At 72.4% G+C, this 56,990-nt stretch carries 46 protein-coding genes (2 of these 46 running past the window's edge); 23 read left to right on the forward strand and 23 right to left on the reverse strand.

Translation table 11 applies throughout. The features are described from left to right. Positions 1-78, reverse strand: partial view of an LCP family protein gene (locus AB0J46_RS09140; RefSeq protein ID WP_364328522.1) — the 5' portion only. 1,437 nt of this gene lie to the left of the window's left edge; the window shows 78 of its 1,515 coding nt (coding positions 1-78); it begins with the start codon at positions 76-78; its stop codon lies off the left edge, out of view. Between the two features lie 224 nt (positions 79-302). On the opposite strand from AB0J46_RS09140, the gene AB0J46_RS09145 reads away from it, so the two are divergent. The 4 genes from AB0J46_RS09145 to AB0J46_RS09160 all read left to right on the forward strand — a co-directional run bounded on the left by AB0J46_RS09145 (position 303) and on the right by AB0J46_RS09160 (position 4,824). Continuing rightward, positions 303-1,031, forward strand: coding sequence for a hypothetical protein (locus AB0J46_RS09145; RefSeq protein WP_364328525.1), 729 nt, complete (start codon positions 303-305; stop codon positions 1,029-1,031). A 40-nt stretch (positions 1,032-1,071) separates the two neighbouring features. Next, positions 1,072-2,256 (forward strand): thiolase family protein, encoded by a 1,185-nt coding sequence (locus AB0J46_RS09150; protein ID WP_352365574.1) that lies wholly within the window; start codon positions 1,072-1,074, stop codon positions 2,254-2,256. After that, on the forward strand, positions 2,253-4,340 hold the full coding sequence (locus AB0J46_RS09155; RefSeq protein WP_364328528.1) for a 3-hydroxyacyl-CoA dehydrogenase NAD-binding domain-containing protein: 2,088 nt from the start codon (positions 2,253-2,255) through the stop codon (positions 4,338-4,340). Before AB0J46_RS09150 ends, AB0J46_RS09155 begins: the two co-directional genes overlap by 4 nt. An 88-nt stretch (positions 4,341-4,428) precedes the next feature. Next, complete coding sequence (locus AB0J46_RS09160) at positions 4,429-4,824, forward strand: SSI family serine proteinase inhibitor (protein ID WP_364328531.1); 396 nt, start codon at positions 4,429-4,431, stop codon at positions 4,822-4,824. Between the two features lie 42 nt (positions 4,825-4,866). Here AB0J46_RS09160 and AB0J46_RS09165 read toward each other — a convergent pair whose 3' ends face one another. Then, positions 4,867-6,330 carry an amino acid permease gene (locus AB0J46_RS09165; protein ID WP_364328534.1) on the reverse strand — a complete coding sequence of 488 codons (1,464 nt, stop codon included), beginning with the start codon at positions 6,328-6,330 and terminating at the stop codon, positions 4,867-4,869. 90 nt (positions 6,331-6,420) lie between these two features. On the opposite strand from AB0J46_RS09165, the gene AB0J46_RS09170 reads away from it, so the two are divergent. Beyond that, entirely contained in the window at positions 6,421-7,059 is a 639-nt protein-coding gene (locus tag AB0J46_RS09170; protein ID WP_364328536.1) for a DedA family protein, read from the forward strand. Here AB0J46_RS09170 and dxs read toward each other — a convergent pair. Next, positions 7,004-8,887 (reverse strand): 1-deoxy-D-xylulose-5-phosphate synthase, encoded by a 1,884-nt coding sequence (gene dxs / locus AB0J46_RS09175; protein WP_364329603.1) that lies wholly within the window; start codon positions 8,885-8,887, stop codon positions 7,004-7,006. The genes AB0J46_RS09170 and dxs overlap by 56 nt on opposite strands. Positions 8,888-9,036: 149 nt before the next feature. Between dxs and AB0J46_RS09180 the strand changes: the two genes are divergently transcribed. The 3 genes from AB0J46_RS09180 to AB0J46_RS09190 are packed head-to-tail and all read left to right on the forward strand — an operon-like array spanning position 9,037 to position 11,576. After that, positions 9,037-9,924 carry a neutral zinc metallopeptidase gene (locus AB0J46_RS09180; protein ID WP_364328538.1) on the forward strand — a complete coding sequence of 296 codons (888 nt, stop codon included), beginning with the start codon at positions 9,037-9,039 and terminating at the stop codon, positions 9,922-9,924. Between the two features lie 53 nt (positions 9,925-9,977). Continuing rightward, positions 9,978-10,790, forward strand: coding sequence for a neutral zinc metallopeptidase (locus AB0J46_RS09185; RefSeq protein ID WP_364328540.1), 813 nt, complete (start codon positions 9,978-9,980; stop codon positions 10,788-10,790). A 36-nt stretch (positions 10,791-10,826) separates the two neighbouring features. After that, entirely contained in the window at positions 10,827-11,576 is a 750-nt protein-coding gene (locus AB0J46_RS09190; protein ID WP_364328542.1) for a neutral zinc metallopeptidase, read from the forward strand. Here the strand turns inward: AB0J46_RS09190 and AB0J46_RS09195 are convergent. The 4 genes from AB0J46_RS09195 to AB0J46_RS09210 are packed head-to-tail and all read right to left on the reverse strand — an operon-like array spanning position 11,573 to position 16,016. Then, positions 11,573-12,778, reverse strand: a complete 1,206-nt coding sequence (locus AB0J46_RS09195; RefSeq protein WP_352325906.1) for an ROK family transcriptional regulator — start codon at positions 12,776-12,778, stop codon at positions 11,573-11,575. The genes AB0J46_RS09190 and AB0J46_RS09195 overlap by 4 nt on opposite strands. Positions 12,779-12,813: 35 nt before the next feature. Next, positions 12,814-14,076 (reverse strand): ABC transporter permease, encoded by a 1,263-nt coding sequence (locus AB0J46_RS09200; protein ID WP_364328545.1) that lies wholly within the window; start codon positions 14,074-14,076, stop codon positions 12,814-12,816. Continuing rightward, positions 14,073-14,837 carry an ATP-binding cassette domain-containing protein gene (locus tag AB0J46_RS09205; RefSeq protein ID WP_364328548.1) on the reverse strand — a complete coding sequence of 255 codons (765 nt, stop codon included), beginning with the start codon at positions 14,835-14,837 and terminating at the stop codon, positions 14,073-14,075. The genes AB0J46_RS09200 and AB0J46_RS09205 overlap by 4 nt, the downstream gene beginning before the upstream one ends. A 60-nt stretch (positions 14,838-14,897) precedes the next feature. Continuing rightward, complete coding sequence (locus AB0J46_RS09210) at positions 14,898-16,016, reverse strand: substrate-binding domain-containing protein (RefSeq protein ID WP_364328551.1); 1,119 nt, start codon at positions 16,014-16,016, stop codon at positions 14,898-14,900. 230 nt (positions 16,017-16,246) lie between these two features. Between AB0J46_RS09210 and AB0J46_RS09215 the strand changes: the two genes are divergently transcribed. Further along, positions 16,247-16,561, forward strand: a complete 315-nt coding sequence (locus AB0J46_RS09215; RefSeq protein ID WP_364328554.1) for a hypothetical protein — start codon at positions 16,247-16,249, stop codon at positions 16,559-16,561. Between the two features lie 27 nt (positions 16,562-16,588). Here AB0J46_RS09215 and AB0J46_RS09220 read toward each other — a convergent pair whose 3' ends face one another. Then, a complete protein-coding gene (locus AB0J46_RS09220; RefSeq protein WP_364328557.1) occupies positions 16,589-17,428 on the reverse strand; it encodes a hypothetical protein in 840 nt (279 codons plus the stop codon). 49 nt (positions 17,429-17,477) lie between these two features. On the opposite strand from AB0J46_RS09220, the gene AB0J46_RS09225 reads away from it, so the two are divergent. Beyond that, positions 17,478-18,017 (forward strand): DinB family protein, encoded by a 540-nt coding sequence (locus AB0J46_RS09225; RefSeq protein WP_364328560.1) that lies wholly within the window; start codon positions 17,478-17,480, stop codon positions 18,015-18,017. A gap of 9 nt (positions 18,018-18,026) precedes the next feature. Here the strand turns inward: AB0J46_RS09225 and AB0J46_RS09230 are convergent, their stop codons facing one another. Next, positions 18,027-18,716 (reverse strand): sulfite exporter TauE/SafE family protein, encoded by a 690-nt coding sequence (locus tag AB0J46_RS09230; protein WP_364328563.1) that lies wholly within the window; start codon positions 18,714-18,716, stop codon positions 18,027-18,029. Between the two features lie 153 nt (positions 18,717-18,869). Between AB0J46_RS09230 and AB0J46_RS09235 the strand changes: the two genes are divergently transcribed. Both AB0J46_RS09235 and AB0J46_RS09240 read left to right on the forward strand, forming a co-directional pair. Beyond that, positions 18,870-19,178, forward strand: a complete 309-nt coding sequence (locus AB0J46_RS09235) for a hypothetical protein (RefSeq protein WP_364328566.1) — start codon at positions 18,870-18,872, stop codon at positions 19,176-19,178. Between the two features lie 129 nt (positions 19,179-19,307). Beyond that, positions 19,308-19,592: a neutral zinc metallopeptidase gene (locus tag AB0J46_RS09240; protein ID WP_364328569.1), complete on the forward strand. Its 285-nt coding sequence runs from the start codon at positions 19,308-19,310 to the stop codon at positions 19,590-19,592. On the opposite strand, the gene AB0J46_RS09245 is transcribed toward AB0J46_RS09240, so the two are convergent. Continuing rightward, positions 19,529-20,209, reverse strand: coding sequence for a TetR/AcrR family transcriptional regulator C-terminal domain-containing protein (locus tag AB0J46_RS09245; protein WP_364328572.1), 681 nt, complete (start codon positions 20,207-20,209; stop codon positions 19,529-19,531). The genes AB0J46_RS09240 and AB0J46_RS09245 overlap by 64 nt on opposite strands. A gap of 69 nt (positions 20,210-20,278) precedes the next feature. Here AB0J46_RS09245 and AB0J46_RS09250 point away from each other — a divergent pair, with 69 nt between their 5' ends. Together AB0J46_RS09250 and AB0J46_RS09255 are read left to right on the forward strand one after the other, a co-directional pair. Next, on the forward strand, positions 20,279-21,193 hold the full coding sequence (locus AB0J46_RS09250; protein WP_364328575.1) for an ATP-binding cassette domain-containing protein: 915 nt from the start codon (positions 20,279-20,281) through the stop codon (positions 21,191-21,193). A gap of 14 nt (positions 21,194-21,207) precedes the next feature. After that, complete coding sequence (locus tag AB0J46_RS09255; RefSeq protein WP_352325919.1) at positions 21,208-22,002, forward strand: ABC transporter permease; 795 nt, start codon at positions 21,208-21,210, stop codon at positions 22,000-22,002. A gap of 153 nt (positions 22,003-22,155) precedes the next feature. On the opposite strand, the gene acnA is transcribed toward AB0J46_RS09255, so the two are convergent. Continuing rightward, positions 22,156-24,885 (reverse strand): aconitate hydratase AcnA, encoded by a 2,730-nt coding sequence (gene acnA, locus AB0J46_RS09260; protein WP_364328579.1) that lies wholly within the window; start codon positions 24,883-24,885, stop codon positions 22,156-22,158. Positions 24,886-25,030: 145 nt separating this feature from the next. Continuing rightward, on the reverse strand, positions 25,031-25,759 hold the full coding sequence (locus AB0J46_RS09265; protein ID WP_358284688.1) for a metal-dependent hydrolase: 729 nt from the start codon (positions 25,757-25,759) through the stop codon (positions 25,031-25,033). A gap of 311 nt (positions 25,760-26,070) precedes the next feature. Here AB0J46_RS09265 and AB0J46_RS09270 point away from each other — a divergent pair, with 311 nt between their 5' ends. The 4 genes from AB0J46_RS09270 (at position 26,071) to AB0J46_RS09285 (ending at position 29,164) form a co-directional block, all read left to right on the forward strand. Continuing rightward, complete coding sequence (locus tag AB0J46_RS09270; RefSeq protein ID WP_364328582.1) at positions 26,071-26,805, forward strand: PadR family transcriptional regulator; 735 nt, start codon at positions 26,071-26,073, stop codon at positions 26,803-26,805. Between the two features lie 55 nt (positions 26,806-26,860). Then, a complete protein-coding gene (locus tag AB0J46_RS09275; RefSeq protein WP_364328585.1) occupies positions 26,861-27,343 on the forward strand; it encodes a DUF1707 domain-containing protein in 483 nt (160 codons plus the stop codon). 93 nt (positions 27,344-27,436) lie between these two features. Next, complete coding sequence (locus AB0J46_RS09280) at positions 27,437-28,117, forward strand: DUF6879 family protein (protein ID WP_364328588.1); 681 nt, start codon at positions 27,437-27,439, stop codon at positions 28,115-28,117. A gap of 165 nt (positions 28,118-28,282) precedes the next feature. Then, complete coding sequence (locus AB0J46_RS09285; RefSeq protein ID WP_364328591.1) at positions 28,283-29,164, forward strand: CAP domain-containing protein; 882 nt, start codon at positions 28,283-28,285, stop codon at positions 29,162-29,164. Positions 29,165-29,203: 39 nt separating this feature from the next. Here AB0J46_RS09285 and AB0J46_RS09290 read toward each other — a convergent pair whose 3' ends face one another. The 8 genes from AB0J46_RS09290 to AB0J46_RS09325 form a co-directional block, all read right to left on the reverse strand. Continuing rightward, on the reverse strand, positions 29,204-31,447 hold the full coding sequence (locus tag AB0J46_RS09290) for a hypothetical protein (protein WP_364328594.1): 2,244 nt from the start codon (positions 31,445-31,447) through the stop codon (positions 29,204-29,206). 15 nt (positions 31,448-31,462) lie between these two features. Continuing rightward, positions 31,463-41,152 carry a hypothetical protein gene (locus AB0J46_RS09295; protein WP_364328597.1) on the reverse strand — a complete coding sequence of 3,230 codons (9,690 nt, stop codon included), beginning with the start codon at positions 41,150-41,152 and terminating at the stop codon, positions 31,463-31,465. Positions 41,153-41,264: 112 nt separating this feature from the next. Next, a complete protein-coding gene (gene mug / locus AB0J46_RS09300; protein ID WP_364328600.1) occupies positions 41,265-41,798 on the reverse strand; it encodes a G/U mismatch-specific DNA glycosylase in 534 nt (177 codons plus the stop codon). Positions 41,799-41,829: 31 nt separating this feature from the next. Then, entirely contained in the window at positions 41,830-43,230 is a 1,401-nt protein-coding gene (locus AB0J46_RS09305) for a sugar porter family MFS transporter (protein ID WP_364328603.1), read from the reverse strand. A gap of 85 nt (positions 43,231-43,315) precedes the next feature. Then, positions 43,316-43,441 (reverse strand): hypothetical protein, encoded by a 126-nt coding sequence (locus AB0J46_RS09310; RefSeq protein ID WP_364328606.1) that lies wholly within the window; start codon positions 43,439-43,441, stop codon positions 43,316-43,318. Positions 43,442-43,501: 60 nt separating this feature from the next. Next, complete coding sequence (locus AB0J46_RS09315) at positions 43,502-45,961, reverse strand: polynucleotide kinase-phosphatase (RefSeq protein WP_364328609.1); 2,460 nt, start codon at positions 45,959-45,961, stop codon at positions 43,502-43,504. Next, entirely contained in the window at positions 45,945-47,435 is a 1,491-nt protein-coding gene (locus AB0J46_RS09320; protein WP_364328612.1) for a 3' terminal RNA ribose 2'-O-methyltransferase Hen1, read from the reverse strand. Before AB0J46_RS09320 ends, AB0J46_RS09315 begins: the two co-directional genes overlap by 17 nt. Positions 47,436-47,477: 42 nt before the next feature. Continuing rightward, on the reverse strand, positions 47,478-48,392 hold the full coding sequence (locus AB0J46_RS09325; protein WP_364328615.1) for an LLM class F420-dependent oxidoreductase: 915 nt from the start codon (positions 48,390-48,392) through the stop codon (positions 47,478-47,480). 119 nt (positions 48,393-48,511) lie between these two features. Here AB0J46_RS09325 and AB0J46_RS09330 point away from each other — a divergent pair, with 119 nt between their 5' ends. From AB0J46_RS09330 to AB0J46_RS09345, 4 genes are read left to right on the forward strand one after another with little or no spacing between them, the layout of a single operon-like run. Further along, positions 48,512-49,510: a hypothetical protein gene (locus AB0J46_RS09330; protein WP_364328618.1), complete on the forward strand. Its 999-nt coding sequence runs from the start codon at positions 48,512-48,514 to the stop codon at positions 49,508-49,510. 38 nt (positions 49,511-49,548) lie between these two features. Continuing rightward, positions 49,549-50,667 (forward strand): histidine kinase, encoded by a 1,119-nt coding sequence (locus tag AB0J46_RS09335; protein WP_364328621.1) that lies wholly within the window; start codon positions 49,549-49,551, stop codon positions 50,665-50,667. Beyond that, positions 50,664-51,764, forward strand: a complete 1,101-nt coding sequence (locus tag AB0J46_RS09340; protein WP_364328624.1) for a histidine kinase — start codon at positions 50,664-50,666, stop codon at positions 51,762-51,764. The genes AB0J46_RS09335 and AB0J46_RS09340 overlap by 4 nt, the downstream gene beginning before the upstream one ends. Further along, the gene (locus tag AB0J46_RS09345; RefSeq protein ID WP_125646369.1) at positions 51,761-52,360 is read left to right on the forward strand and encodes a response regulator transcription factor; all 600 of its coding nucleotides are present in this window, start codon (positions 51,761-51,763) and stop codon (positions 52,358-52,360) included. The genes AB0J46_RS09340 and AB0J46_RS09345 overlap by 4 nt, the downstream gene beginning before the upstream one ends. A gap of 2 nt (positions 52,361-52,362) precedes the next feature. On the opposite strand, the gene AB0J46_RS09350 is transcribed toward AB0J46_RS09345, so the two are convergent. The 3 genes from AB0J46_RS09350 to AB0J46_RS09360 form a co-directional block, all read right to left on the reverse strand. Next, complete coding sequence (locus AB0J46_RS09350) at positions 52,363-53,505, reverse strand: DUF418 domain-containing protein (protein WP_358284648.1); 1,143 nt, start codon at positions 53,503-53,505, stop codon at positions 52,363-52,365. A 69-nt stretch (positions 53,506-53,574) separates the two neighbouring features. Further along, complete coding sequence (locus tag AB0J46_RS09355; RefSeq protein WP_364328629.1) at positions 53,575-53,982, reverse strand: STAS domain-containing protein; 408 nt, start codon at positions 53,980-53,982, stop codon at positions 53,575-53,577. A gap of 82 nt (positions 53,983-54,064) precedes the next feature. Then, positions 54,065-55,315 (reverse strand): class I SAM-dependent RNA methyltransferase, encoded by a 1,251-nt coding sequence (locus tag AB0J46_RS09360; RefSeq protein ID WP_364328632.1) that lies wholly within the window; start codon positions 55,313-55,315, stop codon positions 54,065-54,067. Positions 55,316-55,412: 97 nt separating this feature from the next. Here AB0J46_RS09360 and AB0J46_RS09365 point away from each other — a divergent pair, with 97 nt between their 5' ends. Next, a protein-coding gene (locus AB0J46_RS09365) for an alpha/beta-hydrolase family protein (RefSeq protein ID WP_364328635.1) crosses the window boundary here: on the forward strand, positions 55,413-56,990 show its 5' portion. 63 nt of this gene lie beyond the right edge of the window; 1,578 of the gene's 1,641 nt are visible here — the first part of the coding sequence; it begins with the start codon at positions 55,413-55,415; its stop codon lies off the right edge, out of view.

Raw genomic sequence — 56,990 nt, forward strand, 5'->3', positions numbered from 1 at the left:
GCGCTGATCGGGGTGGCGGTCCGGGCGGCGGTCGGGGCGATGCTGCGGCCGTTCCGGCGCTCTCCGGCCCTCGCTCACGCGCCCCCCTCTACGCGCGCCCGCACAGGACGCGCCCCCGCGCGCCCCTCGCAGAGCGCGGCCCCCTTTGGTGTGACGCGCAGCATACTGATATTCCGCCGTATATACGGCGTGTCGCAAATTTCACCCCATGGCAGCCTCCGGCGGACGCGTCCGGCGAGGGCTCCATGCAATGCGCGCGAATCCACGGCGTCACTACGGTCCGTGACGCCATCATGACGTCCATGCTTCTGACCGAGATGGCGCCCCCTCCAGGCGCCGAGGCGCTGGCCGGGCTGCGCACCGCCGCCCGGACCGCCCGCCGGGCCGTCTTCGTCGCGCTGGCCGGCTCGATCGCGCTGCTGGCCACGTCACAGGTGCTGGCCGACCGCGCGCCGACCAGAGAGCAGACGTTACCGCTCGCCGTGCTCTCGCTGGCGGTGTTCGCGACCGCGCTGCCCGTCCTGGCGGTCACCCAGCTGGTGTGGGGCGCGCGGGCGCGCCTGGTGCGCCGGCGCGAGCGCGAGCTGTTCGCCGTGCCGCCCTCGGCCCGGCGGCGTCCGCTGAGCCGGCTCGGCGTCGCGTCCGGCTGGGCCGTGCTGCTGCTGCTCGGCGCCACCTCTCCCGGCCAGTTCAGGGCGGCCGCTCTGTACGCCTTCGCCGACGCCCTGAGCTGGGCCGTCGAGGCCGCCATGGTGATCGGCCTGGCCGCGGGGGTGTCGTTCCTCATCTGGTGGGCACGGGACGCCCTGGGGATAGTGGCGCGCGCCGGTCGTCCGGGTGGATCACCTGGCGATCCGTGGGATCCCGGCCGGGGCGCGCGTCCACGAGGGGGCGCGGCGCTCTGGACGGGCGCGGCCGTGGCGGTCGCCGCCCTGCTCGGAGCCCGCGCCCATCTCTGGGAACCGCCCATGCCGATCGTTTACGCGCTGCTGACCGCCGCCCTCGTCTGCGGGGTGGTTACCGACGAGTAGCATAGGCGCGGAATCCCATCCAAGAACGAGGAGCGAATCCGTGCCTTCCTCTCGTGACGTCGTGTTCGTCGACGGCGTACGCACGCCCTTCGGCAGGTCAGGGCCGAAGGGACTGTACGCGGAGACCCGCGCCGACGACATGGTCGTCCGCGTCATCCGCGAGCTCATCCGGCGCAACCCCGGTCTGCCTCCCGAGCGCGTGGACGAGGTGGCCATCGCCGCGACGACCCAGATCGGCGACCAGGGCCTGACCATCGGCCGCTCGGCCGCGGTGCTGGCCGGTCTGCCCAAGAGCGTGCCCGGCTACGCGATCGACCGCATGTGCGCGGGCGCGATGACCGCGGTCACCACGGTCGCGGGCGGCATCGCCTTCGGCGCCTACGACGTGGCCATCGCCGGCGGCGTCGAGCACATGGGCCGCCACCCCATGGGCGAGGGCGTGGACCCCAACCCGCGGTTCCTGTCGGAGAAGCTGGTCGACCCGAGCGCGCTGGTCATGGGCATGACCGCCGAGAACCTGCACGACCGCTACCCGTCCATCTCCAAGGAGCGCGCCGACGCCTACGCGGTGCTCTCGCAGGAGAAGGCGGCCAAGGCGTACGCCGACGGCAAGATCCAGCCCGACCTCGTTCCCACCGCGGTCCGGACGGCCGAGAAGGGCTGGGGCCTGGCCGCCGAGGACGAGGCGCCGCGCCCCGGCACCACGATGGAGGCGCTGGGCGCGCTCAAGACGCCCTTCCGCCCGCACGGCAACGTCACCGCGGGCAACTCCTCCGGCATCAACGACGGCGCCACCGGCTGCATCGTGGCCGCCCGCGAGGTCGCCGGCGAGCTGGGCCTGACGCCGAAGATGCGCCTGGTCTCCTACGCCTTCGCGGGCGTGGACCCCGAGGTGATGGGCGTGGGCCCGATCCCGTCCACCGAGCGGGCGCTGCGGCTGGCCGGGCTGTCCATCGGCGACATCGGTCTGTTCGAGATCAACGAGGCGTTCGCCGTCCAGGTGCTGGCCTTCCTGGAGCACTTCGGCATCGCCGACGACGACCAGCGCGTCAACCCCTACGGCGGCGCGATCGCCTTCGGCCACCCGCTGGCCTCCTCGGGCGTCCGGCTCATGACGCAGCTCGCCCGCCAGTTCGGCGAGCGGCCCGACGTGCGGTACGGCATCACCACCATGTGCGTCGGCATGGGCATGGGCGGCACTGTGATCTGGGAGAACCTGGCATGAGCGACATCGAGACCTGGCGCGCGCTGCTGAGCGGGCGCAACACCGACGAGGTCGTCACCAAGGCCCTCGTGCGCGACGTGCCGCTGCCCGGCGGCGCCGGCACGATGGCCCTGATCACCCTGGACAACGGCTTCGACCACACCAAGCCCAACACCTTCGGCCCGCACGGCCTGTTCGCGCTGGAGGAGGCCCTGTCGCGGATCGCGGAGCGCACCGACCTGGCCGCCGTGGGCGTCACCGGCAAGCCGTTCATCTTCGCCGTCGGCGCCGACCTCAAGGGCGCGGCCGCCGTGGCCTCCCGCGAGGAGGCCGAGGCCATCGGCGCGCTGGGCCACCACGTCTTCCGCAGACTGGGCGAGCTGCCGATCCCGACGTTCGCGTTCGTCAACGGCGCGGCCATGGGCGGCGGCCTGGAGATCGCGCTGCACTGCGCGTACCGGACGATCTCCTCCGGCGTGCCCGCGGTGGCGCTGCCCGAGTGCTTCCTCGGCCTGGTGCCCGGCTGGGGCGGCACGCAGCTGCTCCCCCGCCTGATCGGCCCGGCGAACGCGATCAAGCTGATCATCGAGAACCCGCTGTCGCAGAACCGCATGATCAAGGGCGCGGACGCGTACAAGCTGGGCGTCGCGGACGCGATGTTCGAGCCGGCCGACTTCCTGGAGGAGTCGCTGCGCTGGGCCGCCCGCGTGGTCAAGGGCGAGGTCGCCGTCGAGCGGCAGCAGCACGACGGCTGGGACAAGGCCGTCGCCGACGCGCGCTTCCTGGTGGACATGAAGCTGCGCGGCGCCTCCCCCGCCCCCTACCGGGCGCTCGACCTGATCGCGCTGGCCGCGACCGCCTCGCGCGACGAGGGCTTCGCCGCCGAGACGCAGGCGCTGGCCGACCTGCTGATGGGCGACGAGCTGCGGGCCGGGCTCTACTCCTTCGACCTGGTCCAGCGCCGGGCCAAGCGGCCGGCCGGCGCACCGGACAGGTCGCTGGCCCGCAAGGTCACCAAGGTCGGCGTCGTGGGCGCCGGGCTGATGGCCTCGCAGATGGCGCTGCTGTTCGCCCGCCGCCTGGAGGTCCCGGTCGTGCTGACCGACCTCGACCAGTCCCGCCTGGACAAGGGCGTGGGGTACGTGCACGCCGAGGTCGACAAGCTGCTGGGCAAGGGCCGCGTCTCGGCCGACCAGGCCAACCGGCTCAAGTCCCTGGTCACCGGCTCCCTGACCAAGGACGCCTTCGCCGACGCCGACTTCGTCATCGAGGCCGTCTTCGAGGACATGGCGGTCAAGAAGCAGGTGTTCGCGGAGGTCGAGGCCGTGGTGTCGGCCGAGTGCGTGCTCGCCACCAACACCTCCTCGCTCTCGCTCACCGAGATGGGCGCCGGGCTGGCGCACCCCGAGCGGCTGGTCGGGTTCCACTTCTTCAACCCGGTCGCCGTGATGCCGCTGCTGGAGATCATCAGGGGCGCCTCGACCGACGACGCCACGCTGGCCACGGCGTTCGCGGTGGGCAAGTCGCTGCGGAAGTCGTCCGTGCTGGTCAAGGACGCGCCGGCGTTCGTGGTCAACCGGCTGCTGACCTGCTTCATGGGCGAGGTCGTGGCCGCCGTGGACGAGGGCACGCCGCTGGAGGTCGCCGAGCACGCGCTCGACGGCCTGGGGCTGCCGATGACGCCGTTCGCGCTGCTGCAGCTCGTCGGCCCGGCCGTCGGCCTGCACGTCGCCGAGACGCTGCACGCGGCCTTCCCCGAGCGGTTCGGCGTCTCGGAGAACATGGCCAAGCTGGTCGCCTCGGGCAAACCCGGCGTCTACCGTCCGGACTTCTCGCTCGACCCGGAGGCGGTGGCCCTGTTCGCCGGCGGCACGTCGCCGTCCACGGCCGAGCAGGTCCGCGAGCGCGTGCTCGGGGCGCTGTCCCGGGAGATCCGGATCATGCTGGACGAGGGCGTCGTGGCCGGGCCGCAGGACATCGACCTGTGCATGATCCTGGGGGCCGGCTGGCCGTTCCATCTGGGTGGCATCACGCCTTATCTGGACAGGTCGGGGATCGCCCAGCCCCGGTTCCTTCCGCCCGGTGTGGCCTCGCTGCCCGCGTGATTTTACGGAGGCCCGCCCGGCGGGTCTCCGTACGTCATGGCCGCCTTCGCCGTAGCGTACTGTGCCGTCCTACGAACGGAGAGTAACCATGATGCGAGCAGTCGGCACGATCGCTCTGTGCGGAGCCCTCGTGCTGGGCGCGTCGTCGCCCTCCCTGGCGGCGGCGCCCCCCACCCCCAAGGTCGTCCTCAAGGTCACCATGGCAGTGAAGAACGGCCCCACCAAGGGCGCCTGGCTCAACTGCAGCCCCGACGGCGGCACCCACCCCTCCGCCCACGCCGCCTGCGAGCTCCTGCGCAAGGTGAAGGGCGACCCGGCCAAGATCAACGTCTCGCCGAAGGCGGCCGCGGCCTGCGGCAAGGAGGTGGAGCCACGCGCCGTCATGATCCTCGGCAAGTGGTACGACAAGACCGTCAAGTGGGGCAAGGTCTACACCAACGCCTGCACGATGAAGGCGGGCCTCGGAACGCTCCTGGCGATCTGAGCGGGTGAGGGGGGCGGGCGGCCGGCCCGCCCCCCTCGCGCGTCACCGGCCGGGCACGGCGCCCCGCCTGCTGTGCCGGTAGCCGTAGGCGAAGTAGACGACCACGCCGATGATCATCCAGACTACGAACCTGAGCCAGGTCTCCAGCGGCAGGTTGAGCATCAGGTAGAGGCAGGCCAGCACCGACAGGATCGGCAGCAGCGGCACCATCGGCACCCGGAAGGCCCGCTCCAGGTCGGGCCGGGTGCGCCGGAGCACGATCACGCCGACGGACACCACCATGAACGCGAACAGCGTGCCGATGTTGACCAGCTCGGCCAGCTCCCCGAACGACACGAACCCGGCCAGCGCCATGGTCACCAGGCCGATGAGGATGGTGAGCCTGGCGGGCGTGCCGAAGGTCGGGTGGACGACGGCCAGCCGGCGCGGCAGCAGGCCGTCGCGGCACATGGCGAACAACACCCGGGTCTGCCCGAGCAGCAGCACCAGCACCACGGTCGTCAGACCGGCGATGGCGCCCACGCTGATGATGGCGGCCAGCCAGGGGTGGCCGACGGCGGTGAACGCGTCCGACAGCGGCGCGCTCGTGCTCAGCTGCTTGTACGGCTGCATGCCCACCACGACCAGCGAGACGGCGACGTAGAGGATCGTGCAGACGGCCAGCGAGCCGATGATGCCGCGCGGCACGTCGCGCTGCGGGCGCACGGTCTCCTCGGCGGCGGTGGCCACGATGTCGAAGCCGATGAAGGCGAAGAACACGATCGCCGCGGCCGAGAAGATGCCGATCACGCCGAACGCGACGGGCGTGACCCCGAACAGCACCTGGATCAGCGGCGCCTTCAGCCCCTCGACCCGCGGCGAGGCCACCGGCTCGGGGATGAAGGGCGTGTAGTTGGCGGCCTTGACGAAGAACAGCCCGGCCACGATGACCAGCAGCACCACCGTGATCTTGGTGATCACCAGGATCAGGTTGACCCGCGAGGAGATCTTGATGCCGGCCACCAGGATCGCGGTGAGGATCAGCACGATGGCCACCGCGGGCACGTTGACCACGGGATCGTCGCCCGCGATGGAGGCCGGCAGGTGGATGCCGACGGAGTCGAGCATCGAGGCGAAGTAGCCCGACCAGCCGACCGACACCACGGCCGCGGCCAGCGCCAGCTCCAGGATCAGGTCCCAGCCGATCACCCAGGCGGGGAACTCGCCGAGGGTGGCGAAGGAGAAGGTGTAGGCGGACCCGGCCACGGGGATGGTCGAGGCGAACTCGGCGTAGCACAGCGCCGCCAGTCCGCACACGACGGCCGCCACGACGAACGAGACCGCGACCGCCGGCCCGGCCACCTCCTTGGCCACCTGGCCGGTGAGCACGAAGATCCCGGTGCCGACGATCACGCCGATGCCGAACACCATCAGGTCCATGGCGGTCAGGCGTTTACGCAGCTGATGCTCGGGAGTTTCGGTGTCGCGGATCGACTGTTCGACGCTCTTCGTGCGAAAGATGTCCACGATCAGCGATCCTTCCCAGACCCTCCGTGATCATGCGCTCGCGCCGGGCCGGCCGGTGAAGCGCCTCGTCGGGGGTAGCGGACCCGCATCATGGTGGACGACCTGCTGGACGCGCTGGCCGGTCAGGACGTGGCGGTGGTGCTGGCGCTCGTCCTGGTCTTCCTGACGCTGGACGCCTCGGTCGGGATCGGCCTGATCACGCCGGGCGACGGCCTGCTGCTCGTCGCGGGCGCCACGTCGGGCAGCGTGCCGGAGACGCTGGCCCTGATCGGCACCGGCGTGCTGGCCTGCCTCCTGGGCGCGACGGGCGGCCACCGCCTGGGCCGCCGGTACGGCCCCCGCCTGCGCAACAGCAGGCTCGGCCGGCGCGTCGGCGAGGAGCGCTGGACCCGGGCGGAGCAGATCCTGCGGCGCAGCGGCTGGGCGCTGGCCCTGGCCTACTTCCTGCCGGTGGTGCACGCGCTGACGCCGGCCCTGGCGGGCGCGGTGGGCATGCCCTACCGCCGGTTCATGCCGTGGGCCCTGCTGGGCAGCACGGCGTGGGTGAGCACGTACATCGTGCTGGGGGCGGTGGCCGGGCAGATGGCGCGGCGGGAGGCGGGCCTGCTGCTGCCGGCGGCGGCCGCGGCGGTGGTCGTCATGCTGGCGATCACCGCCGTGGTCCGCCGGGTGCTCAACGGCGGACCGGCTGCTCCACGCGGGAGGTCCGCTTCGCGACGGCCTCGGTGATCTGGCGCGCGAGGTCCTGGCCGGTCAGGCCGATGCGGCCGAGGATCGCGGCCCGCTTGGCGTGGTCGAGGAACTCCTGCGGGATGCCGAAGGTGCGCACCGGGACGTCGACGTCGGCGTCGCGGAGCAGGCGGGCCACGGCGTCGCCCACGCCGCCCACGCGGCCGTTGTCCTCGACCACGGCGACCAGCTTGTGGGCGCCGGCGGCCAGCGTCAGCGCCTCGTCGAGCGGCTTGACCCAGCGTGGGTCGACCACGGTGGCCGAGATGCCCTGCGCGTCGAGCAGGACGGCCGCCTCCATGCACACGTGCGCCATCGGGCCGACGCCCACCAGCAGCACGTCCGGCTCGCCCTCGGCGGCCCGCAGCAGGTCCATCTCGCCCAGGCGGCCCACGGACTCCAGGGGCTCGGCCACCGGGCCCTTGGGGAAGCGCAGCACGGTCGGCCCGTCGGAGACCTCGACGGCCTCGCGCAGCAGCTCGGTGACGCGGTCGCCGTCGCGCGGCACCGCGATCCGCAGGCCGGGCACGACCTGGAGGATCGACAGGTCCCACATGCCGTTGTGGCTGGCGCCGTCGTCGCCGGTGACGCCGGCCCGGTCGAGGACGACGGTGACCGGCAGCCGGTGCAGGGCGACGTCCATCAGGAGCTGGTCGAAGGCCCGGTTGAGGAAGGTGGCGTAGACGGCCACGACCGGGTGCAGGCCGCCGAGCGCCAGGCCGGCGGCGCTGGTCAGCGCGTGCTGCTCGGCGATGCCGACGTCGTAGATGCGGTCGGGGAAGGCGTCGGCGAAGGCGTTGAGGCCGGTGGGGTGGAGCATGGCCGCGGTGATGGCGACCAGGTCTTCGCGCTCCTTGCCGAGCCTGACCAGCTCCTCGCTGAAGACGTTGGTCCAGATGCGCGGCTTGGGCTTCTCGGCGCCGGTGGCGCGGTCGAAGGCGCCGGGCGAGTGGAACTGGTCTTCGTCGTGGTTCTCGGCGGGGGTGTAGCCGCGGCCCTTCTGGGTGAGGGCGTGGACGATGACCGGGCCGCGGAAGGCGCGGGCCTTGCGCAGCGCCGCCTCCATGGCCTGCTCGTCGTGGCCGTCGATGGGGCCGACGTACTTCAGGCCGAGGTCCTCGAACATGACCTGCGGGGCCAGGACGTCCTTGACGCCCTTCTTGAAGCCGTGGAGGGCGTCGTAGAGGACGGGAACGTTCCCGAGCTTGTCCTTGACGTATTCGAGCATGTCCTCGTAGCGGCGGTTGACGCGCAGCGAGGACAGGTGGGAGGCCAGGCCGCCGATGGTCGGGGAGTAGGAGCGGCCGTTGTCGTTGACCACGATCACGACGGGCAGGTCCTTGATCGCGGCGATGTTGTTCAGCGCCTCCCAGGCCATGCCGCCGGTGAGCGCGCCGTCGCCGATCACCGCGACGACCGTGCGCTCGCGGTCGCCGCGCAGCTTGAACGCCTTGGCCAGGCCGTCGGCGTAGGACAGCGCGGTGGAGGCGTGGGAGTTCTCGACGAAGTCGTGCTCGGACTCGGTCTGGCTCGGGTAGCCGGACAGGCCGCCCTCCTGCTTGAGCGCCTCGAAGCCGGCCGCGCGGCCGGTGAGCAGCTTGTGCACGTACGCCTGGTGGCCGGTGTCCCAGATGACCGGGTCGCGCGGGGAGTCGAAGACGCGGTGGACGGCGATGGTGAGCTCGACCACGCCCAGGTTCGGCCCGAGGTGGCCGCCGAACCTGGCGCAGGCGTCGACGAGCAGGTCACGGATCTCCCCCGCGAGCCGCGGCAGCTCATCGACAGCGAGCCGTTTGACGTCGTGCGGTCCCTCTATCGAGCCCAGCAACCCGCTCACGGATGCGACTCCCCTCTGCCTCGTTCGCCGTCTGTTCCTTTTCGACGACGCAGAAGAGTCTAGTTCGCCGACGTCTCGCTGACTCCATCGAGTCAAATCCACCCACTTATGTCCGATCTTGACCTAGTCTTTCCGGACATATGAACTCCCTCCCTAAAGGCAGGATCGCGGCCCTGGTCGCCGCGGCTCTCGCACTCACCATGGCCGCCGCCTCCCTCGTGCTCGTGCTTTCCGACGTCGCCACGACCTCGGCCGAGCGTGCGCCGGTCAGCCAAGGCCAGAAACTCGCTTCATCGCCCGCCGCGGCCCGCGCCGGCGCCGGCGCGCCCGGCGGCCTGGCGCAGGCCACGGCCAACGCCCTGTACCGGACCGGCAGGCTCGCCGATGTGAACTGCGCGCCGGGCGCGCTGCCCGCGGGCAGCATGATCGCCTACCGCCGCTTCCTCACGCGGGTGACGAACTGCCTGAACAAGGCGTGGGCGACGCAGTTCCGCAAGGCCCGCATGCCGTTCGGCAAGCCGCGGCTGCGGATCATCACCAAGAAGGTCAGGACGCCCTGCGGCGCCTGGAACACCGGCGCCGACGGCGTCTACTGCTCCACCGACCGCACGATGTACCTGCTGATCACCCGCGCCCAGCTCCGCAACCCGTTCCCGCTGGGCATCAGCCGCCTGATCGCCCACGAGTACGGCCACCACGTCCAGCAGGCCTCCGGCATCTGGAACTACTACTGGACGGCCAGGAACACCGCGGGCAAGGCGGCTCGCCTCCAGCTCTCGCGCAAGTCCGAACTGCAGGCCGAGTGCTTCTCCGCCGTCTTCATGAGCACGATGAAGGGCACCGCCCTGGTGAACCAGTCCGACTGGGACTACACGGTCCAGTGGTTCTACAAGAACGGCGCCAAGGGCTGGCCGCAGAACGACCACGGCAAGGGCCCGACGCAGGCGGCCTGGATGACCAGGGGCTTCAACCGGGGCGCGCCGGGCGCCTGCAACACGTGGGCGGCGGCTGCACGAAACGTCCAGTGACGTCTGGCATTTCCGCTTTACCTTGATCTCTCTCTTTTGTAGTGTGCCTTCCCATGCGTACCCCCCGATTGGCGATCATTGCCGGAGCCCTGGCGAGCGTTTTCGTCGCCGGTACGGCCCACGCGGCCGTGGCCGCCCCGGCGAGCAAGCCGGTCCTGACGAAGAACCCGATCTACAAGACCGGCCGGCTCGCGCTCAGGACGTGCGAGGAGCCGCCGGTCCGGTCCGGGACCGAGGACGAGGCGCGGGTCTACTTCGAGGCGGTGCTCGAATGCCTCGACAAGGCCTGGGCCCCCAAGCTCAAGCAGGCGGGCTTCGCCTTCAGCAAGCCGAAGTTCCAGGTGATCACCAAGCTGGGCGCCCCCACGGGCTGCGGCGGCTTCCCGGGGGGCGCGCAGGCGCTGTACTGCCCGGTCAACAAGACGATGACCCTCCTGCTCAGCCCGAACGTCGTGGAGGAGCCGTCGGACCCGGTGCTGATGCTCGTGGTGGCCCACGAGTACGGCCACCACGTCCAGAAGCTCACCGGCATGCTCCGGCACAACAAGCGCGGCGAGTACGTCCTGGACAACCCGCGGAACCTGGAGCCGGTGCGCCGTACCGAGCTGCAGGCCGAGTGCTACGCCGGGGTGTTCATGGGCAGCGTCTGGGACTCGCTGGGCCGTAGCCAGAAGGAGTTCGACTCCCTGCTCAAGGGCACGCACGACCCGGCCGACCTGAGCGCGCTCGGCGTGAAGACGCGCTCCTCGGCCGACCTGAGCCACGGCTCGGACGCCAACGTCGCGTGGTGGCTCAAGCGCGGCTTCACCGGCAAGTCGGCGGGCTCCTGCAACACCTGGGCCGCGCCCAAGGGCAAGGTCAGCTAAGCCAAACTCGTACAAACTCCTCTAAGATCCGCGATCGTGCGCATTCCCCTCATGGCGCTCGCCATGTGCATGATCGCGGTTCTGCTGTCGCCGGCTCCGTCGGCCGCGGCCGGCCGCCCGGCGCGAGGGGGATTGTCGGCCGCGCCGGTCGTCTCACGGGAACGCCTGGCCTGCGCCGTCCCCGCCATCAGGGCGGGCAGCGCCGCCTCGCTCAAGTCGTTCCACCGGGCCATGGCCAGGTGCGCCGACCGGTTCTGGGCCGGCCGGTTCGCGGCCGCGGGCCTGACCTACACCCCGCCCGAGGTGACCGTCACCACCGGCGGCGACTCGGTCTGCGGCCGGATCACCGCCAACGGCGCGCAGTACTGCCCGCTGCAGCGCACGATCGTCATCCGCGTCATGAAGCACGACCTGGACGACCCGTTCCGGATGAACATCGCGCACTCCGTCGCGCACGAGTGGGGACACCACGTCCAGGAGCTCACCGGCGTGCTGGACGCGCAGAGCGCCCTGTACCAGCCCGCCTCCACGGGGGCCCGCACCCTGCTCAGCCACCGGCTGGAGATGCAGGCCGAGTGCTTCGCCGGCGTCTTCTACAGCGCCGCGCTCACCTCGATCAAACCCGACGTCACCTGGCGCGACTGGCTGGACGCCGTCCGCCGGGCGGACTACAGCAAGATCCACGGACGCCCGCGCAACCTGGCCTACTGGCAGAACCGCGGCTACCGCGACGGCTCCGCCGCCGCCTGCGACACCTGGACGGCCCCCAGGGCCCGGGTGCGCTAGGAGCTGACCCTGGCCAGCACTTCCAGCGGGTCGGCCAGCACGTGGGCGAAGGCCAGCTCGGCCGCCCCGACCAGGGTCACGTGGTCGCCGAGCGCCGACGTGCGCAGCCGGACGTGCTCGCGCTGGGGGGCCATGGCGTGCAGCGCCAGCCGGGTGCGGACCTGCGCCGCCGAGCCGAGGTAGACCTCCCGCAACATGCCGCCGAAGATCACCATCTCCGGGTTGAAGATGTTGACCAGGTTCGCCACGCCGAGCCCCAGCCAGTCGCCGACCCGGCTCAGCGCCTCCTGCGCGACGATGTCGCCCCGGTCGGCCGCGTCGACCACGGCGCGGACCGCGTCGCGGCCGTGCTGGCCGGGCCCGAAACGGCCGGCCAGCTCCAGCAGCGCCCGCTCCCCCACCTCGGCCTCCAGGCAGCCGTGCGAGCCGCAGGAGCACTCGCGCCCGCCGGGGTTGACGACCATGTGGCCGACCTCGCCGCCGTAGCCGTCGAAGCCGCCGAGCAGGTGGCCGCCGGTGATGATGCCGCCGCCGATGCCCACGTCGCCGTGCAGGCAGATGAGGTCGCGCACGCCCACGCCGAGGCCCCGGCTGTGCTCGGCCAGGGCCGCCAGGTTGGCGTCGTTGCCCACGCTGACCGGCAGCCCGAGGCCCAGCCTGCGGCCCAGCTCCTCGCCGAACGGCACGTCGTGGGCCATCAGGTTGGGCCCGAACGTCACCACGCCGTCGCCCTTGCGCACCCCGCCGGACACGGCGGCGGCGGCGCCGACGCACACGGTGTCGTCGCGCGTCTTGCGCCGCATCTGCCTGGCGAACCCCGACAGCACCCCGGCCAGCTCGTCGAGGGCGAACCTGCCCCGGTCGCGGGTGGTCTCCCTGCGGTCGAGGATGACGCCGCCCAGCCCCACCCGCGCCGCCACGAGCCGGTCGGGGCCCACGTCGAACGCGAACACGTAGACGCGCGCCGACTCCGGGCGCACCACCAGCGAGGGCCGGCCGGCCCGGCCGGTCTCGCGCGGCAGTTCCTCCCGCACCAGCCCGGCGGCCGTGAGGTCGGACGTCAGCGCCATGATGGTGCTGCGGTTGAGCCCCATCTTCGAGGTCAGCTCGGCGCGCGAGATCGGCCCGCCCAGGTGGACATGGCGAAGCAGCGCGCCGAGATTGTGGCGCCTGATGTCCTCCTGGGACGGTCCGGCACGCATCGTCTGGGGTTCCTTCAGGGGCTGCGGGTCGCTGATCACCTTAGACCAGCAGCAGCCGCCCGCTTGCGCGCCAGGGCGTCGACGCCCGCGGCGAGCAGCAGCACGCACCCGGTGACCAGGTACTTCACGCTCGCACCGTAGCCCATCAGGCCCATGCCGTTCTCGATCACGGCCACCACGGCGCCGCCGAGCACCGCGTCGAGCACCCGCCCCTTGCCGCCGAACAGGCTGGTGCCGCCGATGACGGCCGCGCCGACCGCGTACAGCAGCACCGAGCTGCCGCCCGTGTTCGGGTCGACCGAGCTGGCCCGGGAGGCGGCCACGATCCCGCCGACGGCCGCCATCGCGGAGCAGATCACGAACGCCGCGATCTTGATGCGGTCGACCGGGATGCCCGCCCGTCGCGCGGCCTCGGTGTTGCCGCCGACCGCGTACAGGTGCCGGCCGAACGCGGTGCGCCGCAGCACCAGCGTCCAGACCACGAGCAGCACGAGGATCACCGGCACCACGATCGGCACGCCGGTGAGCGAGACCAGCGCGGGGTTGCGGCTGCGCTCCAGGTTGAGCACGTAGACAGCGAGCCCGCCGAGCAGCGCCAGGGCGCCCACGCGGGCCGCGATCAGCGACAGCGGGTCGGCGACCAGGCCGCGCGCGAACCGGTTCCTGGCCCGCAGGAGCTGCACGGCCGCGAAACCCGCCACGCACACCGCGTACAGGATCCAGCCGAGCAGCGGCGGCAGGTTCTTGTTGGCGACGGCGACGATCACGCTGTCCCGGACCGAGATGTTCGTGCCCTCGTTGACCAGCACCAGGACCAGGCCCTGGAAGGCCAGGAAGGCGGCCAGCGTGACCACGAACGACGGTATGCCGACCTTGGCCACCAGCGTGCCCAGGACGATGCCGATGAGCACGCCGGTGGCGATGGCGGCCAGTACGCAGACGTACCAGGGCAGGCCGAAGGTGGCCAGCGTGACGGCGAGCACCGCCGCGCAGACGCCGCTGGCGAAGCCGGCCGACAGGTCGATCTCGCCCAGCAGCAGGACGAACACCAGGCCCATGGCGATGAGCGTGATGCTCGCGCCCTGGGTGAACAGGTTGGCGAAGTTGATCGAGGTGACGAACGCGGGCCGGGCCAGGGCGAAGACCGTGCAGAGCACGATCAGGCCGAGCACGGCGGGCAGCGCGCCCATGTCGCCGCCCCGGACGCGCTCCCAGTACGCCCGCACGCTGTGCGCGATGGACGGGGACTGCGCGGCGACGACGACGGCCTCGCCCGGGAGTTCCTTGACCTTGCTCATGAGGTGACCCCGTTCTTGAGGCCGAGTTCGCCGCTGCGACCCGAGGTGATCAGTTCGACGACCTGGGCGTGCGTCACGTCGGCGGTCTTGACCTGGGCGGCCATCCTGCCGAGGTAGAGCGCCGCGATCCGGTCGGAGACGGCGAACACGTCGTTCATGTTGTGCGAGATGAGGACGACCGCCAGGCCCGTGTCGGCCAGCCTGCGCACGAGTTCGAGCACCTGCGCCGTCTGGGCCACGCCGAGGGCCGCGGTGGGCTCGTCGAGGATGACGACCTTGCTGTTCCACAACACGGCCTTGGCGATCGCGACGGTCTGCCGCTGGCCGCCGGACAGGCTGGAGACCTGCTGCCTGATGGACTTCACCGTGCGCACGGACAGGCTGCTGAGCGTCTTCTCGGCCAGCTCCTCCATGCTGTCCTCGTCGAGCAGGAAGCCGTTCTTGCGTTCCCTGCCGAGGAACATGTTCTGGACGATGTCGAGGTTGTCGCAGAGCGCCAGGTCCTGGTAGACGATCTCGATGCCGAGCTCGCCCGCGTCCCGGGGGGTGTGGACGGCGACCTGGCGGCCGTCGAAGAGGATCTGGCCCGAGTCGATGGGGTAGATGCCGCCGATGCACTTGACCAGCGTCGACTTGCCGGCGCCGTTGTCGCCGACGAGCGCCGTGACCTCGCCGGGGTAGGCGGAGAACTCGACCTCGTGCAGCACCTTCACCGGACCGAAACTCTTGTCGATCCCGCGCACTTCGAGGAGGGGGGTCATGGGGCTCCCTAAAGAGGGGCGCGGCCTCGCGCCGGTGGCACCCGGCCGCGCCCGTCCATGCTATTGAATTCCGGCCTCAGTGCACTTCTTGGCGAAGTCGGCGGTGCAGAGCTCCTCCTTGGTGACGTAACCGTCGGCCACGACGTCCTTGACGTTGTCGAAGGTGATGGCCTGCGGCTCCAGCAGCTCGGAGGGCACGTCCTGGCTGGTCTCGGGGTCCTTGACGCTGGCGCTCGCCGCGGGCTTGTCGCCCTTGGCCAGCGCGACGGCGAGCTTGGCCCCGGCGTCGGCCTCCTTCTTGACCGCCTTGTAGACCGTCATGCACTGGTCGCCCGCCAGGATGTTCTGCAGGCCCTGGACGGTGGCGTCCTGGCCGGTGACCGGCACCTTGCCGTTGAGGTTCTGCTTCTTCAGCACGGTGATGGCGGCGTTGCCGAGGCCGTCGTTGGCGGCCAGCACGCCGGCGATCTTCGGCTGCTGGGTGAGCATCTGCTCGAAGATCGTCCCGGCCTGGGTGTTGTCCCAGTCGGGCACGGCCTGGTCGGGGCCCTTGACGTACTCGCCGGCGTCGAACTTGGGCTTGAGCACGCCGTCGTAGCCGTTCTTGAACAGGGTCGCGTTGTTGTCGGTCGGCGAGCCGTTCAGGTAGGCGACGATGGGCTTGTCGGCCTTCTTGTCGGCCAGGCACTTGCTCAGGCCCTCGCCCTGGAGCGTGCCGACCTTGGTGTTGTCGAAGCTGACGTAGTAGGCGGCGCCGCCGCCCAGGGTCAGGCGGTCGTAGTCGATGGTGGCCACGCCCTGCGACTTGGCCTTCTCGATCACGGCCTTGCCGCTGCCGCTGTCCAGGTTGACGATCATCAGGACGGTGGCCCCGTTGGTGATCATCTGGTCGGCGATGGTCTGGAACGCCGTCTTGTCGTTCTGGGCGTTCTGGATGTCGTACTGGACGCCGGCGGCCTTGAACGCCTCTTCCAGGTACTTGCGGTCCGCCGTCTCCCAGCGCGCCGACGACTTGCTGTCCGGGAGGATGACGCCGATCTTGCCGGCCTTCGCGGGCTGCGTCGCCGAGGCGGAGGAGGTGGCGGTGGTGCCGGTCTGACCGCTGTCGCCCCCGCAGGCGGTGAGACCGAGGGCGAGCGTCGCTGCCGCGGCGGTCAGGCTGAGGATCCCCTTGCGCATGATGCAGGGTCCTTTCTTCCGGAGGGGCCCGGATGAATGTTGTTTGCGGCAACGTATTCCGCCACGGCCTGCTTTGGAAGACCCTTCCGTCCGGCAGTTTGTTGTTTCCGGTAACAATCCAGAAACGTGGGGGCGCAGAATGGTAACGGAGAGTAACTATTCAGTTACTATGAGTGACGGGCGAGGCGCGTGAGGATGGAGAGGCCCTCGAAACGAAAGGAACCCCGCCCATGCGCCACCGTGCCCGCCTGACCGCGCTGAGCCTGGCCCTGGCCTCCGCGGCCGTACCGCTGCTCGCGCCCCTGCCCGCCCAGGCCGCGACCGGTCAGGTCGTCGTCTTCCAGGTCGAGCCGCTGCCCCTGGAGATCTACAACGACCCCGGCGGCTGCACGAAGCTGCCCGCCGCCGCGCACGTGCTCAACAATCAGACCGATCAGGTCGTCCGCATCTACGGCGACCCGTTCTGCTTCGGGTCGTCCGTCGCGGTCCGGCCCGGCTACGGCAGCCACGTCCCGGCGGGGTCGGGAAGCTTCTCCGTGGCATAGCCGATCCTCGTGCGCGCCGACCAGGCGTCAGCGGCGTGGGGTGTACGGAGCCAGCGCCCCGAGGTCGACGTCCGCGTCCGGCCAGCGCCGCCGGACCGCGGCGGCCACCTGGCGGCACCACCCGGCCATCTGGGGCAGCGCCCCTTCTGCGGTACAGGCGGCGGCCTCCAGAATCGCGACGAGCTGGGCCCGGCTGTCGTCCCCCGCCGGGCGGCCGTCAAGCATGGCCAGCCGGGTCAGCCGGGCCAGCGCGTACGACACGCACGCCGCCGCCGGCCCCCTGCCGTAACGCCCGTCGTCCTCGGCCTGCGGGATCCCGGCCGCCAGCGCCTGCCGGTAGGCCTCCCCCTCGGCCGGACCGCCCAACGACAGCCAGCCCGGGCCCGGCACCCCGAGCAACGACGGCATCCCCGACTCGCGCTGCCTGGCGACCCGGCCGAGCCGGTCGGCGGCCGGATCGACCGGCCCGAGCGCGGCACGCCGCCGGTAGTACGCCTCCGCGTGGCCCGCGGTGATCGCGCCGAGCTCGCCCCGGGCGCGGGCGGCGGCCGTCAGCCGGTCCGCGTGCGCCCCGGCGCCGTGGCGGCGCAGCAGCCCGTCGAGCGCGGTCCGCGGCGCGAGGTCCTCCAGCACCAGCCGGCCCTCCCCCAGGTCGACGGCCAGCACGCGCGGCGCCAGGGCCGCCCCCAGGCCCTCCGACAGGAACCGCAGGGCGGCCGCCTCCGTGCGCAGCCGCCACGGCTCGTCGCGGGCGCGTGAGGCGTGCGGCCCGGTCCACTTGATGATCACGGTCTCGTCGCGGTCGGTACGGGCGCGGGCGACCCGCCACGGCTCCAACCTGGTCCACTCCACCACGTTGATCACCATGCGAGCGTACAGAAGGGCCGGGGATCGCCCATCGCTAGACTGCCCGACCATGACCGAATTCGACGAGCAAGGACGCCCCGAACCGCCCTTCATGGGCGACGAGACCGAGACCCTCCTGGGCTTCCTCGACTTCCTGCGGGCCACCCTGGAGTGGAAGTGCTCCGGCCTCGACGCGGCGGGCCTCGGCGCCACCACCGCCGCCTCCCCGATGACGCTCGGCGGCATGCTCAAGCACCTGGCCTACGTCGAGGACCACTGGTTCTCCCGCCGTCTGCACGGGAACGACCCGCACGCCCCCTGGGACACCGTCGACTGGACGGCCGACCCCGACTGGGACTGGCACTCCGCCGCCCACGACTCCCCCGACGAGCTGCGGGCGCTCTGGCGGGACGCGGTGGCCCGCTCCCGCGCCCTGACCGCCGAGGCGCTGGCCTCCGGCGGGCTCGACCAGCCCGCCCAGCGCCCCTGGCCGGACGGCCAGCGCCCGCACCTGCGCTGGATCCTCGTCCACATGATCGAGGAGTACGCCCGGCACAACGGCCACGCCGACCTCATCCGCGAGTCCGTCGACGGGCAGACCGGCGAGTAGCCCGGCGGATCAGGCCAGCAGGCTCTGCGCGATCAGGGCCAGCGCCGAGGCGGTCGCCACGACCAGGACGGCCGTCCGCACCTTGCCGCCGTCCAGGTAGCGGCGCAGCGGCCGCGACGCCAGGAAACCCAGGATCATCGGCACGATCAGGGCCGCACCGGTGACCAGGGCGCGGGCGGGCAGGTGGCCGACGAACGCCAGGATGGCGATCGACTGCGCGGCGCTCAGGAAGAAGAACATCGCCAGGGTGGCCCGGATCTGCGGCCCCTTGGCACTCTGGTACGCCAGCGCCAGGGGCGGGCCGCCGATGCCCGTGGCGGTGCCGGTGATCCCGGACACGAAGCCCGCGCCGGTGATCGTCGCGCCGTTGCGGACGATGCTGACCGTACGCGCGGTGAGCCCGACCGCCAGCAGCACCATCGCCCCGACCAGCACGCCGAGCGCCTGGACGGAGACGTACACGACGATGACGGCGCCGACGGCGCTGCCGGGGACCCGGCCCAGCAGCGCGAACCCGAGCCCTCGCCAGTCCACCCGCCGCCACTCGGCGGCCAGCGTGAACAGCGGCAGGGTCATGTTGACCACCTGGATCGCGCCGGGCATCAGGCTGTGGTCGAGCATCGTCAGCACGGGCGCGGCCACCAGCCCCAGCCCGAACCCCACACTTCCCTGCACGACCGCACCCAGAAATACCGCCATACTCCCGACAAGCAACACCAATCCCGCATCACTCACGCCGAAAGTCAACCACCCTCACCCAGCGTCACCCCTGATGGACAGCCCCACCGGGCGAGCGGGGTGTGAGGGCGAGGGCGGGGTGCGGGGGCGAGGTGCGTTGGTCGGGGAAGCTCTATGCTGCTCACCGTGCACTCCCCCGCTCCGCGTGCCCTCGTCGCCCTCGCCGCACTGTCGGTGCTGGCGGTCGTCCTTCAGGCCGGGCCCGTTGAGGCCGTCGCGGCGCCGAGGCTCGGCCGGTCGGTGTGCCCCGAGACGCCGATGAGCTCAGGCGGGATCCCCAGGAGCCGCGAATACCTCACAGCGCTTCTGAAGTGCCTGGACAAGTCGTGGTCCGCCCATTTCAGGCGCACCGGCCGGACGTTCCGCAAGCCCGTCGTCCGCTACTACGACGAGCCGGTGTGCGAGGTGTGCGGGTTCGCCTAGCCCGAGCACGCGGCGGCCTTCTACTGCATCGGCCGCGACACCCTCGTCTTCCCGCTGACCGGCGCCTGGATCGAGGGCCGCACCGACCTCTACCCGTTCAAGGTCGCCGCCCACGAGTACGGACACCACGTGCAGAGCCTCCTCGGCGTGCGCAAGGGCGCGCAGAGCCGGCGCTACGAGCTCCAGGCCGACTGCCTGGCCGGCGCGTTCCTGGGCAGCGTGTGGCCGTCGCTGGGCCGTACCCGGCAGGACTGGACGGCGCTGCTCGACGCCACCAGGGCCGCCGGCGACGAGGGCGAGGAGCACAGCCACGGCACGGGCGCCAACCGGGTGCGCTGGCTGGAACGCGGCTACCGGGCGGTCTCGCCGGCGGCCTGCGACACCTGGTCGGCCCCCGCCTCGCAGGTCTCCTGACGGTCGAGGCGGCCCTGCATGCCGTCGAGGATGAGCCGCAGCCCGTCCTCGAACGAGCGCTCCCCCTGCGGGTCGCCCACCTCCGCCAGCCCGGCCGTCAGCCGGGGGTGGGCCCGCTGGAAGGCGGCCATGTCCGGCATGGCGCCGTCGGCGTCCGGCCGGGTCCGGTCGGCCTGCTCCTCCAGCACGAACCCGGCGACGTACACGCTCGTCGCGAACAGCCCGCGGACGGCGTCGCCCACCGCGAACCCGGCCGACTCCAGGGCCACCACCGACCGCTCCACCACCTCGAACAGCACCGGTGACGGCCGGGTGCCGGCCACCAGCCGGGCGCCGTCGCGATAGGAGTTGAGCATCGCCCGGTCGCGGTGGGCGTGGTCCCTCATCCACTCGCGCCAGGCGGCGGGCTCGGTGAGCGCGGGGCGGGTCAGGTGGGCGGCGGTCATCGCCTCGGCCATCGCGTCGAGGAGCTCCTGCTTGTTCTTGAAGTGCCAGTAGAGCGCGGGCGCCTGCACGCCCAGCTCGCCCGCGAGCCGCCGCAGCGTGAGCCCGTCGAGCCCGGTCTCCTGCAGCAGCCGCAGCGCCGCGGCCACGATGATGCCCTTCTCAAGTGCCACGGTTGACAGCTTAACAACGTTCAATGCATCCTCGACGCGTTGGATTTAACACCGTTAAGGAGCCTCGCGATGATCTGCGCGGAAGGTTTGCGTAAGCGGTACGCGGCCACGGAGGCGCTCAGGGGCATCGACCTCGACGTCCCGGCCGGCACGGTGTGCGGGCTGCTCGGCCCCAACGGGGCAGGCAAGACGACGACCGTGCGCATCCTGGCCACCCTGCTCCGCCCGGACGGCGGCCGGGCCGAGGTCGCCGGGCTCGACGTGGTGCGCGACGCGGCCCGGCTGCGCTTCCGCATCGGCCTGGCCGGCCAGCACGCCGCCGTGGACGAGCTGCTGACCGGCCGGCGCAACCTGGAGCTGTTCGGCCGCCTCTACCACCTGTCCAGGGCGCGGGCCAGGAGCAGGGCCGAGGAGCTGCTGGAGCGGTTCGGGCTGGCCGCGGCCGGGCGGCGGCTGGTCAGGACGTACTCGGGCGGCATGCGGCGGCGGCTCGACCTGGCCGCGAGCCTGATCGTCGCGCCGCCCGTGCTGTTCATGGACGAGCCGACCGCGGGGCTCGACCCGCGCAGCCGCCGCGAGCTCTGGGACGCGCTGCGCGACCTGGTCCGCGAGGGCACCACGCTGCTGCTGACCACCCAGTACCTCGACGAGGCCGACCACCTGGCGGACCAGGTCGTGGTGCTGCGCGAGGGCCGGGTCGCGGCGGCGGGCTCCCCCGGCGCGCTCAAGAGGCAGGTCGGCGGCGACCGGGTGCAGATCGTCTTCCACGACCCCGGCGACGCGGCCGCGGCCCTCCGAACGCTGGGGACCCCAGCCGACCCCGCCTTCGAGCCGGGCGGGACCCGGGTGACGCTGCCGGCGCCCGACGGCGCCCAGTCGCTGGTCCGCGTCGCCCGCGCCCTCGACGTGGCCGGGATCGCCGTCGAGGATCTCGCGCTCCGCCGTCCGACGCTCGACGAGGTCTTCCTCCACCTGACCGCATGACAGGAGCCACGAGCATGAACCTGCGCTGGACCGTCACCGACTCCCTGACCATCGCGGGCCGCACGTACTCGCGGTGGAAGGCCCAACCGGGGGAGATCGCCGGGTTCCTGGTCTTCCCCATCATCATGACCGTGCTGTTCGGGTACGTCTTCGGCAGCGCGATCACCCTGCCCGGCGGCGGCGACTACCGCAGCTTCCTGATGCCGGGCATCTTCATGCAGGTCATGGCCATGACGGCGACCGCGGCCGCCACGGCGGTGGCCGAGGACATGGAACGCGGGATCATCGACCGGTTCCGCGCGCAGCCCATCGCCCGCAGCGCCGTGCTCATCGGCCGCAGCGTGGCCGACCTGTCGATGCACCTGATGTCGCTGGCCGCCATGGTCGCGGCGGCCGTACTGCTGGCCGGCTGGCGTGCGCACGGCTCACCGGGCGAGACGGCGGCGGCGTTCGGGCTGCTGGCGCTGTTCGGCCTGGCGATGATCTGGGTGGGCACCTGCATCGGCCTGTACGTGCGCAGCGGCACGCAGGCCGACGCCGCCACGTTCGGCTGGCTGTTCCCGATGACCTTCCTGGCCAACACGTTCGTGCCCACCGAGGGCCTGCCCGCCTGGCTGCGGCCGGTGGCCGACTGGAACCCGATGAGCGCGACTGTGGCCGCCGCCCGCCGCCTGTTCGGCAACCCGACCTCGGCCGGGTCGGTCTGGCCGCTGCAACATCCGGTCGCGGCGAGCCTGCTGTGGTCGGTGGCGCTCATCGCCGTCTTCGCCCCGCTGGCGACCCACCGATACCGCACGTCCAGCCGCTGAGACGCCGCTGGACAGCGGAGAGCCGCCCGGCGGAGGGTGTTCCGCCGGGCGGCTCTCACGGGTCGGGTGAAACCCCCGATGCGGGCGCGTGAGGATCCGCGCCCCGTCCCCGGCCCGCGTCCGGCTCTTGACCGGGCACGGGCGCAGGAAGTTCTACTTGGCCAGCAGCGAGCGCAGGACGTACTGCATGATGCCGCCGTGCCGGTAGTAGTCGGCCTCGCCGGGCGTGTCGATGCGGACGACCGCGTCGAACTCGACGTCGCAGGCCTTGACGTGCACGGTGGACGGGATGCCGCCGCCGTTGAGCGCCTCGACGCCGGTGATGTCGAACGTCTCCTCGCCGGTCAGCCCGAGCGAGGCCGCCGTGGCGCCCTCGGGGAACTGCAGCGGGAGCACGCCCATGCCGATCAGGTTGGAGCGGTGGATGCGCTCGTAGGACTCGGCGATCACGGCGCGCACGCCGAGCAGCGCGGTGCCCTTGGCCGCCCAGTCGCGCGAGGAACCCGAGCCGTACTCCTTGCCCGCCAGCACCACCAGCGGCGTGCCGGCCTCGGCGTAGTTGACCGAGGCGTCGTAGATGAACGACACCGGGCCGTCGGGCTGGGTGAAGTCGCGGGTGTAGCCGCCCTCGGTGCCCGGCGCGATCTGGTTGCGCAGGCGGATGTTGGCGAACGTGCCGCGGATCATCACCTCGTGGTTGCCGCGCCGCGAGCCGTAGGAGTTGAAGTCGCGCACCTCGACGCCGTTGGCCTGCAGGTACTGGGCCGCCGGGGTGCCGACCTTGATCGAGCCGGCCGGGGAGATGTGGTCGGTGGTGACCGAGTCGCCGACCTTGACCAGCACGCGGGCGCCCGAGATGTCGGTCACCGGCTCCGGCTTCTCCGGCATGCCCTCGAAGTAGGGGGCCTTGCGCACGTACGTGGAGGACGGGTCCCACTCGAAGGTGTCGCCGGTCGGGATCGGCAGCGAACGCCAGTGGTCGTCGCCCTTGAACACGTCGGCGTAGTCGCGCTCGAACATGTCGCGGCCGATCGAGGAGTTGACCACCGCGGCGATCTCCTCCGGCGCGGGCCAGACGTCGCGCAGGAACACCGGCTGCCCGTCGGAGCCGAGGCCGAGCGGCTCGTTGTCGAGGTCGATGTCCATCGTGCCGGCCAGCGCGTACGCCACCACGAGCGGCGGCGAGGCCAGGTAGTTCATCTTGACGTCGGGGTTGATGCGGCCCTCGAAGTTCCGGTTGCCGGACAGGACCGCGGTGACCGCGAGGTCGTTGGCCTGGACGGCGTCGGAGATCTCGGGGGGCAGCGGGCCCGAGTTGCCGATGCAGGTGGTGCAGCCGTAGCCGACCAGGTTGAAGCCGATCTTGTCGAGGTACGGCTGCAGCCCGGAGCGCTCGAAGTAGCCGGTGACGACCTGCGAACCCGGGGCCAGCGAGGTCTTGACCCACGGCTTGCGGGTCAGGCCCTTCTCGACGGCGTTGCGGGCCAGCAGCGCCGCGCCGAGCATGACGTACGGGTTGGAGGTGTTGGTGCACGAGGTGATCGCGGCGATCGACACGATGCCGTGGTCGATCTCGAACGACGTGCCGTCGGCCAGCGTGACCGGGACCGGCTTGTGCGGCCGGCCGCCGTCGGCGCGGGCGTTGGAGGCGGGCGCGTCGGAGGCCGGGAAGGACTCCTCGCCCTCCTCGTCGACGCCGTCGGCCACGTAGTTCTGGACGTCGCGACGCCAGGCGTCCTTGGCCGCCGACAGCTCGATGCGGTCCTGCGGGCGCTTGGGGCCGGCGATCGACGGGACGACCGTGTCGAGGTCGAGCTCGATGTACTCGGAGAAGACCGGCTCGGGGCCCTGCGGGTCGAGCCAGAGGCCCTGGGTCTTGGCGTACGCCTCGACCAGCGCGATCTGCTCCTCGGAGCGGCCGGTCAGGCGCAGGTAGTCGACGGTCTGGCCGTCGATCGGGAAGATGGCGCAGGTGGAGCCGAACTCGGGGCTCATGTTGCCGATCGTGGCCCGGTCGGCCAGCGGCACGAAGGAGACGCCCTCGCCGTAGAACTCGACGAACTTGCCGACCACGCCGTGCTTGCGCAGGATCTCGGTGATCGTCAGGACCAGGTCGGTGGCGGTGGCGCCGGCGGGCAGCTTGCCGCTGAGCTTGAAGCCGACCACGCGCGGGATCAGCATGGAGATCGGCTGGCCGAGCATGGCGGCCTCGGCCTCGATGCCGCCGACGCCCCAGCCGAGCACGCCGATGCCGTTCTCCATCGTGGTGTGGGAGTCGGTGCCGACGCAGGTGTCGGGGTAGGCCTTGCCGTCGCGGATCATGACGACGCGGGCCAGGTGCTCGATGTTCACCTGGTGGACGATGCCGGTGCCGGGCGGCACGACCTTGAACTCGTCGAAGGCCGTCTGGCCCCAGCGCAGGAACTGGTAGCGCTCGCGGTTGCGCTCGTACTCGCGCTCGACGTTGCGCCGGAAGGCGTCGGGGTGGCCGAAGTAGTCGACGATGACGGAGTGGTCGATGACCATCTCGGCGGGCGCGAGCGGGTTGATCCTTGCGGCGTCGCCGCCCAGGTCGCGCACGGCCTCGCGCATGGTGGCCAGGTCGACCACGCAGGGGACGCCGGTGAAGTCCTGCATGATGACGCGGGCCGGGGTGAACTGGATCTCCACGCTGGGCGTCGCGGCCGGGTCCCAGCCGCCGAGCGCCCGGATGTGGTCGGCGGTGATGTTGGCGCCGTCCTCGGTGCGGAGGAGGTTCTCCAGCAGGATCTTCAGGCTGTACGGGAGGCGTGCGGCGCCCTCGACGGCGTCAAGCCGGAAAATCTCGTACGACGCGTCGCCGACGCGTAGCGTGTCACGGCTGCCGAAGCTGTTCGCGGACACGGTGATTCGCCTCCTCCATCAGACAATTGCTCAGTTGAATCCTGCCGCACCCACGGAACGACACGTACGTTAGGTCAACCTAACCTGCGGGGCTCGCGGCGGATGTCTCGACGTCAAGATATTACTACGGTATCTCGACATCAAGTTAAAGCGGGGCGAGCCGCCAGAAGAGCAGGCCGATGATGGCGACGGAGAGGATCGGCGCGAGGATCTTCTGCTCGAACTTCTTGCCGGTCTTGATGCCGATCTTCCACGGCAGCACGAACTTGGCGCCGAGCGGCCACAGCACCGGGCAGCCCCGTTCCGTCATGCAGTCGCCGACGACGTGGATCAGGCAGCCGACCCCCACGGCCAGCCCGAGCCAGGCGTAGCCGACGTTCAGGGAGAGGAACACGGCATAGAGCCCGGCCGTCATGCCGATGTTGATCATGATGGACCCGGCCTTGTTGCCCGGGATGCCGATGCCGATCGCCCGCAGGGCCAGCCCGATCATCAGCACGACCGTGATGTCACGGGCGATCGGATAGGAGTTGACCAGCCAGTGGACGCCGAACCCGAGCGCCGCCGCGAAGGCCAGCGAGTGCGTCATGCCGCGGTGGCCGCCGCTGATCCAGGACACGAACTTGCTGAGCAACCAGGTGACCGGGCCGAAGGTCTGGGCGATGGTCGCGCTGGGATGGTCGAGGTCGGGCAGCATGGCCGCCCCCGCGCAGACCAGGGCGCCGGCGATCAGCTCGGCCGGGCCGAGCGCGCCGGCCATGATGCCGGTCTCGATGAACCGGGAGCTCTCGTTCAGCAGCGGCAGTGCGGCGAGCGGCGGCGCCAGCGCCAGCCACGCGATCGCCCCGGTCATCGCGTGCGTGTGCCCCATCATGATCGGGACTGTATTGCAAAGAGCCGCTTTACGCGGAGATCCCGGCCGCCAGGTTCTCCTGACGCTGGAACGGTCCGCCCGAAAACACCCGCAAACGCAGACGAGGTCGTCTCCGCGGCGACAGCACCCCCCAGCCCTGCCGACGCGGAACGACCTCGTCTGCTCTGTTCAACGGCGGACATCCCAAGACTGTTCCCCAATTCCGCAACTTTTTCGTGATCTGGCTCACTCTGCGCCCTGCCTTGCCAACGAAACAGTAGCGATATATCGTTGACGCATCGAGAACAGATCGCGATATAGGAGGAAAGAGCATGACTTACGCACACGCAGCGGGCGACCAGTGGTTCGGCCCGCGGGAGAACCTGCGCGCGGCCCGCGAGAAGCTGAGGGCCATCGCCGACGCCTTCGAGCAGATGGGCGGCCATCACCACCATCACCGGGGCGGCGGCGGGCCGGGCGAGCGCCGGCAACGCGGCCGGCGCGGCGGGCCGGGCGGACCGTTCCCGTTCGACTTCGGCCGCGGCGGCCCCTTCGGTCCGGGCGGGCCCTGGGGCGGGCACCACGGCTGGGGCGGCGGCCGGGGCCGTAAGGCCAAGCGGGGCGACGTCCGCGCCGCGATCCTGGCCCTGCTGTCCGAGGAGCCGCGCAACGGCTACCAGATCATCCAGGAGATCGCCGAGCGCAGCGAGGGCGGCTGGAAGCCCAGCCCCGGCGCCGTCTACCCGGCGTTGCAGCAGCTCACCGACGAGGGCCTGGTGATCGCGGAGGAGAACGAGGGCCGCAAGACCTTCCGCCTCACCGACGAGGGCCGCGCCTACATCGACGCGCACGCCGACGAGGTGCGCGCTCCCTGGGACGAGATGCGTCCGGACATCGACGACAACACCGCCGATCTCTGGCACATCGCCCGACAGTCGGCATTCGCCATGATGCAGGTTCTTCAGACCGGAAACGACGCACAAATCCGCGAAGCGCGTAAGACTCTGGTTGAGACCCGGCGCAAGCTCTACCAGATCCTGGCCGACGGCGAACCGGGCGAGGAGTAACCAGGTGACCGGCTCCGCAGCGACAGGCCGGTTCGGGGAGAGCGAGGAACCAGACATGGACCACAACGATCTCCGCATCGGCGACGCCGAGCGCGAGCAGACGATGGCGGCCCTGCGCGAGCACTTCGCCCAGGGCCGCCTGACCCACGAAGAGCTCGACGAACGCCTCGACCGGGCGCTGGCCTCCAAGACGGTCCGCGACCTGTCCCAGGTGACGGCCGACCTGCCCGGCTCGTCCCCCTCCTACGCCCAGCCCCAGCAGATGCCCCAGTTCGACCGGGACGCCTGGCGGCAGGCGATGAGGGCGCACCGCCACCAGATGCAGACCATGCGCCACGCGCAGGCCGGCCGTCCCTGGCACGACCATTCCCGCCGTCACTGGCGCGGCCACCGCGGTCCCGGCCTCCTGCCGCTCCTGATCGTCTTCGGGGTGCTGGGGCTGGTCTTCGGGTTCGGCCTCTTCAAGATCCTGCTGGCGGTCTTCCTGGTGGCCACCGTGTTCAACCTGGTGCACCGCCGCTTTCACTACCGCGGGTGACCTTCGCGTCCCTTCGTGACGTTGGGCCTTGACCAGAATCAACTGACATTTCATGATCTGGCGGGCGGATCTCACCGAACGAAGGGGCGTCGTATGACCGAGCCGGGTTCCGTGGTGGCCGTCACGAATCCGTTCGCCGCGGTGGGCGGCGCCGACGCGCTCGTCCTGGACGCGCCCGGATACCTGGCGGCCTTCGAGCGCGACCACGCGGACTGCGTCGTCCCCCTGTGGAAGCTGGAGCGCGCCCAGAGCTTCTACGAGCCGGACGTGGCGAGCTGGCGGGCCATGATGGACGGCGACTGGGCCGGCTCCCTCTCCCTGGCCGAGCAGATGACGCCGCTGGTGGCCGGCTACTTCCGCCACCGGATGCCGGTGAGCCGGGTGCGCGTGGTGGAGTTCCCCGTCAGCGCGTACCTGCAGTGGGAGATGCACCTGCTGGACATGCGGGCCCGGGCGGGCTCCCCCTGCCGGGTGGTGCCCGCGGCGCGCGTGGCCGCCCTCGAACCGGTGCCCGAGCTGGTGATCTTCTCCCCCGCCCTGATGTACGAGGTCCTCTACGACGAGTACGGCGGCGGCCGGGGCGGCCGGCGCATCACCGATCCCGGCGTGATCGGCCCCTGCCTGCGGGCGGTCCAGGAGCTGTTCGCCGAGGGCGAGGACGTGCGCGACTTCCACCGGCGGGAGATCGTGCCGCTGCCGCCGCCGTCGGTCACCGACGAGATGCGGGCCGCGGTGCCCCCGTACGCCCACCGGACGGAGGAGTTCCGGGTCTGAGCGCGGCCGGGGTTCCGGCCCGCGGCTGGAACGGGCCACGACGCATCTCCTGACACTTTGGTTTACCCGGACATCAGGGAAATTTCGCAAATTTCGTGACACAGGGGTTGCGGTCCTACCAGAATGCGGTGCGATCCAGCGTCCATCGCAACTGGAGGAAGCCCCATGCGCAGACCCCTAGGGGTACTCGCCGGCCTGGTGAGCCTGGCTGCACTCGGTACGCCGACGACCCCGGCGAACGCCGCGACGGCAGCCGCGGCCGGCGGCGAGGCCGCCGGCCGCTGCCGGGTCACCGTGGCCACGCCTCGCGTCAACGACACCGCTCAGATCGTCTCCTCCGCCGCCCGTGCGGGCTGCCGTACGGACGCGCTCCTGCGCGTCCGGCTCAAGCGCGCCGTCCCGGGCACGGACCCCGTCGTCAAGAGCGGCTCCACCCGGTCCGGCAGCGTCGCGCTCACCCTCCCCTGCGCGCCCGGCGTCTACTACGCGGTCGCCACCGACCACCGGGGCCGCGGCGCGACGTCCAGGGCGGTCCGGCTGACCTGCGCCCCGGCCCCGACGCCCACGGCGTCCCCCAAGCCCACCCCGACGGCCACCCCGACCGCCACCGCCACCCCGGCCCCCAAGCCGACCGCGACCGGCCCCGCCGGCACGGTGGGCACCGCCGAGGAGAACGAGGTCCTGCGCCTGGTCAACGCCGAGCGCGCCAAGGGCGGCTGCCAGCCGCTCAAGCACGACGCCCAGCTGCGCGCCGCGGCGTACGGCCACTCCGCCGACATGGCCGCCAAGGGCTACTTCGACCACACCTCGAAGGACGGCCGCAGCTTCATGGACCGCATCAGGGCGGCCGGCTTCACCGGCGGAACCGCCTTCGCCGAGAACATCGCCAAGGGCCAGGCCACCCCGGCCGCCGTGATGAACTCCTGGATGAACAGCTCGGGCCACCGGGCCAACATCATGAACTGCCGGTACACGGTGATCGGCGTGGGCGCGGCCAGGAACGGCCAGGGCCCCATCCACTGGACGCAGGACTTCGCGGCCAGGTAGCCCTCTCAATGGGGGGCCCCGCGTGGGGCCCCCACAGGGTCAGACGCGGGTCAGCAGGACGTTTCCGTCGCCGGCCTTCCTGACCACGATGACCGCGTACAGCCCGGTCACCTTCGGGTCGCTGATGGTCAGGCGTTCCATCTTGTTCGGGCCGCCGCTCGCGGACTTGCGGGCGGCGGAACGCGGCAGGCCCCACGCGGCGGAGTCGGGCGCCATCACGAAGAGGTCGAGGTCCTGCCCGTTGCGCGGCACGACGGTGAGCGTGGCGGGCACGCCCTTCTCGATCCACGTCGTCCGCACCTCGGCCAGCCGGCCGGCGGCCATGGGGAACTCCTGCGGCGTCCCGGCCTCCAGGTTGCCCGCGGCCGCCTCGGTCACCTCCATCGCGTACTCCTCGTAGTCGGCGTCGGAGCTGACCGAGTTGACGAACCAGTTGCGGGTGGCGGAGCTGGGCTGCACGGCGACGAAGTCCGCGCTGGTGGCGGTCCAGTCGGCGCTCCTGACGGCGTCGCCGCCGGCGTTGGGCGTGGTGGAGAGGTCGACGTCCGCGCCGTCCGGTCCGGTGACGGCGGCGATCACGTGCCACTTGTCCGGGGTGGTCACGAAGGCCGTCCGGAGCGGGACGTTGGCGGGCCGGCGCAGCGGGGTCCGGTCGGTCAGGTTCTCCACGAAGTCGGCGCTGATGGCGTTCTGGAACATCGCCCCTTCGGTCAGGTCGTGATGCTGGGCGCCGAACGCGGTCAGGAAGTGGCCGAGGTCCTGGGCGGCCAGCTTCCTGAAATGGGCCACGACGCCCTCGGGGCCGATGCCGCCGATGTCCCAGTACTTCTCGTCCCGCGTCCCGGAGTCGGCGAGGTCGAGGAGCACGCCGGCGACGCGGCCCTCGGTCTTGGCCGCCTCCTCGCCGGTCGGCCAGCCCTCGCTGTACCAGCGCGGGCTCTCCAGGTCGATCGCGGACGTGGGCCACCGGAAGTGCGTCTCGTCGTAGGTCTGGACGGCGATCCAGTCGGCCCAGCCTTCCTTCCACGCGCAGACCGGGCTGATCGTCGCCCTGGTCATATAGTGCGCTCCGCACCCGCCGGCGACCGACGGCATGGCGCCGTAGGTGTAGTCCATGATGAAGTGCCCCAGCTCGTGGGGGACGGTCATCTTCTGCAGGTGCTCCGAGGCGTCCAGGTTGATCTGGAACCGGCCCAGGCATTCCTTGCCGTTGCCGCCCGAGCAGTAGTACGACGTGTTCAGGACCTTGTCCGGCCGCCAGATCAGCGTCACGGACTGGCAGTTCGCCTCGCCCGGCTTCCAGCAGTCGTCGGCCGGCTCGTTCAGCCAGCCGGTGTAGGCCTTCCAGGTGTCGTACGCGGCCGAGTGCAGCCGGAACGCGCCCTCCATCGGGTCGCCGCCCGCGCTCTGGTAGTCGATGACCGTGGTCGAGGTGCCGGGGGGAACGTCCGGCGTCATCGTGCTCACGCCGGTGTAGATGTCGTCGACCTTCTCGGAGGAGCCGACCGACCAGTAGGGGGTGACGGGGCTGACCTCGATGGTGACGTCCTGGCCGGTGCCGTCCTCCTCGGTGCCGGGGAAGCACACCTTGTAGCCGCCGGTGGCGTCGGTCTCGGCCCAGCCGAGCTTGAGCCGGCCGGCGGCGTCGGTGTCGAACGCGTCCACCTCGGCCATCGGCACGCCGGCGACGGATCCGTCCGTTCTGACGTACGTGACGCGTCCCTGCACGCACGTGTCAACGGCCAGCGTCGCCGCCGCCGGCCGCTCCAGCCGGTGCCCGCGGCTCTGGAGGGGCATGCCGAACTGCGAGGAGCGCTCGCCGACGGAGACGTAGACGAGCCCGTCGGACGCCGGGCCGGGCCGTCCGTCGCGGGCCTCGACCCGGACGGAGGCGGGACCGGGCCTGACCGCCGTGACGACGCCCTCGTACCGGACCGTCCGGCCCGCACGGGCCCGCCAGGTCCGGGTGGCCCGGTCCACCGGGCTGCGGCCGATCGTCGCGGCGGCGCGGTCGAGCCCGGCGGGCGGGGTCGCCCACTTCAGGGTGTCCGGCAGCTCGATGATCGTGGTGGCGTCGGGCAGGTCCTGTTTCGGGGTCACCTCGACCGTGAGCTTCGCGCTCTGCCCCACGGCGGGGGCGCGGTCGAGCGAGACGTCGACGATGAAACAGTCCCCCGGGACGCAGGAGGGCTGTCCCGGTGCGGCGGCGTGGGCCGGGGCCGTGGTGAGTCCCACGGCCGCCAGCACCCCCGCCAGGGTGGTCGCCATCAGTCGGCGTGACATCGGCATGTCTCCTGATCAGCCCGCGCAGGCCACGGGCGAGTCGAAGTGGCCAGGTGAGGTGGGATAGGGCGGACCGCTGTCGCCCGAGACCGGGACGGCCACCTCCCGCGAACCCGACGGGTCGCCCGCGCTGCGGCCCGCGCCCGCGCCCCAGGCCACCTTGGCCAGGAAGTCGAGCATCGCCGGGGAGTGCTGGCGGACGATGTTGTGCCCGCCGTTGGCCGGGCCGCAGTGGGTGTAGAGGTTGAAGCCGCCGTTCCAGTCGATCATCTTGTCGCCCGGGTTGGGCCCGTTGGCCGTGCGGTCGCCCTGGAGGACGTCGCGGTCCGCGCCGCCGTACTGCCAGTCCACGCCCTGGTGGTGCTGGTCGTCGCTGGTGGCGGCGTTGTCCTTGTCGGTCATGCGGAACCACGCGCAGGGGTCCACCACCGTGGTCAGCTCGCCTTCCGGCATCTTGCCGGGGGCGCACGAGCCGGGGTAGGAGCCGCGCGGGTTGTAGTCGAGCAGGTCCGCGCCGGCCCCGCCGAAGACGTGGTCGACGAAGCGGTCGCCGGTGCCGCGGGCGGCGGGGTCGAACACGCCGCCGGACAGGCAGTCGGCGGTGGCCGCGTCCAGGGCCGGGTCACAGCCCTTTCCGCCCCACAGCAGGTCGTCGCCGTCGCCGCCGAACACCTCGTCGCCGCCGCTGTCGCCGTTGACCAGGTCGTCGCCGGCGCCGCCGTGCATGCTGTCGCGTCCGGGGCCGCCGCGCATGCGGTCCGCGCCGCCCTTGGCGAAACCGTCGTGCGGCATGGACGCGGCCGTCCAGGTGTCGCCGTCGGTGTCGTGCAGCAGGTCGGTGCGGCGGTCGTAGGTGCCGGGCTGGAAGCCCTTGTAGGTCTCCTTCGGCGGGGCGTTGAGGCTGACGGTGAAGCCGAGCCGCTGGGCGTCGGAGGCGTCGATGCGCTCGTTCAGCACGCCGCCGCGGTCGCCGACCATGGCGTCCTCGCCCGCGCCGCCGGACAGGTCGTCGTCGCCCAGTTCGCCGAACAGGTCGTCGTCGCCCTGGCCGCCGTGGAGGGTGTCGTCGCCGTCCTGGCCCCACAGCGCGTCGTCGCCGTCGTCGCCGTACAGGTGGTCTTCGCCGTAGGAGCCGGCCGGCTCGCAGGTGGCCTGGGCCTGGGTGCAGAACCTGGTCGAGTCGCCCGGCAGGGCCGGGTCGTGGCTGCGTACGCGGGTCGCGTCCGCGGGCGCCTGGCCCGCCGGGTAGCGCTCGGTGTAGACCTTCTCGGCGTTGCCCGTCACGGTGCGGACGAGCGAGCCGTTGTCACCGAGCAGGACGTCGGCGCCGCCGTTGCCCTCGATCGCGTCGGCCGCGTCGGCGGCGGCCTGCTTGGCCGAGCCGCCGATCAGGTCGTCCTGACCGGGGGTGTCGTCGCCCTCCAGGTCGGCCTGGCCACTGGCGTCGCCTCTCCAGCCGGGGTCGGCCGGCGGGCGCGTGGTGGTGCGGGTGGAGTCGGCCGTCAGCGGCAGGTCGCCGCGGATCTGGTCCGCGCCGTCCCCGCCCTCGGCATAGTCGTCCTGGCCGCCGCCGGACATCTGGTCGTCGCCGCCCTGCCCCCACAGGACGTCCACGCCACCCCCACCGGACACCCGATCCGCCCCGGCCCCGCCGCCAGAGCCGTCATCCGCCTCCTTGCCCGAGCCGTCGCCCGAGCCGTCGCCTGAGCCCTGGCTCGAACTCTTGCGGGAGCCTTCGCCTGGGCCGTCGGCCAGGAGGGTGACCGCGCGTGGGGTCATGGGGGTGCCCGCCGAGCCGATGCGGACGGTGGCCCTGGCCGGGGTGCCCGCCAGCGTCACCACGGCGTTGTCGCCGGCCACGACGTCGTCGCCGGGGCCGCCGTAGAGCGCGTCGGCGGCGTCGTCGGCCGCGGTGTGGGTGCCGCCGACCAGGTCGTCGTCGCCCTGGTCGCCCTCGACCCAGTCCACGCCCGCGCCGCCCTCGGCGTAGTCGTCGCCCTCCTGGCCGCGCAGCCGGTCGGGGCCGCCCTGGCCGAAGATCGCGTCGTTGCCCGCGCCGCCGTCGGCCACGTCCGGGCCGGAACCGCCCGCGAGCAGCTTCACCTGGTGCACGGTCGCCTGGCCCGGCCGCATGGCGACCGAGCTCGCCGGGTCGGCCACCTCCGCACCGGACACCGGCTCACCGGACGGCGTCGCCGCCGCGGACGGCGTCCCCGAAGGGCTCCCCGCCCCGGACGGACTCGCAGTCGTAGACGGACTCCCAGTCCCAGAGGGGCCTCCGGTCGGTGACGGGCCTCCCGTGGGCGACGGGCTTCCCGACGGTGTGCCTGACGGGGTGGCCGACGGACTGCCCGACGGGGTGGCCGACGGACCGTCAGACGGAACGCCAGGTGGGGTGGCGGTGGTGGTCAGGGTGGCGTTGTCGGCGGCGATCACGTCTGGGCCGTCGCCGCCCAGCAGCGTGTCACCACCGTCCGGGTACGCGCCCGAAGCGCCGCCCACCAGTTCGTCCTCCCCCGCCTCGCCGTACACCTCGTCGCCGCCGACGCCGCCCTCCAGGTGGTCGTCGCCCGCGTCGCCGTGCACCTCGTCGGCGCCGATCCCGCCGTGAGCCCGGTCGGCGCCCTCGCCGCCGTGGATCACGTCCGGGCCGCCGGCCTCCTGCGGGGTGCCGTCGAGGTCGAACGGGCCGCCGGCGTCGCCGTTGTCGCCGATCAGCTGGTCCGCCCCGGCGTCGCCGTACAGGAAGTCGCCCTTGTCGTCCTTGCCCGCCGTACGGGTGCCGCCGATGACCAGGTCGTCACCGTCGCCGCCGAACGCGCGGTCCTGCCCGGACTCGCCCACCACGGTGTCGTCGTGCGCGCCGCCGTACAGGGTGTCGTCGCCGGAGCCGCCGGTCACCTCGTCGGCGCCGTCGTCGCCGAGCGCCGTGTCGTCGCCGGAGCCGCCGGAGACCCGGTCGTCGCCCGAGCCGCCGGACAGGCGGTCGTCGCCGCGTTCGCCGCAGACCACGTCCTGGCCGCCGCCGGCCTCGACCCGGTCGGCGCCGCCGCCGGCCGACACGGTCTCCTTGCCCGCGCCGCCGATGATCAGGTCCCGGCCGTCGGCGTCGCCGTCGTGCTCCTCGCACGGCTCGTCCCGCCGGCGGTCGCCGAAGACGGTCGCGCCTCCGTCGCCGCCGATGACGTGGTCGTTCCCGTCGCCGCCGGACAGCTCCTTGGCCGAGGGCTGGACGCCCGCCGGCAGCGGCAGGTGACGCACCTGCCTGGCCGGGCCGAAGTCGTCGCGGCCCTGGGCCTCGCCGACGTCGGACGGCTCGGCGATCACCCAGTCGTCGCCGGGGCCGCCGGAGATGTCGTCCTTGCCGTGGCCACCCGCGAGGACGTCGTCCCCGCCACCACCGATGATCTTGACGGCCTCGCCGGGGGCCGAGTGGCCGGCGACCAGGTCGACGGCCTGACCGCCGTACACCTTGTCGGCGCCCGCGCCGGTGTCGACGTAGTTCGGCCCGGAGTCGGCGGGTCCCGCCTCGTCACGGCCGATCTCCTCGCGCGGCCCGGTGTAGATCTCGTCGGCCGCCGAGCCGCCGGTCAGGGTGTCGGCGCCGGGGCCGCCGACCAGCAGGCTCGGCTGCGCGCGGAACCGCGGCGAAGGGTCGGTGGCGGCCAGCGGGCTGTCGGAGGCGACGGCGATGGTGTCGTTCCCGCCGTTGCCGTACAGCCGGTTCTCGCCGAGACCGGCCGCGATGCGGTCGCCGCCGTCGGCCGGGCCGTCGTCCGGCGCGCCGGGCAGGTCGTCGCCGGTCCAGTCGGCCACGTTGACGTCGCCGACCTTGCGGGTGGCGGGGGTCAGGCGGCCGTCACCGGCCACCCAGCCGCCCGCGCCGCCCATGGTGACGTAGTCGTCGCCGGGGCCGCCGGCCACGATCGCGGCGGGCCCGCCGTACTGGTCGCCGCTGGTGATCTGGTCGTCGCCCTTGCCGCCGTCGATCACGTTGCGGCCGGCGCCGGCCAGGATCAGGTCGTCGCCGTCGCCGCCGAACGCCACCACCGTCCGGTCGAACGGGTGAGCGCCGGCGGTGTCGTCGCCGTACCCCTGGAAGACCAGCCGCAGCGCGCCCTTCGCGCCCCGGCCGTCGGCCAGCACCCGGGTCAGGCCGGACGCGCGGTGCTCCTCGCGCACGCCCAGCGCGCTGACCACGAAGCCCTCGTCGCCGGGGAGCTGGCTGACGGTCCACTGCTCGGCGTCGTCGCCCGGCTTGGCGGTGCTGCCGCCCCTGGCCTTGCGCATCGCGCCGACGTGCAGCACCAGGGCGTCGCCCGCCTCGGTCGCGAGCTTCGGCGGGTCCTCGTCGCACCTGGGCCGGACGGAGAAGTCGAGCAGCTTGGCCTCGACGATGGTCCAGTCGAACCGCTTCTTGAAGATCGAGATGCCCACCTCGACCCAGGCCTTCAGGTAGACCTTCAGCTCGCCGTCCAGCGAGAACAGGCACAGCGGGTTGCGCAGCAGGACGTCGGCGAACTCGAAGAACCGGAACTTGCCGTCGTTGGTGGGATCGAGCCAGTTCATGGCGACGGTGAGGAAGATGCCGCCGCTCACGCCCGCCTTGACCAGCACCACGTCGACCGCCGCGCCCGCCTCCAGCCGGCCGGTCAGGGAGATCGCCGGCAGCGGCCGGCCCTGGTCGTCGGTGGTCTTCAGGTAGAGGCTGTCGAGGACCTGGAGGTCGACCTTGCCCTGCTCGATCGCCTTGCGGATGCCGTACGTGTCGAAGCCCGCCCTGATCTGGGCCTCGACCCCGGCGGTGCCGGAGATGACCACCATGATCGGCGGCGGCGACCAGACCGGGCCGAAGGACTGGCTGTAGGAGAAGCCGAGGCGCAGCGGCCCGGAGTCGAACGCGACCAGCTCCACGTCCTTGCCCATCAGCAGGCTGAAGATCGACCGCCCGGCGTTCTGCAGCACGGGGAAGCTGAAGCCCGCCTTCGCGGAGTGCTCCATCGGCCCCTGCGCGTCGGCGGCGGCGGTCTTGGCCTTCCCGCACGACCTGGCGCCCTGGTCGAGCGCGGCGAACAGGTCGTCCGTGGCGGGCGCCACGTCCTTGATCAGCGAGTCGGCGACGTCGGGCGAGTTCTCGGTGTCCAGCGCGCGGTCACCGGCCACGGTGAAGCTGCCGATCGGGATGTGCAGCTCTCCCTGGCAGTCGGGCAGCGACGTGACCAGCCTGCCGACCTCGATCATCCGCTCGACGAACTTCGTCGTGCCGCCGCCGGCGACCGTGTTGTACTTCTTGGCGATCGTCATCAGGTTCACCTCGCCGCCGCCCGCGGCCCTGCTCAGGTCCGACAGCACGGGGATGGGCGCGTAAAGCTGGTCGATCACCGGTTTGACCGGGTCCGTGACCTTCTTGACCTGGGTCACCACCGGCCCGAGGACGCTCCGGAAGAAGTCGCCGGCCTCCAGGTTCACGTTGTTGAAGGCGATGTTCAGGTTCGCCGGATCGGGCGAGCCGCCCTTGGTGAGGTCCCAGTCCAGGTCGAAGTCGCCGTACAGGCCGGGGAACATGGCCGAGCCGGCCGTCACCTTGAAGCGCCAGTCCACCGCGACCTTGGCGTTCAGTGACGTCTCCACCAGGCCGCCGGCGTCGGCGAGCTGGTCCAGGCCGATCCGGCCGACCGGCTTGAAGCCGATGGTGAAGGCGCCCGCGAACAGGTCGGGGGCGTTCTGCTCGCGGTTCTTGAGCGTGACGTCGAGGATCGCCAGCCGGGCGTTGATCTCCTCGGGCAGCGAGACGTTCACGCCGACGGTCGCCCGCGGCCGGTTGGCCTCGCCGGCGTCGACGTAGAAGCCGCTGGTCCGGTCCAGGCCCACCATGACCTCGGCGTGCCAGCCCAGCTCGGCCCGTACGCCCTTGCCCTTGCCCTGCTTCAGCGCGAGGCCGGGGACGCCGACGTCGAGCGGCCGCTCCACGCCCAGGCAGTCCTTGACGCAGCCCTGTTCGGGATCGACGTCGCCCTTGCCGACGCTGACCTTGAACGCGATGCCGGTCAGCTCGGTGCCCTTGGCCGCGTCGCAGGCCTCGGGCTTGGCGGGATCGGGGACGGGCGCCTGCACACAGGTGATCACCGGCTGCACGCCCGGCCCGACCTTGGGCGCGAGCTCGTCGTTGTACCACTTGCGCAGGTCGCCGCCGGTGGGCACCTTGCCGCCGTTCGGCAGCTTGGCGAGGGCGGCCTTGATCTCCTGGCGCTTGGCGCCGACGAAGTCGGCCCCCTGCTGGAGGTCGGCGCCGACCATGGGCAACCTGCCCTTGCCGGAGGCCATGCGCATGCCGGTCTCCAGGGCGGTGAGGTAGCGGTCGATGCCGTCGCCCAGGTTGGTCCAGTCCAGCTCCAGGCCCGGAGGCAGGGTGGAGAAGTCGAAGGAGGGCAGCTCCAGCCGGTTCACGTCGCCGGGCAGCTTCTTGGTGAGGTCGAACATCTCGGCCAGCGGGGCGGACCTGGGCAGCCGCAGCACGAGCGCGTGCTTGCCGTCCGCGGTGAGCGGCGCGCCGTTGAGGTAGGCGGGCAGGACGGCGCAGAGCGCGAGGTCGGTGTCGTCGCGGTGCGGGTCGCGGTCGCAGGCGACCGGCTCGCTCGTCTCGTTCAGCGCCAGGTCGAGCCCGGAGAAGAACGCGGCGGGGGTCACCGCGTCCTGCGACTCGCCGCCGTAGCGCAGGCTCACGCCGTAACCGAGCCTGGCCTGCAGCGGCTCGTCGCCCTCCTTGCCGATCGCCAGCGGCAGCGGGCCGACGTCGGCCTGGACCGTGCCGTCGAGCTGCGCCTTCGCCTGGAGGTCGAGGCCGCTGTCGGTCTCGACGAGCAGGTCGCGGGCCGGGTCGAAGCCGCGCTTGAGCGCCACGCGCAGGCCGAGGCGCACCTCGCCCTCGACGGCGGCGTCCAGCGTGGCCGAGCCCTTGGCGGCGACCAGGCTGCTGTCGCCGAAGGCGAAGCGCAGCGGCTCCTGCACGGCCGCCTTCTTGTCGTAGGCCAGCGACAACCGCAGGGCGCCGTCCTCGTAGCCGATGCGCACCTGGCCGCCCAGCGCCCTGTTCAGCTCGGCCACCAGCGCCTGGACGGTGTCCGGCGGCGCGGCGGTCAGGCGGTCGATCGCGTCCCGCAGCGGCGAGCGCAGCGCGTAGGCGGCGCCCGCCTCGGGCACGGCCTGGCCGAACCTCTCGGCGAAGGACAACGTGTGCTCGCCGCACGCGGTCGCGACGGTCAGCACCCGGGTGCCGACGGCGACGCGGCGGCCGACGTGCGCCTGGGTGAACGTGCGCGAGGGGTCGGTGACGTAGGCGTTCTCGCTGCCGCAGGCGCCGTCGCCGTAGACGACGCCGGGGCCCGAGCCCATCTCCTCCGCGGCCACCAGGTCGGACAGCGAGCGGCCGAGCAGCGGCAGCTTCGCCGTCATCGCCTCGTTGACCGGCCCGGTGCCCTTGACGCCGTCGAGGTAGGTGGCCACCGCGCCCAGGGACTTGATCAGCGCGCCGAACAGCGCCTGCGGGTTGTCGGGGTCGAAGGCGAAGTCCTTGACCCTGCCGATCTGGTCGAAGCCGCGGAAGCTGACGGTGGCGGGCTTGCCGAGGTCCGGCATCTCCACCTCGCCGGAGACCCTGCCGCCGAAGAAGTCGGCCAGGCCCGGCACGCCCAGCGTGAGCCGCGCCTTGGCCACCGCGTCCACCTGGGAGGTCAGGACGTCGCCCGGCTTGCTCGCCAGCCGCTCGAACAGCCTGGTCAGCGGCACGTCGCCGAGGTCCTTGAGGCCGACCTTGACCAGGTCGCCGCCGTTCCTGCTGCCCATGGTGAGGTCGCCGGTGAGCTGGACGCCCAGGTAGCCGGCGACGGCGTTGACGTTGACCGAGGAGAGCACCGACACGCGGGCGCCGAACAGGTCGCGGCCGGTCCGCAACATGATCCGGTCCGCGGCCCTGGGCAGCTCGTTCACCACGGTGGCGCTGCCGTCGGCGTTGACGTGCTTGTACGGGCACGCCTTCTGCTGCCCGTCCGGCCGCTGCGCGCACCCCTGGCCCGTCACCGGGTCGCTCAGGTCGAGCACGACCGTGGCCGAGGCGTGGTAGCCGCGCATGACGCCCGCCACGGCGGCGGTCGCGTTGGCGCGGTCGAGCCCGGCGGCGGCCTTGAACGTGTCGCCGAAGGCGATCTGCCCGATCATGGGGTCGTTCGCGGAGATCCGGTACGGCGCGCCCGCGGCGGGCACGCCCCCGCGCCATCCCTCCTCGGCGAGGGTGACGGTGTCGGCGGTGTTGTCGGCCACGATGCCGCTCGACGCTCCGGCGGTGACCGTGCGCCCGGCGAACTGCCCCGGCGTCCACTTCTGCCCGGCGTGCCGCAGCGTCTTGGCCGTGTACGTGACGCCCGCGCCCGTCCCGCTGACGGTCTGGCCCGCGGGGTTGAGCGGCTCGGGGGCCGGATTGACGGTCCGGTCCACGACGAGGGTGAAGGCGATCTTCTTGGCGGCGTCGTCGTAGCCGGCGTCGGCGACCTTGATGATCGCGCCTCCGGGCAGGCCGCGGGCCTTGCCCAGCGCGGCGAACAGGTCCTGGATCGAGGTGAAGGTGGGCCGGCCGGTGTTGCGGTCCACGCTGGCGGCGGCGAAGGCGTGGATCGCCTCCGACACCTGCACGGCGTCGGCCAGCGAGCCGCGCATGAACGGCAGGTCGAGGTCGCCCTGCCCGTCCCAGCGGGCGCGCTGGGCGGCGGTGACGGCGTTGGCCAGGTGGGTCAGGCCGTCGAGCAGGTCCTTGGGCGTGAGCGTCTGGAAGCGGCCGAGCCGGTCCAGGTCGGCCTGGGTCACGCTGACGGCGGGCCCGCCGGTGGCGATGTCGGGCCAGCTCGCGTCGATGGTCGCGGCGGCCCCTTCGACCTGGGCGCCGGCGAACGGCTGCGCGGTGACCTGCAGCCGGGCGGCGGCCGAGCCCTTGCGGGCGAAGGTGAACAGGCTCTCCGAGCCGAGTTCCGAGGTGTCCAGCCTGCCGTTGCCGTCCGGGTCGGCGGCGGTGGCGGCGAACTCGGCGTCGACGGAGAGCGTCGAGGCCGCCGAGAGGTCGACGCCGAGGATGCCGAAGGCGGCGGTGGGCCTGGCCCCGGCGGCGAGCCTGCCTTCGGCCCGCACGGTCAGGCCGGCGTCCTTGGCCAGCCAGGCGGACTTGGTGGCCGGGTCGTAGGCGAAGGGCAGCTTGGCGGTGAGCTTCAGCGTGACGTCCACGCCGCCCGAGGTGGTCAGCGAGACCTTGGGCCGGGCGCTGCTGACGGAGATCGGGCGGCCGGCCGCCGCCCTGGTGACCTCCAGGGTCAGGTCGAGCCGCCTGATCCCGTTCTGCGTGCTCGCCTTGGCCAGGAGCTTTCCGGCGCGGGGGCCGGACAGCTCGTACTCGTCCTGGAGGTCGTCCAGGGTGGTGAGGCCCTTGAGCTTGTCGTGGACGGCCACCTGGAACAGGTCGGCCAGGCCCAGGGCGTCCTCGCCGCCGGGCACCAGGCCGACGAACGGCAGCTGCTCGCCCATCGGGCCGAGCGTGGCCAGGCCGCCGCCGGCGGCCGTGAACCGTTCGATCGCGGACAGCAGCGCCGCGGTCTCGGCGTCCGGTGCCGCGGACGCGACGGCCGGTGGCGGCACGGCCGCGACCAGACCCACTAACAACGCCAATGCGCAGACCACGCGCGACAATCGCCGGCTTGCCACCAGACCCCCCAGTGCGAAGACACAACGAACCGGGTACGTATCTAGCGATCAAGGCTTGTGCGTGACTTGGATCCGTCTACAAGCGCAGGTCAGAGACCGCCGGTTCCGGGCCCGGGCGCAGCGAGGCGCGCAGGCGGGCCATCTCCCCGGCGATCGTGGCGACGGTCCAGTGGGCGTTGAGCCCGCTCGGGTTCGGCAGCACCCACACGCGGGCGCCGCCGACCTGCTCGGGCTGGGGGCCGATGACCGCCTTGGGCCGCGCGAAGGCCGTCCGGTACGCCGAGATGCCGAGCACGGCCAGCACCTGCGGCCCCAGCCCGGCCACCTTCTCCGCCAGCTGCCGGCCGCCCGCCACCAGCTCGTCCCTGGTCAGCTCCGCCGCCTTGGCGCTGGCCCGGGGGACGATGTTCGTGATGCCCAGCCCGTACGAGGGGAGCAGGTGCTGCTCGGCCGGGGCCAGCAGGCGCGGCGTGAAGCCGGACAGGTGCAGCGCGGGCCAGAACCTGTTGCCCGGCCGGGCGAAATGACGGCCGGTGGCCTCCGACATCAGGCCGGGGTTGATGCCGCAGAAGAGCACGTTCAGGCCGGGACCGAGCACGTCGACAAGCACGTGCCGGAGGTTAGCCCACTCCGCGGCGTGGTCAGCCCATGTCTTCCAGCTTGCGGCCCTTGGTCTCCTTGACCCATTTGGTGACGAAGAAGAAGGACAGCGCGGCGAACAGGGCGTACATGGCGTAGGTGAGCGGCAGGTTCCACTCCGACAGCGCCGGGAACGAGACGGTGATCAGCCAGTTGGCGATCCACTGCGCGGCGGCGGCGACGCCGAGCGCGGCGGCGCGGATGCGGTTGGGGAACATCTCGCCGAGCAGCACCCAGACCACCACGCCCCACGACAGGGCGAAGAACAGCACGAACACGTTGGCCGCGACGAGCGCGATCGGCCCCTGCGGGCTGGGCAGCGAGACCACGCCGCCGACCGCCCGCGACGCGCTGAACGCCCAGGCAGCGGTGCCCAGCGCGATCGCCATGCCGGCCGAGCCGACGAGCAGCAGCGGCTTGCGCCCGATCCGGTCGACCAGCGCGATCGCGATGAACGTGCCGATGATGTTGATGATCGAGCTGGAGAAGCTGATCAGCAGCGAGTTGCTCTGGTTGATGCCGACCGACTGCCACAACACCGACGAGTAGTAGAAGATCACGTTGATGCCGACGAGCTGCTGGAACGCCGACAGGACGACGCCGACCCAGACGATCGGCAGCAGGCCGAGCGCGCTGCCGCGCAGGTCCTTCAGCCCCGGCACGCGCTCGGTCCGCAGCACGTGCTGGATCTCGGCGATCCGGGCGTCGAGGTCCACGTCCTCGCCCTCGACCTCGGCCAGCACCTCGCGGGCCTTGCGCGACCGTCCCGACATGATCAGGTAGCGCGGCGACTCGGGGATGGTGGAGGCGAACAGCAGGTAGAGCAGGGCCGGGACGGCGCAGGCGCCCAGCATCCACTGCCACGCCTGCAGCCCCCACAGGTGGTTGTTGACGTCGCCGCCGGCCAGCTCGGCGATCAGGTAGTTGACGAGCTGCGAGACCGCGATGCCGAGCACGATGGCCAGCTGCTGGAACGAGCCCAGCCGCCCCCGGTAGGCGGGCGGCGCCACCTCGGCGATGTAGGCCGGCCCGAGCACCGAGGCCATGCCGATCGCGAAGCCCGCGATGACCCGCCACAACCCCAGGTCCCAGATGGCGAACGGCAACATCTGCCCGATCGAGCTGACGGTGAACAGACCGGCGGCCACCTGCATCGACCTGGTACGCCCCCACCGGTCGGCCAGCCCGCCGCCGATCCAGGCCCCGAGCGCGGACCCGAGCAACGCGATGGCCACGACGAAGCCGATCTGGACCGCTCCCACGTCGAAGTGCCGCTGGATGCCGGTGACCGCGCCGTTGATGACCGAGCTGTCGTATCCGAACAGGAACCCGCCGATGGCCGCCGCCGCGGTGATGAAGACGACGTGGCCCAGATGCTCCTGATGGGTGTACCGAGTTGCCATACAGGTCCCTTCCCCGTGATCGGGGACCTACCCGGAGATCACCTGTGTAGCGCGGCGCTTACCCAACCTTGCCACAAACCGGACGTCAGCCCCGGGTCAGCCAGAAGACCGCGATCACGACGACCGCCACCACCACCGCCACGGCGTACCGCAGCAGCGCGCGCCCGAGAGCACGCCGGACGTGGCCGGGACGGTGACGGTCGGCGGTCATCACGTTCTCCTTCTCGGGAAAGGCTCCCTCACGGGGACGGGCTCCTTCGGAGGGACGGGGTCACAGGCGCGGGTCCACCGGCTCGGACTCCAGGGCGAGCACCGCGAAGACCGGCTCGTGCACCCGCCAGCCCGCCTCGCCGTCCGCCAGGCGCGACAGCGCCTCCAGGCCGAGGGCGTACTCGCGCAGCGCGAGCGAGCGCTTCTTGCCGAGGAAACGGCGGCGCAGCACGTCGAGGGACTCGGTGTAGTCGGGCCCGTAGATGATCCGCAGGTACTCCCGGCCGCGCACCTTCACGCCGGGCTGCACCCGGCCGGGCACGTACGTGGCCGGCTTGACCACCATGCCCTCTCCCCCAGCGGCGGTCAGCGCCTCCCACCACGCGGTGGCCGCGGCCCTGGACTCCGGCGAGCCGAGCGTGACCGTCACGTTCCTGGTCGGCGCGATCAGCGGCGAGTCCAGCAGCGCCAGCGTGGACAGGTGCCAGGCGTGCGGCTCCAGCGCGGTGGCCCGTCCCTCGCAGGCCAGGATCTGGAACGGCGCCAGCCTGATCCCGTCGAGACCGTCCACCGGCCAGCAGTAGCGCGCATAGGCGTCGCGGAACAGGGCAGCGTTGTCGTAGCGGCGTCGGGTGCGGGTCAACAACCCACCCACATCCAGCCCGCGTCCGGCCGCCGCTTCCAGAGCCGTGACGGCCTCCGGCAGCGCGGCCCGCGCGGCGGCGCCGACGGAGGCGTACTGCGACCTGATCAGCTCGCCCGCCTTGGCCGACCAGGGCAGCAGCTCGCAGTCGAGCACGACCCAGTCGGAGCCCAGCTCCTCCCACAGCGGCTCGCAGGCCGCGCGCACCGCCTCGACCAGCGGCGTCATGTCCCGGAAGAACGGCCGCCCGGTACGCGTGTAGACCGCGCCGGTGCTGCCGTCGGCCACGCCGAACCGGGCCGCGGCGACCTCGGGCGTCCTGGCCAGCACGGCGACGGCCCGCGAGCCCATGTGCTTCTCCTCGCACACGACCTCGGTCACCCCCGCCGCGGCGAACTCCTCGAACGCCTCGTGCGGGTGCTCCAGGTAGCCGTCGAGCCTGGACGTCTCCGGCGGCGCCATCGTCGGCGGCAGGTAGACCAGCCAGCTCGGGTCGACCGCGAACCGGCTCATGACCTCCAGTGCGGCGGCCGCGTTCTGCTCCAGCACCTTGACCCGGCCGCCGAAGCGGGTCTCGACGTGCCGGGTGCCGATCACGTCGCCGACGTCGAGCATGCCGGGCTCGCGGGCGGGGGCGCCGAGCGGCTTGGCCGGCTCGTACCAGACCTGCTCGGCCGGCACCTGGACGATCTCGCGCTCGGGGTAGCGCAGCGCGGTCAGGTGGCCGCCGAAGACGCAGCCGGTGTCCAGGCAGATCGTGTTGTTGATCCACTCGGGGGTGACCGTGGGCGTGTGGCCGTAGACGACCATGGCCCGGCCGCGGTACTCGTCGGCCCACGGGTAGCGGACCGGCAGGCCGTACTCGTCGGTCTCGCCGGTGGTGTCGCCGTACAGGGCGAAGGCGCGCACGCGCTTGGAGGCGCGGCCGTGGTAGGACTCCTTCAGCCCGGCGTGCGCGACGACGAGCCGGCCGCCGTCCAGGCGGTAGTGGCTGAGCAGGCCGTCCATGAACGTCCGGGCCCGCTCGGCGAACTCGGGCGGCCCGGCGGCGAGCTGGTCCAGCGACTCGCGCAGGCCGTGGGCGACGGTGACCTTGCGGCCGTTCATCGCCCGCACGAGCTTCTGCTCGTGATTGCCGGCCACGCAGATCGCGGTGCCCGCTTCGACCATGTCCATGACCAGGCGCAGCACGCCCGGCGTGTCGGGCCCGCGGTCGACCAGGTCGCCGACGAACACGGCGGTGCGGCCCTCGGGGTGGGTCAGGCCCTGCCAGCCGAGCTTGGCCAGCAGCGTCTCCAGCTCCGAGCGGCAGCCGTGCACGTCGCCGATGATGTCGAACGGGCCGGTCAGCTCGGTCCGGTCCGACCACGCCTTCTCGTAGGTGATCTCGGCGGTGTCGATCTCCTCCAGGCCGCGCAGCACGTGCACCCGCCGGAAGCCGTCGGCGGAGATCTTGGACAACGAGCGGCGCAGCTCCTTGCGCTGGCGGATCACCACGCCGGGGCCGAAGTCGCGGTCCGGACGCGCGGCGTTGCGCTCGATCGCCACCTCCTCGGGCGTGTCCAGCACGATGGCGTCGGCCAGCACGTCGTGCTTCCTGGCCAGCTCGATGAGGCTCTTGCGGGCGGGGTACTGGACGTTGGTGGCGTCCACGACGGTGAACAGCCCCCTGGCCAGGCGCACGCCGACGATGTGGTGCAGCAGGTCGAACGCCGCCGGCGTGGCGGCCTGGTCGTTCTCGTCGTCGGACACCAGGCCGCGGCAGAAGTCGGAGGAGATGACCTGCGTGGGCTTGAAGTGCCGGCGCGCGAAGGTGGACTTGCCACTGCCGGAGACGCCGACGAGCACCACGAGGGACAGCTCAGGAACGCTGATCACGGGTGAAGACTCCCATCTGGGTGGGCGGGCCGACCTCGGGGTCGTCCTCGCCGACGGGTTCGACGGCGACGTGGTAGCCGTACCGGGCGGCCACCCGGGCGGCCCAGGCGGCGAACTCGGCCCGCGTCCACTCGAAGCGGTGGTCGGGGTGGCGCAGGCCGGTCAGGAACTCGTAGCGCACGTTGTGCTCGATGTTGGGGGTGGTGACGAGCACGTGGCGCGGCCGGGCGCGGCCGAACACGACGCGTTCGAGCGCGGCCAGGCGCGGCGGGTCGACGTGCTCGACGACCTCCATGAGCACGGCGGCGTCGTAGCCCGCCAGGCGCTTGTCGGTGTAGGTGAGCGCGCCCTGGAACAGCGTGAGCCGGGCCCGCTTGCTGTCGGGCATGCGGTCCAGGCGCAGCTTGCGGGCGGCGATGGTGAGCGCCAGGGAGGAGACGTCCATGCCGGCGACGCGCGCGAACCTGGGCCTGGCCAGCAGCGCGGCGACCAGCTCGCCCTGCCCGCAGCCCAGGTCGATCACGCTCGTCGCGCCGACCTCTTCGAGCCTGCGCAGCACGGCCTCGCGCCGCAGCGTGCTGAGCGGCCGCGCCTTCCGCGCCGCGCCCGCCTCCTCACCCCCGCCTTCGGCAGCGCCTTCGACCGCCTCGGCCTCCGCGACGGCGGCCTCGTCGGCCGCGGTCTCCCCGGCGGGGGCGTCCTCGGCGAGCGCCGGCTCCAGCTCCTCCTCGGTCTCGTCGCCGAGCTCGGCCAGCCTGGTCAGCGCGGTGCGGGCCAGCGCCCAGCGCCGCCCGAAGTAGCGCCGGGCGATCAGGCCGCGCTCCGGATGACCGCCGAGCCAGCCCGCCCCCGCCCTGACCAGCTTGTCGATCTCGTCGGATGCCATCCAGTAGTGCTTGCCGTCGTCGAGCACGGGCAGCAGCACGTAGAGGTGGTTGAGCGCGTCGGCCAGCAGGACGGTCCCGCTCAGGGTCAGCCGCACGTACCGGGACTCGCCCCATTCGGGGAAGCCCTCGTCGAGCGGCAGCGTCTGCGCCTCCACCGCCCACCCCAGCGGCTCGAACAGCCGCCGGGCCAGCTCGGGGCCGCCCCGGCAGGGCAGCGCGGGCACCCGGATCTCCAGCGGCAGCGGGATGCCCGGCAGCTCGGGACGGGCCTTGCAGCGGCCCGCCCGCGCGGTGCGGAAGACGTCGGCGAGCGCGACGGCCAGCAGCGAGGAGGCCGCGTACGGGCGGTCGTTGACGTACTGCGACAGGCTGAAGTCGGGCGAGTTCCGGCCGCGCGAGCGGACCAGCGCGATCGGGTCGACCTCCAGCAGGAGGGCCGCCGTGCAGCGCTCCTCGCCCGCCTCCGGGTAGAACACCGTGGCCGTGCCGAACGATTGGCCGAACTCCTGCACGCGCTCGGGATGCTTGTGCAGGAGGAAGCCCAGGTCGGTGGCCGGCGCGGCGGTGGTCGTGATCGTCAGCAGCACGTGCCAAGTGTGCCGTAGCCGGACGAAGCCCCGCCAACGGAATTACACGTGCGGCAGGACCTCGGCGGCGATGAGCTCCAGGTGCTCCAGGTCGGCCAGGTCGAGGACCTGGAGGTAGATGCGCTCGGCCCCGAGCTTGGCGAAGGCGCCCAGCTTGGCCAGTACCTCCTCGGGGGTGCCGCACAGGCCGCCCTCGCTCAGCGCGCCGGGATCCTGGCCGATGGCGGCGGCGCGCCGCTCGATCTCGGCCTGGTCGGCGCCCACGACGACGGTCTGCGCCGCCGACAGGATCAGGCCGCGGCCCGCCTCGTCGGCCGCCTCCCGGACCCGCGCGAACGCCTGCCCGGTGTCGGCCAGGGTGCGGAACGGTACGTTGTACTCGTCGGCGTACGCGGCCGCCAGCCGGGGCGTGCGCTTGGCGCCGAAGCCGCCGATGATCACCGGCGGGCGGGGCCGCTGGACCGGCTTGGGCAGCGCCGGCGAGTCGACCAGCCGGTAGTAGCGGCCCTCGAAGGAGTAGGAGTCCTTCGCCGTCCACAGGCCGGTGACGATCTCCAGCTGCTCCTCGAACCGGCCGAACCGCTCGCCGAGCGGCGGGAACGGGATGCCGTACGCGGAGTGCTCCCCGTCGAACCAGCCGGTGCCGAAGCCCAGCTCGACCCGGCCGCCGCTCATCTGGTCGACCTGGGCCACGCTGATCGCCAGCGGGCCGGGCAGCCGGAACGTGGCCGGCGTCACCAGCGTGCCGAGCCTGATCGTGGAGGTCTCCCTGGCCAGGGCGCCGAGCGTCACCCAGGCGTCGGTGGAGCCGGCGCCGGGGTCGCCGGGGCCGATGCGCTGGTAGTGGTCGGACCGGAAGAAGGCGTCGAACCCCAGGCGTTCCGCGGCCTGGGCGACGGCGAGCAGGTCGTCATAGGTGGCGCCCTGCTGGGGCTCGGTGAAGATCCGCAGCTTCATGAGGCTCATTATCCGCCCACATCGGACGGCGACCGGAAAAGCCCCGCGCCGTCCGGCGAAGGCTTGCTACCTTCACCAGCAACCGCTGAAAGTAGCCGATCGATCACGATGGGTGGCATATGTCGCGGAAAGCAAGAGAGTCCGGCACGCTCCCCCGCCCGCTGGCGGTGCTCGCCGCGCTCGCGCTCGCCGGAGCCACGGCCCTGGCGATCCGGATGTTGCCCGCGGGCGCCGAGCCCGCGCCGCCGTCCGGCGCCGCTCCCGTCCGCTTCGCGCCGCCGGAGCGGCCGGCGGCGGCCCGGCAGCCGCCGCGTTCGTTCGTGGGGTTCGTCGACACCGCCCGCGACCCGGGCTTCGACCTGGCGGCCGAGTCGCGTGCCACCGGCGTCGCCCGGTACGCGCTCGGCCATCTCGTCGCCGGCGACGACGGCTGCCTCGTCCGGTGGGCCGGGCCGCCGCGGCCGGCGGGCGACCCGGTGGCCGCGGGGCTCGGGCGGCTGAGGGCGGCGGGGGGCGACGCCTTCCCGGTGTTCGGCGGGCCCGGCGGGGACGACCCGGCCGTCACGTGCACCAGGCCGGGCGGTCTGGCCACCGCCTACCGCAGGGCGGTCGGCGCGTTCGGGGCCGCCGCGGCGGGGTTCGAGATCCGCGACGCCGACCCGGCCGCCGCGCTGCGCAGGGCGCGGGCGCTGCACGCCCTCGAAGGGGAACGGCCGCTGCGGGTCTTCTTCACCCTGCGCCTGACACCGGACGGCCTGGACGCGGCCGACCTGGCGGTGCTGCGCGCGACCCGGCGGGAGGGCGTCCGGGTGGACGCCGTCGAGCTGCTGGCCGAGATGGAGCCGCGCACCGGGCCGCAGGGGCGGCTGCGCAGGCTGGGGTCGGCCGTGCGGGCGGCGGCCGGGCAGCTCGCGCGGGCCTACGGCCTGCCCGGCGAGGAGCAGGTGTGGGAGCGGCTCGCCCTGACCCCGGTGCTCGCCGGGCCCGGCGATCTGGACGAGCCGGAGGCCCGCAAGCTGTCGGAGTACGCCGTCCGGCACGGGCTGGCCTGGTTGTCGCTGCGCGGCGCACCCCCCAAACCGGAAATATCCCGCATTCTCTGGAAGACCCACTCCTGACATAGGATTTTCCCCGAATCCAGGGGGTGAGGACGACGATGGCGAGCCGTGCCGCGAGCGCGCGCAAGATCCTCATCTACTGGATGGACGCCATGGTCATCCTCCTGGGCCTGGTGTTCGTCACCCTCGTCCTCATCTACGTCACGCGCGGCCTGATGGGCGTCCCGCAGGCGCTGCTCGCGATCGCCTTCCTGGCGGGCCAGTTCACGCTGTTCCCCACCGTGCTGCGGGCCGCCTTCGACGACCGGCCGCGGCCCACGGCGAAGCTGCTGGTGTCCGGGGTGTGCGCGGCCGGCTCGGTGCTGCTGCTGCCGCACGACGAGATGGCGAGCACGGCCACCTGGCTGGAGACCGGCGTCCTGTGGGTGTCGGTGGTCGCGTTCTACCTGCCGCTGTGGGCCACGGCCTGCCTGGGCGCCGCCGTGACCGTCCTGGTCAGCGCGTACGTCGTGCTGATCACCGACCGGTCCTGGGCCGGCACGCTGATCCCCGAGGCGGCCAGTTGCGCGCTCATGGTCGCGGCCATGCTGCTGTGGCGCTGGCTGTGGTGGACGATCAGGGACGCCAACGACGGCCAGGAGGCCAAGGCGCGCCTGGCCATCGCCGAGGAGCGCCTGCGCTTCGCCCGCGACCTGCACGACCTGCTCGGCCGCAGCCTGTCGGTGATCACGCTGAAAAGCGAGCTGGCGGCCAAGTTGTCGGCCAAGGACCAGGCCAGGGCCCTGGCCGAGATGGACGCGGTGCGCGAACTGGCCCGCGACTCGCTGGCCGAGGTGCAACTGGCCGTGGACGGCTACCACACGCTCGACCTGGACACCGAGCTGGCCGGCGTACGGTCGGCGCTGGAGGCGGCCGGCGCCCGCTGCCTGATCGAGACCAGGGCCGGCGACCTGTCCCCCGCCGGGCGCGCGCTGCTGGCGTGGGTCGTGCGCGAGGGCGGCACGAACGTGCTCAAGCACAGCTCGGCCACCACCTGCGCGATCACGATCGAGGGCGGCGTGCTGGAGATGCGCAACGACGGCGTCAAGGACCTCTCCGCGGCCCCGGGCAGCGGCCTGCGCGGCCTGTCGGAGCGCCTGACCACGGCGGGCGGCTCGCTCTCGGCCGCCCCGACGCCCACCGGCGAGTTCCTGCTGCGCGCGGCGGTGCCCGCGTGAGGCGGCCGACCCGGCTGGACAAGGTCCGCTGGCTGATCGTCTACTCCACCGACATCATCCTGCTGGTGTCCGCGACCGGCTTCTACAACCTGTACGTCCTCGGGCAGAGCCTCGACCTGCCCCGGCAGGTGTTCGTGGCCGCCGGCGTGCTGCTGCTGGTGTTCATGGCGCTGGCCACGCGGCCGTTCCGGATCGCCGTGCGCGGCGGACCCCGCCCGACGGCGCTGCTGGCCGTCGCCGGGGTGCTCGCCCTGGTCCTCGCGGCCGGCACGATCCTGTACACCGTGCCGGTGTGGCTGGCGATGCTGGCGCCCTTCGTCCGCCGCCGGACGATCGTCACGTTGTCGGTCGGCTGGATCGCCGTCCTGGTGGTCGTCCTCGCGCTGACCATGGGCCTGCCCGTGGAGATGTTGTCGGCGGTCGTGGTGCTGGCCGTGTTCACCGGGATCGGCGTGGGCGGCGTGCTGGCGAACCTGTGGCTGTGGCGGGTGGCCAAGGAGGCGCACGAAGGACAGGAGGCCAGGTCCAGGCTGGCCGTCTCGGAGGAACGGCTGCGCTTCGCCCGCGACCTCAACGACCTGCTCGGGCAGAGCCTGGCCGACGTCTCAGCCAGGACCGCCCGCGCCGCCGGCTCGCTGCCCGGCGACCCGGCCGCCGCCGAGCGGGCCATGTTCGAGGTGCGCGACCTGGCCAGGCGGTCGCTGCGCGAGGTGCGGGCCGTGGTGCAGAACTACCGGGCGCTCGACCTGGACGAGGTGCTTTCCAGCGTCCGGGCGGTGCTGGAGGCGGCCGAGGTCCGCTGCACGGTCCGGGCCGACACCACGGCGCTGGCCCCGGAGGCGCGCACCCTGCTCGCCACCGTCGTCCGCGAGGGCGCCACCAACGTGCTCAAGCACAGCAAGGCCGAACGCTGCACGATCACGATCGAGAACGGGGTCCTGGAGATGTCCAACGACGGGGTGAGCGGCCCGGTGGGCGAGCACGCGGCCAACGGGCTGGCGGGCCTGGCCCAGCGGGTCGGCGCGGCGGGCGGCGTGCTGCGGGCCGAGCCGACGTCCGACGGCGGCTACCTGCTGCGCGCGGCGGTGCCTGCATGACCACCCGCGTGCTGCTCGCCGACGACGAGCACCTGATCCGCGGCGCGATCGCCGCCCTGCTCGACCTGGAGGACGGCATCGAGGTCGTCGCCCAGGTGGGCCGGGGCGACGAGGTCGTGGACGCGGTCGCCGAACACCGCCCCGACGTGGCCGTGCTGGACATCGAGATGCCCGGCATGGACGGCCTGAGCGCCGCCGAGCGGATCAGCGCCCAGTGCAAGATCGTCATCCTGACCAGCCTGGGCCGCCCCGGCTACCTGCGCAGGGCGATGGCCGCCGGCGTGAGCGGCTTCCTGGGCAAGGACGCCTCCGCCGAGGAGCTGGCCATGGCGATCCGCAAGGTCATGGCCGGCGGCCGCTACCTGGACGCCGAGCTGGCCGCCGCCGCGATGGCCGCCGGCGACAGCCCGCTGACCGAACGGGAGCGCGACGCACTGCGCCTGGCGGGCGACGGGGCGACGATCTCCAGGATCGCCGGCGAGCTGCACCTCACCGAGGGCACGGTGCGCAACTACCTGTCCAGCGCCATGACCAAGCTCAACGCCCAGAACCGGCTGGAGGCGATCCGCACCGCCCAGCGCATGGGCTGGCTCTGACCTCAGCGCCAGTTGGTGATCCGGCGCAGCACGTACTCCACCGGGCCGTGGCGGTGGGTGCGCAGCCAGCGTCCGCTCGCCCACACGAGCACGGTGTAGATCACCAGGGCGACGCCCATCACCGCGATCGGTGACAGCCTGCCCGCGAGGGCGAGCCCGTACCCGGTGAAGACCAGGGCGATGAGCAGCGACTGGCCGACGTAGTTGGAGGCGGCCACCCGTCCCGGCGCGGCCAGGACGCGGCCCGCCGCCGGGAAGCGGCCGATCAGCCGGAGCAGGGTGGCGACGTAGGCGGCGGCCAGCAGGATCGAGGTGAGCGTGTTGACCGCGCCGCCGAGCAGCTCGACCGCGCCGGTCCGGCCGGACGTCCAGGCGTACAGCAGGCCGCCGGGCAGGCCGACGCCGAAGCCCGCCCACTGGACGCGGGCCAGCAGGCGGGGCCGCTGCCCGAGGCCCTCCAGCAGCCTGGACTTGCCGGCCGCGAGCCCGAACAGGAACATGGCCAGCGCGGTCGGCCCCTGGAAGAGCCAGATCATCGCCACCAGCGGCGGGTAGAGCTCGGTCTGCATCGTCAGGAAGTCCAGCGGCCCGCCGGTGGCCAGGGCCAGCACGCGGGCGGCCGCCGCCGGGTCGGCCGCGGCGGGCTGCCCGGCGGCCGGGTCCAGGGTGGACAGCCAGGCGAGGGCCAGCCAGAACAGGGTCAGCGCGCCGATGATCGAGGAGCCGGCGATGACGGCCGTCCTGGGGCTGAGCCCGCGCAGGGCCAGCAGGACCAGGCCGAGCACGGCGTACAGGGTGAGGATGTCGCCGATCCACAGCAGCAGGCCGTGGGCCAGCCCGATGACGAACAGCGCCAGGCAGCGGCGCAGCGTCCTGGCCCGTACGCTCGCCCCCGCCCGCTCGGCCGCCCGCATCTGCAGCGTGAAGGAGTACCCGAACAGGAACGAGAAGATGATGTAGAACTTCGTCAGCACGAACGCCGTGATCGCCAGAGCCACGGGCCCGTCGGGGATGGGCATGGCGCCCGACAGCGCGTACCCCGGGTCGGCCAGGAAGCCGATGTTCGCGACCAGGATGCCCGCCAGCGCGAACCCGCGTACGGCGTCGATCTCCTGGACGCGTCCGGCGAGGGTGGTTTGCGTCATGCCCCGACGCTAGGGACGCCTGCCCGCGCGGCGCGTCCGTCCTTGGTCTGGACGGGCGTGACCAAAGGCTCAGCGGGGCGGATCGGCCTCGGCGGCGGCCACGGCAGCGTCGGCCGTGGGGTAGACCGGCAGGTGCGCGTCGACCCCGGTGATCTCCAGCAGCCGGGCGGGGGCGCCCTGCGGGGCCGCGAGGTAGACGCGCGCGTCGTGCGTGCGCGCCTCCTGGTGGCAGGCGAGCAGGGCGTGCAGCCCCGAGCTGTCCATGAACGTCATCGCGCTCAGGTCGAACACCACGTGATCGGCCGGACGCGCCCTGGCCTGCCGGACGTGCTCCCGTAATCGCGTGTGGTTGGTGGCGTCGACCTCACCGCACACCTCGATCACGGTCACGCCGGGCAGGTGCCGATGGCTCATCGTCAGCGGCGTCATCGGCGGCCTGTCCGATCCTGGGCGGCCCGCGCCTCCGGAGGCGACCATGGATGCACGATAGACAGCTTCACCCGCCCGGGGTTCCGGCAAACCGTCACGATGAGGTCACGCCTTGGCCGGGGGGCGGCGGTCAGCGCTTCACCAGCAGCGCCACGCACTCGACGTGGTGGGTCATCGGGAAGGCGTCGAAGGCACGCAGGTCGGTCAGCTCGTAGCCGAGCTCGCCCAGCCACTTGAGGTCTCTGGCCAACGTCGCCGGGTCGCAGGAGACGTAGACGATGCGCAGCGCCTCCAGCCCCGCGACGCGCTCCACCACCTCGCGCCCGAGGCCCGACCGCGGCGGGTCGACCACCACGAGGTCGGCGCGCTCGATCTGGAACCGGTCGAGCGCCTCCTCGACCCGGCCGCGCTCGACCCTGGCCTGCGGCAGGTCGCGCAGGTTGGCGCGGGCGTCGCGGACGGCCGCCGCGTCGGACTCCAGCCCGAACACCGCGCCCTCCGGCCCGACCGCCTCGGCCAGCCCGGCCGCGAACAGGCCGACCCCGCAGTAGAGGTCGAGCGCCCACTCCCCCGGCTCGGGCGCGGCGTAGGCCAGCACCGCGTCGAGCAGCGTCTCGGCCGCCCCAGGGTGCACCTGCCAGAAGCCGCTGCCCGCGACCCGGAACTCGCGGTCGCCCACGTGCTCGCGCAGCACGCCGGAGCCGCGGCGCGGCACCGTGCGGCCCTTGCCCTGGTCGAGCAGGATCGAGGCGGGCGCGTCGAGCTCGGGCACGCTCACGCTGCGCCGCGGGCGCGGCGAGACCACCACGGCACGGTCGCCGCCGGCGGAGGCGATGACCTCGATGCCGGCCGCGCCGGGCCACTCGTGGTCTTCGGCCGCGACCGCCTCGACCTCGGGGTGGGCGATCAGGCAGGCGTCGACGACCTCGATCTCGTGCGAGCGGTGCCGGCGGAAGCCCAGCTCGCCGGCGGGCGTGGCGGCGAACTGCACGCGGGTGCGCCAGCCGAGCCCGTCCTTGGCGCCGGGCACCTCCTCCACGACGACCTCGCGCTCGATTCCCGCCAGCCGGTGCAGCTGCTCGGCCACGACCTGGGCCTTGAGCCGGCGCTGCGCGTCGAGCGTGGCGTGCTGCCAGTCGCAGCCGCCGCAGCGGCCGGGGCCGGCGTACTGGCAGGGCGGGACGACGCGGTCGGGCGACGGCTCCAGGATCTCCACGGCGTCGGCGCGCAGGAACCGGCTGGTCTCCTCGGTCACGTCGGCGATCACCCGCTCCCCTGGCAACGCGTGCCGGACGAAGACCACCCGCCCTTCATGGCGTGCCACACACCAGCCGCCATGCGCGACCGGACCGACCGTCAGCTCCAGAGATGCCTGTTCCACACCCCCACCCTATGGTGAGCCGCCACGGGCGACGTCCTCGTCCCCCGCCTCGCGCCCCGGACGCCCACTTTCCGGACTTGAGTCACTACTGTGGGTGATGATGGACAGAAGTCGGGTGGTGCGCCGGCGGCTCGGATTCGGGGGCACGCTGCTGGCCGTGCTGTTCGCCTGCGCCTCGCTGACGCCGTCACTGCTGCCGCGCACGTGGCTGTTCCAGGGCGTGATGGGCGCGGTCACCGGCATCCTCGGCTACGGCGTGGGGGCCACGGCGGGCGCGCTGGGGCGGGCGGCGATCCCGTACCGGCTGCCGGAGCGGGGGCGGCGGGCCGCCTGGCAGATCATGGTCGGCGGCTGCTCGGGGCTGACCGTCGTGGCGCTCTGGTACAGCATCGACTGGCAGCGCGACGTGCGGGCGCTCATGGGCATGGACACCCGGATCACCTGGTTCCCGCCGGTGATCCTCGCGGTGGCGGTCACGCTCTTCGCGCTGTGCCTGCTGCTGGCCCGTCTCGTCCGGCTGGCCGGGCGCAGGCTGATCGACTGGCTCGACCGGTACGTCCCCGCCTACGTGGGCCACATCGCCGGCGTGCTGATCGTCGCCTCCGTGGTCGCGGTGCTCGCCGACGACGTGCTGTTCTCGGGGTTCCTCAACACGATGAGCGACGTCTCCTCGGTCACCAACCAGGGCACCCATCCGGGCGTGCGCAGGCCCGGCTCGGCCAAGGTGTCCGGCGGGCCTGGGTCGCTGGTGGCCTGGGACTCCCTGGGCCGCGAGGGCCGCCGCTTCACCGGCACCGCCTCCACGGTCTCCGAGCTGACCGCCTTCTCCGGCCACCCGGCGACCGAGCCCATCCGCGTGTACGTCGGCCTCGGCGCCACCTCCTCGCCCCGGCAGCAGGCCGCGGTGGCCGTACGGGAGCTGGAACGGACGGGCGGCTTCGGCCGTCCGGTGCTCGCGGTGCTCGGCACCACCGGCACCGGCTGGGTCGACCAGCACATCGCCGACTCGCTGGAGTTCATGTACAACGGCGACACCGCCATGGTCGCGGTGCAGTACTCCTACCTGCCGAGCTGGGTGTCGTTCCTGGCCGACCGGCACAAGGCGGCGGCCGCCGGGCGGGCCCTGTTCGAGGCGGTGCGCGCCAGGTGGGACCGGCTCCCGCCCGGCCACCGGCCCCGGCTGCTGGTCGCCGGCGAGAGCCTCGGCTCCTACGAGCTGGAGAACGCCTTCCGCGATCTGACCGACCTGGTCGCCCGGACCGACGGCGCGCTGTTCGTCGGCCCGCCCAACGCCAACCACATCTGGGACCACCTCACCGCCCACCGCGATCCCGGCACCCCCGTCTGGCGGCCGGTCTACCAGGGCGGCAGGACGGCCCGCTTCGCCCAGCACCCGGCCGACCTGTGGCGTCCCCAGAGCCCGTGGCCGCCGCCGCGCGTGGTCTACCTGCAGAACGCCACCGACCCCGTCGTGTGGTGGTCGCCCACGCTGATCTACCACCGGCCCGCCTGGCTGGAGGGCCCGCGGGGGCCCGGGGTGAACCCGCAGATGAACTGGTTCCCGCTGGTGACGTTCTGGCAGGTGCTGGTGGACATGACGGCGGCGATGTCCGTGCCGCCCGGCCACGGCCACCGCTACGGCGCCAACATCGTGGACGGGTGGGCCGCCGTCGCC

The sequence above is a fragment of the Nonomuraea sp. NPDC049758 genome, assembly GCF_040674635.1.
Classification (GTDB): domain Bacteria; phylum Actinomycetota; class Actinomycetes; order Streptosporangiales; family Streptosporangiaceae; genus Nonomuraea.

What these genes read in the sequence shown, in the direction of transcription:
- AB0J46_RS09335 (WP_364328621.1), top strand. Translation starts at nt 49,549, where the DNA reads ATGGCGAGCCGTGCCGCGAGCGCGCGCAAGATCCTCATCTACTGGATG.
- AB0J46_RS09155 (WP_364328528.1), top strand. Translation starts at nt 2,253, where the DNA reads ATGAGCGACATCGAGACCTGGCGCGCGCTGCTGAGCGGGCGCAACACC.
- AB0J46_RS09180 (WP_364328538.1), top strand. Translation starts at nt 9,037, where the DNA reads ATGAACTCCCTCCCTAAAGGCAGGATCGCGGCCCTGGTCGCCGCGGCT.
- AB0J46_RS09220 (WP_364328557.1), bottom strand. Translation starts at nt 17,428, where the DNA reads ATGGTGATCAACGTGGTGGAGTGGACCAGGTTGGAGCCGTGGCGGGTC.
- AB0J46_RS09255 (WP_352325919.1), top strand. Translation starts at nt 21,208, where the DNA reads ATGAACCTGCGCTGGACCGTCACCGACTCCCTGACCATCGCGGGCCGC.
- AB0J46_RS09160 (WP_364328531.1), top strand. Translation starts at nt 4,429, where the DNA reads ATGATGCGAGCAGTCGGCACGATCGCTCTGTGCGGAGCCCTCGTGCTG.
- AB0J46_RS09210 (WP_364328551.1), bottom strand. Translation starts at nt 16,016, where the DNA reads ATGCGCAAGGGGATCCTCAGCCTGACCGCCGCGGCAGCGACGCTCGCC.
- AB0J46_RS09310 (WP_364328606.1), bottom strand. Translation starts at nt 43,441, where the DNA reads ATGACCGCCGACCGTCACCGTCCCGGCCACGTCCGGCGTGCTCTCGGG.
- AB0J46_RS09355 (WP_364328629.1), bottom strand. Translation starts at nt 53,982, where the DNA reads ATGGTCGCCTCCGGAGGCGCGGGCCGCCCAGGATCGGACAGGCCGCCG.
- AB0J46_RS09285 (WP_364328591.1), top strand. Translation starts at nt 28,283, where the DNA reads ATGCGCAGACCCCTAGGGGTACTCGCCGGCCTGGTGAGCCTGGCTGCA.
- AB0J46_RS09350 (WP_358284648.1), bottom strand. Translation starts at nt 53,505, where the DNA reads ATGACGCAAACCACCCTCGCCGGACGCGTCCAGGAGATCGACGCCGTA.
- AB0J46_RS09305 (WP_364328603.1), bottom strand. Translation starts at nt 43,230, where the DNA reads ATGGCAACTCGGTACACCCATCAGGAGCATCTGGGCCACGTCGTCTTC.
- AB0J46_RS09230 (WP_364328563.1), bottom strand. Translation starts at nt 18,716, where the DNA reads ATGGCGGTATTTCTGGGTGCGGTCGTGCAGGGAAGTGTGGGGTTCGGG.
- AB0J46_RS09280 (WP_364328588.1), top strand. Translation starts at nt 27,437, where the DNA reads ATGACCGAGCCGGGTTCCGTGGTGGCCGTCACGAATCCGTTCGCCGCG.
- AB0J46_RS09205 (WP_364328548.1), bottom strand. Translation starts at nt 14,837, where the DNA reads ATGACCCCCCTCCTCGAAGTGCGCGGGATCGACAAGAGTTTCGGTCCG.
- AB0J46_RS09290 (WP_364328594.1), bottom strand. Translation starts at nt 31,447, where the DNA reads ATGTCACGCCGACTGATGGCGACCACCCTGGCGGGGGTGCTGGCGGCC.
- AB0J46_RS09330 (WP_364328618.1), top strand. Translation starts at nt 48,512, where the DNA reads ATGTCGCGGAAAGCAAGAGAGTCCGGCACGCTCCCCCGCCCGCTGGCG.
- AB0J46_RS09270 (WP_364328582.1), top strand. Translation starts at nt 26,071, where the DNA reads ATGACTTACGCACACGCAGCGGGCGACCAGTGGTTCGGCCCGCGGGAG.
- AB0J46_RS09275 (WP_364328585.1), top strand. Translation starts at nt 26,861, where the DNA reads ATGGACCACAACGATCTCCGCATCGGCGACGCCGAGCGCGAGCAGACG.
- AB0J46_RS09215 (WP_364328554.1), top strand. Translation starts at nt 16,247, where the DNA reads ATGCGCCACCGTGCCCGCCTGACCGCGCTGAGCCTGGCCCTGGCCTCC.
- AB0J46_RS09200 (WP_364328545.1), bottom strand. Translation starts at nt 14,076, where the DNA reads ATGAGCAAGGTCAAGGAACTCCCGGGCGAGGCCGTCGTCGTCGCCGCG.
- AB0J46_RS09145 (WP_364328525.1), top strand. Translation starts at nt 303, where the DNA reads ATGCTTCTGACCGAGATGGCGCCCCCTCCAGGCGCCGAGGCGCTGGCC.
- AB0J46_RS09345 (WP_125646369.1), top strand. Translation starts at nt 51,761, where the DNA reads ATGACCACCCGCGTGCTGCTCGCCGACGACGAGCACCTGATCCGCGGC.
- AB0J46_RS09225 (WP_364328560.1), top strand. Translation starts at nt 17,478, where the DNA reads ATGACCGAATTCGACGAGCAAGGACGCCCCGAACCGCCCTTCATGGGC.
- AB0J46_RS09265 (WP_358284688.1), bottom strand. Translation starts at nt 25,759, where the DNA reads ATGATGGGGCACACGCACGCGATGACCGGGGCGATCGCGTGGCTGGCG.
- AB0J46_RS09185 (WP_364328540.1), top strand. Translation starts at nt 9,978, where the DNA reads ATGCGTACCCCCCGATTGGCGATCATTGCCGGAGCCCTGGCGAGCGTT.
- AB0J46_RS09170 (WP_364328536.1), top strand. Translation starts at nt 6,421, where the DNA reads ATGGTGGACGACCTGCTGGACGCGCTGGCCGGTCAGGACGTGGCGGTG.
- AB0J46_RS09250 (WP_364328575.1), top strand. Translation starts at nt 20,279, where the DNA reads ATGATCTGCGCGGAAGGTTTGCGTAAGCGGTACGCGGCCACGGAGGCG.
- AB0J46_RS09325 (WP_364328615.1), bottom strand. Translation starts at nt 48,392, where the DNA reads ATGAAGCTGCGGATCTTCACCGAGCCCCAGCAGGGCGCCACCTATGAC.
- AB0J46_RS09235 (WP_364328566.1), top strand. Translation starts at nt 18,870, where the DNA reads ATGCTGCTCACCGTGCACTCCCCCGCTCCGCGTGCCCTCGTCGCCCTC.
- AB0J46_RS09195 (WP_352325906.1), bottom strand. Translation starts at nt 12,778, where the DNA reads ATGCGTGCCGGACCGTCCCAGGAGGACATCAGGCGCCACAATCTCGGC.